This is a genomic window from Corynebacterium sp. MSK008, assembly GCF_030232585.1.
Lineage (GTDB): Bacteria > Actinomycetota > Actinomycetes > Mycobacteriales > Mycobacteriaceae > Corynebacterium.
The window spans coordinates 56,468-112,834 of record NZ_JASPJX010000003.1 but is presented as its reverse complement, the minus strand read 5'-3'; the positions used below and the strand labels follow the sequence as shown (position 1 = coordinate 112,834).

The following is a 56,367-nucleotide window of genomic DNA, read 5'->3' as shown; positions in this document are numbered from 1 at the left end:
CCAGAATCGTTGGAATCGACGCGGCCCGGGCCGTGGCGCTCGTCGCGATGATCGTCGCGCACCTCACCGTGCACGACGGGCTTACAGCGCAGGTGCTCTTCGGCTTCCCCGCGGGGCTCTTCGCGTTCCTCGCCGGGGTGTCCATGGGGCTCATGCGGGCCCGGCCGGCGCAGTTCGTGGTGCGCGGGGCGTGCCTCGTGGTGCTGCACTTCGCGCTGGTGCCGTTTTCCGGGACCATCGAGGTGGTCCTGGGCACGATCGGGGTCTGCATGATCGTGCTTGCGTGGGCGCCGAGGCTGGATTCGCCGTGGCTTGTGTGGCTCGCCTGTGCTGGAGCTTTGGGATCGGCGGCGCTTGCGCCGTCGGTCTCGCCGTACCCGCCGCTGATGTGGGCCGTGCTCATGGTCGTCGGGATCCTGTTCGCGCGCCACATGCCGCTGCGCGCCGGGGCGGTCGTCGGGTGCGCGCTGTTCGCGGCCGATGTTGCACTGCGTTGGTGGGTGCCGCTGCCCCCGCTTCTCGACGCCACCGGCCACACCGGTGGGCTTGCCGACGTGGTGGGGACCGCCGGGGCGTCGATAGGCATTTGTTCCCTGTGCTGCCTTGCGGGGCGATGGCTGGGGTGGCTCGCGCCGCTGGGGCGGATGACGCTGACGCTGTACTGCCTGCACGTGCTGAGCGCGCAGTGGGCCGGGGTGTGGGCGAGTGTGATCGGCGCCGCAGTGATCGCGTACGGCTGGCTCGCCGTGTTCCGGCGCGGGCCGATGGAAAGTATTGTTCGCCGCCTTACGGCGGTGGTTGGAAAGGAAAATAATGAAAAAGTTGGCGTTTAGTGTTGCAGTTGGTGTCGCTTTGGCGGCGCAGCCGGCGTGGGCGATGGAATCCGAGCAGTTTGCCGGCGACGCGGCTGAGGCACAGCCGGTGGTCTCGGTGCGCGTGGACGACTCCGACCCCGACGACGGCGTGTGCACCGGCACCGCCATCGACCCGCACTGGGTGATCACCGCCCGCCACTGCGTCGAGGCGGCCGCGAAGCCGGGCGGCTCGGTGCGCACCGGCCAGGGCGAGAACCAGAAGGTGTTCAAAGTGGACCGCCACGAGGTCGCGCCCCGCGGCGATATCGCGCTTTTGCACACTGCCGAAGACATGGGGCTTTCCACCTACGCAACGGTTGCGGACACGGTGCCGAGCGGGGAAGTGAACATCTACGGCTGGTCCTCCGACGGCTCGGGCGGCTCGACCAAGCTGCCCGCCGCGGAGGCGACGGTGCGCGGGGAATCGCCGCTCGCGCTTTTCGACGCCCCGACCGCCCTCGACGTCGCATTGAACGGCGGGGCGCGGATCCAGCCGGGCGACTCCGGCGGCGCCATCTTCGCCGACGGCAAGGTCGCCGGCGTGATGTCGGCCGGGCTGTTCGAGGACCCGGACAACCCCACCGAAGAGGAGATGACCTCGAACGCCGCGGTGGCGGTGGCGCCGGTGGCGGAGCAGGCCGAGTGGATCCGCGGCGTGGTCGCGGGCTCTTCGGGGGAGACTGGGGCTACTGGGACTTCTGGGGGCGAGTCCTCCGAGCCCGCCGCCTCCCTGCGTTACGTGGTGCTCGGCCTCGGCGCATTGGCTCTGGTGGCGGCCGGGTTCTTCATGGCCACCCGCCGCAAGCAAGAGAGCTAGCGCTTAGCGATCGGCCCCAGCACCCCATCCACCGCAAACGGGAACAGAAGCGCCATCAGGTTGGCTAGTCCGAAGGCGCCGGCGATAGCTACCGGGATGACCCAGCCGAGGTCGCCGGTGCTCGAGCCGTTCTCAGCAGCGGGGGCGGGCTCGTTCGGCTCAGCCTGCCCCGCGGCGGGCGCGACCTCGACGGGTACGATCACCTCGGTGCCGGCGTCGGTGGTGATGCGCAGCTCCTGGGTGCCAGACATTCCCGCCGGGACGGTCAGCTTCACGGTGGCGGTGCCGAACTCGTTGGGGGTCAAATCGGCGTTGTTGGGGGAGATGGTGGCGGAACCGGAGGCGTCGCCAAGCGATGCGGTGGCGGTGGTGGCGCGCTCGCCCTTGTCGAAGAGGAGGGAGCTGAGCTCGATGGTTGCCTCCTTGCCTGCGGTGAGCGGGGCGGGGATGTGGACGCCCACGTTGGACTGGCCGGTGCGCTGCTGCTGGCCTCCGCTGAGCGCCTCGACCAGCGCGTTGAGGTCCACGTAACCGAGGTTCGCGGGCTCGGTGCCCTTGGTGAAGGCCTTGAAATTGTCGCCGCCGGCGAGGAGGAAGGTCGAGCCAGCCACCACGTAGGTTTTCTCCGGGTCGATCGGGGCGCCGTTGACGGTGACCGAGGTGATCTTCGAGCCGACCGGCGCGGCCGGGTCGTAGGTGTAGGAGACGTTGTCGGAGATGCCCAGCGGGAACATCGGGCGGTCCGGGTCGTCGCGCCACTGCTCCTCCAGCGCGGCCACCACGTCCGAGCCCTTCAGCTCGACGTAGGTGTTCTCGCCGCCGAACGGCTGGACGGAAAAGGCCTGCTCGTAGGTGACGTCGCCGGCCTCGATCTCGGCGCGGACGCCGCCCGCGTTCATCACGCCGATGTCGGCGGTGACGGAGGAGTTGTTGCTCACGCCCTGCCTGGTGGCCTCTGCGATGTAGTTGTTGAGCTGGGACTCCTTGTCGCCCGCCCTGTACAGGTGCGCGTCCGCGCGGCCGATGACCTTCTTGCCCTCGGTGCCGGCCTTGTCCAGGGCGTCCTTGATCACGGCGTCGATTTCGGGCTGCGGGGTGTCGCAGGCGCGGATCGTGTCGGCGTCGAGAAGCTCGGCGTTTTTCACGGTCAGCTTCTTGGCGGCGCGGTCGAAGCTCAGGTCCACGTTGGCGAGGTTGGTGCCGTAGGAGCCGGCCTGGATTAGCAGCGGCTTCTCGCCGGCGGGCTCGATGGACTGGTGGGAGTGGCCGAGGAACGCCACGTCGACGGCGTCCGAGAACTCGTCGGCCTTGATGCCGCCCTCGTGTACGAGCGCGATGACCACGTCGGCCTCGCCGCTATCCTTTAGCTGCTCGGCGAGCTCGTTCGTGGTTGCGACCGGGTCGTTCCAGGTGATGCCCTCGATGGACTTCGGGTTGACCAGGTTTGGCATGTCGTCGGTGATGGTGCCCACGAAGGCGACCTTCGCGCCGTCGAGGTCCTTGATCACGTAGTCCTTCGTGTTCTTCACGGTCTCGGCGTTGGCGGCGAGGAAGTCGAAGTCGGAGGCAGCGGTGACGCGGTTTGAGAAGTCGTCGGCGCCCTCGTCGAGCTCGTGGTTGCCCAGCGCGGAGACCTGCAGGTTCATCAGGTTGAGGATCTCCAGGGTGGGGGCGTCGTCCAGCAGCTTCGATGCGAAGGGGGAGGCGCCGATGTTGTCGCCGGCGGAGGTGAAGACGTGGGTTTTGCCCTCGGCGGCCTTGTCCACGGCGCACTTGAGGTGGGCGGCGCCCGGGACGTACTTCGTTTCCTCCCAGTAGCCGTGGAAGTCGGTGACGTTGGAGATGGTGAACTCGGAGGTCTCGGCCGCCAGCGCCGCCGGGGCGAAGGGGGTGAAGGCGGCGGCGAGGGCGGCAGCGGTGGTCGCGGAGATCAGCTGGATGCGGAAGCGGGCGGACACGAGGGGCCTTTCTTTTGGTCGGATTGTGTGAGAGCAACCTTAGAAAGGGCGTTTTGCGGTGAGGTTTCGCTCAGGTTAACTCTGGGTAGCGAACGAGGAGGTCGTCGCCGACGACGGCGCCCTCGTTCAAGGTTGCATTGCTTATCGACGCCCCCTCCGCCGTCGTCCCCATAATGTGGCCCACCTCGTCCCCGTGGGCGATGAGGTGGTCGGCGATGATGCGGCGGTGGCAGCGCCACCACACCGCCTCGGAGCACATCACGGCGGTGGGGGTCTCGGCGGCGTGGTCGCGGAGTTCGGCGAGGGCGTCGGCGAATTCGTTTCCGAGGGCATGGTCGGCGTAGTTGTGGAAGCTGCGGTTGCGCCAGTTGCCGTTGACCTCGAAGGGGACGGTGTGTGAGACGTTGCGGCGGCCGGTGAGGCCTTCGCTGCGGCTGTAGGCGATGCCGTGGGTGGGCAGGTGCGCGGCGAGGTGGTCGTCGTTGAACCACGGATACTTGCGTGATCCGGGGAGTTTGCGCACGTCAACAATGGACTTCACCCCGGCGGCAGAGAGCATCGCGGTGAAGTCGTCGAAGTCGAGGTTGGAGTGGCCCACGGTGTAAATGCGCATGCCGACCACGCTACGCCCGGAGGCGTCACACACGCATCGGTGTCCAGGTGTCCTTCATCGGCGGGTGGCCGGGCGGGTAAAACGCGGGGTCGCGACCAGTGTGTTTGGCGCACTCGCACCTGCCTTTCGCGGCATAGATCCTGCTCACCGCCGAATGTTTCGCCGGGACCGATTGGTTGAATTGCAACGGGTCACCGGGGCGCCGTCGGAACCCTGACCTGCCCGTTTGCGGGTCGAAATCCATGTAGCCCTTGTTAAAGGAGCCGTCTCTGTGGTCGTTGTTGCACCTGTGGTGCTCGCGGCATAGCCCGGTGAGGTTTTCAATGTCGGTGTTTCCACCTTTGATCCACGCGAGAATGTGGTGGGCCTCGCACTCCGACATGGCCGCGGTGCAGCCGAGCCAGGAGCAGACCCCTTGCACCGCGAACATGGCGATGCGCTGGGCCACCGACGCCAGCCGGCTGGTGCGCCCCATCCACAGTGGCACGGAGCTGACCCCGTCGACCTGCAGCAGGAAGTCGGTTGTGCCGTCCATGCCTAGGCGCACGAGGTCGAAGCAGTCCACTTCGATGCCGGTGTTGGTGTCGAAGAGCATCGCGGCATCGCCGTCCGCGAGGTCGTCCAACGTCAGCGCAAGCACCACGGAGGCGGCACCGTCGTTCGACTTTTGACACTTCTCCTCGTACTGCTCAAAGATAGCGAAGAACTGATCGAATCGGCGCTGCTCCGGTGTGCGCGAATCCGCCTCGCCCTGCAGTTCCTCCGGCAGGTTCGAGTTCGGCGCCAGCCCCTTGTCCATCTGCGCTTTCATCAGCGCCGCGTGGCCGGCGGTGGCGTTGATGTGGATGTCGACCATGCCGTCTGCCTTGCGACGGCCAAAGGTGACACTCCTCTTTTCAAACCCAGCGTTCGGGTTGGAGTGGGGCGCGTGCTTCCGGTTCGCCGCGTTCACCGCCTTGCGCACGAACAAGCGCAGGTCTTCGGGGCTGCGGTGCAGGGCCTCCTCCATGGCCTCAGCGTGGATGCGGGTGCGCTCGCAGGCCGCGGCCTTGAGCAGCTTGTCCAGCTCGCGGCGAATAATGTCCTGCTTTTCCGCGCTGACCTTCGACGAGTTCTCGCGCGCTTTCTTCTGGCGGGCGCGCGCTTCCTCGGCCGCAGCCTCCGCTGCGGCTTCGGCCTCGGCGTCTTCACCGGTCATGTCGAACAGGTCCTCCACGTCCTCGGGCGGGGGAGGGGTGGGCTCCGGCGGTGCGCCGTACAGCAACCGGCCACGCTCGAGGCGGTTGTAGGCCTCACCCTTGGACAGGTCCAGGCACTGCTGCAGATACGCGTTCGGGTAGTTGGCGCCGACGACACGACCGGCATCGTCCCGGTCGGCGATGAAAGCGAATGCTGCGTCGATAGATGCCTTCTTCTTAAACTGCTCCTCCAAGCGCTCTATGTCGTGCCGGACGTCTTCGAATTCGAGGGTGGAGGGGTCCTCGAACAGCGTGCTGAGCGTGCGCAGCGCTGAAGCAATCTCGTTGACGCATCGGGTGATCTCGCTGGTCATGGCCCCTCCTCCCCGTCAAGAACGCGGTTGTCTGAAAGTGATGAACTCAATCTAACAACGCGCCCGACACGGCCATTCGAAAATAGAACACCCGTTCGAGGGGGGTTAATTTAGCACTTCAATGCCCACTTCGGCGTTGTCGTTGAGCATGAGCTGGCTGCCGAAGGGCAGGCTCATGTCGGATGAGTACGAGAAGTGGCTAGGTGGAACCCGCAGCCGCACCCGCTTTCCTACGTATTCGTCCCAGCCGTTGGTGTGATCTGAGGTTCCGAAATCCCAGTGCTGCACAGACCCGAGGCGGGCGAAGGGACTTTCCTGCGCCACCTGGCTTCCGGCCTTAGTCGCCGTGATGTTGGCAGGGGAGTCGAAGACCAGCACGTAGTACACGTTGTCCGGGTCTTCGTTGGCCGGAGCAGGGCGGCCCTTCCGGGCCTGTTCGGTCGACCACGCCTCCACGTTGCCGGTGACGAGCAGGTCACCGTTCGAGTCGACGACTACCGGCGCGTCTTCCGCAGGGCTATCGGCAGGTGCATCTTCTTCGGCTGGTGCTTCGGGCGCGGCCTCAGATGCCTCGACTGGTGCCGAATCCTCGCCAGACTCCACAACCGCGCCCGAATCCGGATCCACCCACTGCGTGGACGTGACCACCACGGTCTCGGGCTCGCCACCCCCAGCGCAACCCGAAACCACACCGACAGAACCGACTACAACAAGCGCGAGCGCGCGACGAAAACGCATGCACCCACTCTAACCGGCGCGCACAGGAACTCGCGGCTATTTCCCAAGCTCTTTGCGGCGCTCGGCGGCGAGTTTCAGCCGCTCGGCGCGATCAGCACGCTCCTTCTCCAGCAGTTCCTCGAGGACCTTGTATTCCTCGTGGGAGATGTCGAAGATGGCGTACCAAGCGACCGCGAGTATGCCCATCACCGGCCACACCACCCAGGCGTAGTCCAGATCCAGCCCAATCTGCAGCACAAAATAGACCGCCAGGCCGCCGATGAGGGTGGTGTAGATCGCGGTGTCCATCTTCCGCTTCGCTGCGAGTTTCTCATCCAGCTCGATCTCGGACGGCGTCCGCTTCTCCAATGCCGCGGGTTCGGCCGGGAGGTCGTCGAAAAGCACCGAAAGCTCCCCGCGCGTGCGCGCAACGGCGGCTTGACCTGTGCGTTCCTCAAACTCGCCCACATCCAGGTAGCCGTCTGCGAATAGCGTGCCCAGCCGGTCCAGCGCGTCCGAACGCTCGGCGTCGCCCACGCGGATTTCGTCCATCATCGCTCCCAACTTGCGCTTGCCCCTGCGGCAAGCTGTTCAATCGCATTCATGACAGATGGTATCGAGTACACGATCGGCGAGGCCGCCGAGGCTCTCGGGGTTTCCACCAAGGCGCTGCGCCACTGGGAGGCGCTCGGCCTCATCGCACCCGCGCGCACGTGGGCCGACCACCGCGTTTACAGCGAGGCGGACCTCGAGCGCGGTGCGGCCATCGCCCTCTACCGCGGCGTCGGCGTGCCGCTTGCGCAGATCGCGCAGCTTCTCGACGCCTCCGGAGCCACCCTCACCCGCGCCCTCAAGCACCACCAAGAAGCACTCGCTTCTCGACGGCGCACGCTCGACGCCCAACTCACATCTGTCCAGCACCTCATTGACAACGCAACGAAAGGATCCATCGACATGGACGCAATGAAGAAGTACCTCGGCGAGGATATGCCCGCCTACCAGGAAGAAGCCGAGCAGCGCTGGGGAGATACCCCGGAGTGGGCGCAGTCCCAAGAAAAGCTCTCGCAGATGGGCGAAGGCGACTTCAAACGCCTGCAGGAAGAACAGGACGCGCTCGCCACGGACTTGGTCAAAGCCCGCGACGCAGGCGTGGAACCCGGCTCCGAGGAAGCCGAAGCCCTGGTGGAGCGCCACCGCGCAAGCATCGCCCAGTGGTACGACGTCACCCCGGCGCGCCAGCTCATCCTCGCGCGCATGTACGTTGGCGACGCGCGCTTCCACGAAGCCTACGGCGGCGCGCAGGACTACCTGCTCGAGCTGGTCACCGCCCACGCGGCGGCCGAAGGCGTGGACGTGGACAACCCGCAGTGGGGCTAACCACGCCCCACTTGTCCTCCCTACACGGGGCAGACCACGGGCACACCGGCGTCGTCTAGGACGCGGGCGCGGAAGCCGTACACGTCTTCGAGCAGGTCGGGAGTGAGCACCGCATGGGGTGTGTCTTGGCCGACGAGGCGGCCGGCCTTGAGCACGAGCAGCTCGTCGCAGTAGCGGGCGGCGAGGTTCAGGTCGTGGATGGCCACCAGCGCTACCCGGTTGGTCCCGCGGACTTCGTGGCAGATGAGCTGGAGCAGTTCGACTTGGTGGCGTAGGTCGAGGGCGGACGTGGGTTCGTCGAGAAGCATGACGCTCGGCTCGCGCACCAGCATCTGTGCGACGGCGACGAGCTGGCGCTGACCACCCGACATGTCCGAGACCAGCCGGTCGGACAGATGCGTGATACCCAAACGGTGCATGACATCGGCGGTGCGCTCCAGCGGGTCCCACCCGTCGACGCCGCGGCGGCGGGCGGAGACCATGACCGATTCGAACGCGGTCAGCGTGGCGCTGCTCAACAGGTCCTGCGGCACGTAGCCGATTGCCTCCACGCGGTCCCTGCCGGTGAGCTCCGCGCCGCCCTTGCTGATGGTCACCGACCCCGCCGTCGGCTTTTTAATCCCGGCGATGGCTTTTACCAGCGTCGACTTGCCGGCGGCATTGGGGCCGATCAGGCCGACGACCGTCCCGCCCTCGAGCGGGCCGAACGACAACGAGTGCACGATGGTGGACCGTCCGTAGGAAACGGAGAGGTTCTGCGCGCTAACAGTCATGGTTTTAGGCCCCCTTCCGGCGGGTACGGGTGAAGATGAGGAACACGAAAAACGGCACGCCGACCAGCGAGGTGATGATGCCGATCGGGATGGCCAGGCCGGGGATGATAGACAGCGACACGGCATAGGCCAAGCTCAGCAGCATCGCGCCCGCGGCGGCCGCGGCGGGGAGGAAAAACTTCTGGTCTTCGCCCACGAGCATGCGCGCCACGTGGGGCCCGACGAGCCCGATGAACCCGATGATGCCGGTAAACGCCACAGACGCGGCCGCCAAAAACGATGCGACGAGCAGGGTGGCAAGGCGCAGGCGTTTGACGTCGATGCCGAGGGCGGCGGCGCGGTCGTCGCCAAGCCGCAGCGCGGTCAGGCGCCACGCGTTGGCCACGCAGAACGGGATCGCCGCAGCGAGGACAACAGCGAGGATGATGTTCGCTGTCCAGTTTGCGCGCTGCATCGACCCCAGGGTCCAGAAGACGATCTGCTGTAGCGCCTCAACGTTGGCGCCGTACTGCAGCAGCGACAGCAAGGCCTGGAAGAAGAAGGACAGGGCGATGCCGAGCAGAATCATCGACTCGGCCGTGGCGCCGCGCCACACTGAAGCGCCCGCCACAATCGCCACGGCGATCAGCGCCGCCAGCGCGGCGGTGGCGGCGAGGTTGAACTGCGGGTTGGCCACCAGCGACCAGCCCATCACGATGGACAGCGCGGCGCCGAACGCCGCTGCGGCCGAGATACCGAGGGTGAACGGCTCCGCCAGCGGGTTGTCCAAAATCGTCTGCATCTGCCCGCCCGCAAGCCCCAGCGCGGCACCGCACAGCACCGCCATTACCGCGGCCGGCAAGCGCAGCGTGCGAATCACCACCAGGGTCTGCTCGTCCACCCGCTCTGGGTGGAACACCGCGTTAAATACTTCGGCCGCGGCGATGTCGATCGGGCCGACCACAACGGCGAACAGGAAGCTCACCACTACCGCGACCAGCAGGCCGGCAATGGCGAAGGACTTCTTCCGCCCGCGCTTGAGGTAACTGTCAATCGCGGTCCGGCGGGTGTCCTCGGCCACGTCGGGTTTTGCGGGCACGTGCGTGGTCATGCCCTACATCGCCTCCGGGTGTGCGGGGTCGACGAAGAACACGCCGCTGTACTCGAACGGCAGCCACTCCTTGTGGAAGTCCTTGAAGTCCTGCGCCGGGTCCAGGTCCGCGAACTCGTCCGGGTGCAGCCACTTCGCAAACGCCTCGAGGGCGAACACGTTGAAGGGATTGTCGTAGAACTGGTGGTAGATGGCGAAGTAGTTGCCTTCCTTTGGTGCGTCGAGAAGCTCCATGCCCGGCTGCTGCAGCGGGCCTTCGCACGTTTCGAGCACAAGGTCGGGGTTGGACTGGTAGCCCAGCTCGACGTGGCGGAAGGTGTCCGCCTTGTTCGGGTCGCGCGCCCACTCGCCGCCGGTGACGATGAGCTTGTCCGGATTGAGCTCGACCAGCTTCTCCGGGGTGAGGGTCTTCGTCTCCGGGCCGAGCACCTCGGGGCCCAAGTTGTGCCCGCCCGCGGCGGTGATCAGCGTGCCCAGGTGCACATCCCCGGCGACGGCGCAGCAATCGCTGAACCCGGCGGCTGTCCACAGCAGCACATCCGGCTTATCGACGATCTTCGCCGCCCGGTCAGTGATCTCCTTGACCTTGGCCTGGTAGAACTCGTTGTACTTCTGCGCACGCTCGCTCTGGCCGAGCAGGTCGCCCAGCAGCTGCATGGACACCGTGGTGTTTTCCAGCGGCTTCTGGCGGAAATCAATGAACGCGTAGGTGATGCCGGCCGCGTCCAAGTCTGAGATGAAGCCGCTTTCTTCCACGGACTTCTTCTGGTCCAGCGTCATGATCACCACGTCCGGCTTTTGCGCCAGCAGGTTCTCCACGGTGACGTCGCCCTTTTGGATCATGCCGATCTCCGGCATGTCCTTCGCTTCTGGCTGCATCTCGAAGAGCTTCTCGCGGAACGCCCCGGCCGCCTTTTCCAAGTCCTGGCCGTAGGCAACAACATTGTCCAGCGGATTGTCCTGCAGCAGGGCAGTGGCGAAAGCTGCGCGGCCCTCCGCCAGCACGATGCGCTCCGGAAGTTCGTCGAACTGAAGCGTGCGGCCGGCGGCGTCGGTGACGGTGACCGCGCCCTCAGCAGATCGGGTCTGAGTTGTGGCAGCGGTGCCGCCCGCCTCTGTGCTGACTCCGGTGCTGACCTCAGTGCCGGTTTCGTTGCCGGCAGTGGGGGTTGTTTCGGTGCCCGAGCAAGCGACCAGGCCGCAGACGGTCGCGAGTGAGACGGCGAGGGTGCCGATCCGGTGTGAACGTTTCACCACGTTTCCCTTCGTTAAGTGATGTTAGCATAAGCTAAGTTGCAGGAACTATAGTGACACTAAGGTAAGCCTAAGCTTATTGTCAACTGTCGCGAGGGAAGCGGGGCGCGGACTTAGGCGCTCTTACCCTTCTGCCCGCCGCCACGCTTGTCCAGCGACGCTTTCAGCGCGGCCATCAGGTCCACCACGTTGTCATCGTCCTCGGAACCGTCATCTGAACCCTCCGCGCCGAACGTCGCCTCGGTGTCTAGGGTCTCGCCCTCTTCGAATTTCGCGTCGATGAGTTTGCGCAGCTCCGCCTGGTAGTCGTCTTCGAACTCTTCGGGCGTGAAGTCGGAGGCGTAGCTCTCCACGAGCTGCTTGGACAGCTTCAGCTCCTTCTCGCCGATTTTCGCGCGCGACTTGGTGCCTTTAAATTCGTCGTCGAAGTCGAGCTCGCGTACCTCGTCGGCCCACATCAGCCCCTGCAGCACGATCACCTTGTTCACCACCCGCAGCACGCCCAACCTGGTCTTTTTCCGCAGGGCAAAGCGCACCACGGCGATCAAATCCGAATTCAGCAAGGTCTGCCGCAGCAACAAATATGACTTCGGTGTCTTGCCCTCGGGCGCCAGGTAGTAGGACTTCTCCAGCATCAACGGATCGATCTGGTCCGCGGGCATAAACTGCACAACTTCAATCTCGTCGTTGTCGGCTTCGGGCAGGGAGTCGAAGTTCTCGTCGGTGAGCACGACCGTGTCCCCGTCTTCCTCAAACGCTTTGTCGATGTGCTTGTACTCCACCTTTTCTCCGCAGACCTCGCAGCGCCGTTCGTAGCGGATGCGCCCGCCGTCTTTGTCGTGGACTTGGTGGAATGACAAATCGTGGTCCTCGGTCGCCCCGTACGCCTTGACGGGGACGTTGACAAGGCCGAATGTGACGGAACCGGTCCAAACTGCGCGCATGCGCCTTACTCTACGCACGCCTCTACAGTGGGGCCATGGGCAATGACCAGAAGGTCCGCGTCGGCGGCCGCGAGCTCACCGTGAGCAACCTCGGAAAAGTGCTGTACCCGGCTACCGGCACTACAAAGGCCGATGTCATGCGCTACTACCAGGCGGTCGCCGACGTGCTCATCCCGCAGGCGAGGCGGCGGCCGGTGACCAGGAAGAGGTGGCCCGAAGGCGTCGATAAGCAAAGCTTCTTTCGCAAAGACCTCGAGGATTCCGCGCCCGCGTGGATACCCACCGGCACCATCCAACACACCACGAGCGTCAACGCGTATCCGCTTATCGACGGCTCCGCCACCCTCGCGTGGCTTTCCCAAGTCGCGGCACTCGAGCTGCACACTCTGCAATGGCGATTCGGCGCGGACGGGAAACCGAACAACCCGGACCGGCTGGTGCTGGACCTCGACCCGGGCCCCGGCGTTGAATTGCACGACACCGCAGAAATCGCGCTGGAGTGCCGCGAGATCCTCGAAGACATGGGGCTGACCTGCGTGCCGGTGACCTCTGGGTCCAAAGGCATTCACCTGTACGCGGGCCTGGACGGCACCAGCGACGCAGAGGCAGTGACCGAGGTGGCCAAGACCCTCGCGCAGCACCTGCAGCGCGCGCACCCGGACCGCATCACCGCCGCCATGGCGAAGGCGGAGCGCAAGGGGCGGGTGTTCATCGACTGGAGCCAGAACAACGGAAAGAAAACCACCATTAGCCCGTACTCGCTGCGCGGGCGCGAGCGCCCCACGGTGGCGGCGCCGCGCACGTGGGAGGAGATCGCGGACCCGGCGTTGCGGCAGCTGGAGTTTGAGGAGGTCATCGCGCGCGTCGAAGACGGCCTCGACCCCATTGCGGTCCTCGGCGCGCCGGGGGAGGATCGGCTGGCCACCTACCGCTCCATGCGCGACAAGGACAAGACCGGCGAGCCCGTGCCCGACGCCGCCCCGGCCCCGCGCGCGGGCGAGCCGATCTTCGTCATCGGCGAGCACGACGCCTCCCATCTGCACTGGGATTTCCGCCTCGAGCACGAGGGGGTGCTCGTGTCCTGGGCCGTGCCGAAAGGCCCGCCGCTAGAAACCGACGTCAACCGCCTCGCTGTGCAGACCGAGGACCACCCGATCGAGTACGCCGAGTTCGAGGGCACTATCCCGAAGGGCCAGTACGGTGCGGGCACGGTGAAAATCTGGGACATCGGCACCTGCGAGATTGAAAAGTGGCGGGACCGGGAAATCATCGCCATCCTCCACGGCCGCGACGGCGGCGGTTTGGGCGGCATCCCGCGCCGCTTCGCGCTCATCCGCACCGACGAGAAGAATTGGCTGCTCAAGCTCACACGCAGCCAACCCAGCGCCGCGCCCAGTGCAACACCGCTGGCGCCGATGCTGCCTACCGCAGCCACTCGCGGCGAGATCGCCCTCGAGCAGCAAGACGGCGCCGAGTTCGCTTACGAGATGAAGTGGGACGGCTACCGCATCCTCGCCGACGTCGGCGACACGGTCCGGCTGCGCAGCCGCAGCGGCAAGGACTACACGAACCTCTTTCCCCACACGGACGAGCTCGCACAATTGCTTGGCGACGGCGGCTGCGTCGACGGCGAACTCGTCGCCCTCGACGCAGACGGCAGGCCAGACTTCTCCGCCCTGCACCGCGCCGACCAACACGGCGCTCACGACACAGAGGCAAACCTGCGCTACATTGTCTTCGACCTGCTGCGCCTGGGCGGGCGCGACCTCACCGCCGAGCCCTGGCGCACCCGCCGCGAGCTGCTCGAGCAATTCACCGAGACCGAGCGCGTGGTCATTCCGCCCGCGTACACCGGCTCCTTCGACACCGCATGGCGCACCGCCGAGGAGCTCGGTCTAGAGGGCGTGGTGGCCAAACGCACCGACGCCGCCTACGCGCCGGGGGAGCGCTCGCGGGCGTGGCTGAAGGTCAAGCGCGCCTTGCACCAGGAGGTGGTGGTCGTCGGTGTGCGCACCGGCAAGCGCGGCATCGCCTCGCTGTTGGTCGCGGTGCCGGACGGCGCTGGCGAGCTGCGCTACGCGGGACGGGTGGGCACCGGTTTTCCAACGCCCAGCTCGCCGAGATCGGCCGCAAGCTGCGCCGCGTCGAGCGTAAGACCCCACCTATTGACATCCCCGCCTCCGACGCGAGCGACGCCTGGTGGGTGACCCCGAAGTTCGTCGCCGAGGTGCAGCTTGCCGGCGCCACCGCGGACAAAAAAGTGCGCCAGGCATCCTGGAGGGGCTGGCGCGAGGACAAGGACCCCAGCGAGGTTCGCTGGGAGGTCTGAGCGGAATTACTCCTGCTCGTTGGTGGTGTCGTCCACCGTCTCCTCTGCGGTCTCGCCGTAGCCGAGCGCGGAGCCGGTGTCTTGGGCGAACTGGTCCTCATCGTGATCGACCGGCTTGTTCGGGCTGCCTTTGGTGGTGTAGCCGGGCTTTGCGGGATCGTTTTGCATTGTTGTTCCTTTCGTTCGCGTGAGCGCCCCATGGTACGCGCGATAAGCGGGTACCCTCGGCCCAATGTCGCCCGAGAACATTCTGCTGCGCCTACCCGAGGCGGAGGAGCAGGCTGTCCGCGCGATCTACACCGAGCTCGCCGAGCGCGGTTTCCCGCGGCAGCACCAGCGCCCGCACATCTCTGTCACCTTTGCGCCCACCATGCACCGCCACGCCATCGCCGCGGCGAGCGACCTTTTGCCGCGGGTGTTGCCTGCAGCTTTACGACGCTCCGGCATCGCCATCTTCGGCACCAAGTCCAAGCAGACCGTGGCTTGGCTGCTTGAGGCACCGGAGGATCTTGGGCGCGCAGCCCGAGCCGTCAGCGCCGCCAACCCGGAGGGCCGCGGGGAGCGCTGGATCCCGCACCTGACCATGGGGCTGCGCCTGCCCAAGGGCATCGTGCCGGACTACATCGCCGCGCTGCAGGAGGTCACCTCGCCTCACTTCAAGGAGCTCACTGCGCAGCGGGCCGCGTTCTACCAGCCGAGTTTGGGCACCGAATTCGAGTTCTAGGGGGCTAATCGTGGAGGGGCGAAGTGCCGTCGATAGGCAACTGTGCGCCTGCCAGCGGCGCATCGGATGCGGCGACGACGACGTTGCCGTAGCCCCGTCCCGTCAACATCGCGGCGGTGTGAGCGAAAACCTGCTGCAGCCCGGCGAGGGTGGCGCGCGTGCGTGGCAGGCCGGCCACATCGCCGATATTGGCCACGAACAACCCGCCCGGCGATAGCGCCCGGTGCGCCGCCCGGTAGAACTCCACCGTGGTCAGCGGTCGGGGAGTGTCGGGGCCTGCGAAAGCGTCGCGCACAATAACGTCTACCGAGCCCGGCGCGAGCGCGTGGGTGAACGCGCGGGCTTCCGCCACCGCGATTTCCACCGGCGGGTCGAAGGCGTTGCGCACCAGGCGGGCCAACCCCCGGTCCAGCTCGACGGCGATGTTGCGGCTGTCCCACCGGTGCTGCACGTAGCTCGGAAGCGCGCAGCCAGCCGCGCCCAAGTGCACCGCAGTAAACGGCTGTGGCAGGTCAGCGACCTCAATGAAGTCCGCGATCCACCGCATGTAGTCGTACTCCAGCACCTCCGGCGCGCCGGGCACGACGTACGACGACGGCACCCGGTTGACTTCCAGCACATAGGCGCCGTCGCGCTCAGGGTCCGCGACGATTGTGGCCGTGCCGGTGTCAATGGGGTACGTGCCCTCGATGCGCTTCTTCCGAGCGCGGGGCTTGCGGGTGCGCTCTGCCATGGGACCATACATACCTGTTGTGTGGCTGGTATCGCATGTGATTTTGATGATTGTGGGGCGTTTCGTTGATACGCTTGCGCCATGATTTACCTGTCGCAGGACTATATCGCGGGGTTAGAGAAGTGGCAGACCTCGCGTATCGAGGTTGACTTCGCCTCGCTGCCCCGCGACCCCAACGTGTTGTTCGCCGAGTGGTTCGAGTACGCCGTGGACGAGGGGCTTCGCGACGTCTCCGCCGTCTCCCTCGCCACTGTAGACGAGCGCGGGCTTCCCGAGGTGCGCATCGTCGATCTACTCCACCTGAATTCCGACGGGTTCCACTTCGGCACTGGGAAGCGAACCGCCACCGTGAAGCAGCTGGAGGTGTCCGGGGGCGCGGCGCTGAACTTCTGGTGGCAGCCGCTGCGCCGCTCCGTGCGCGTGAAGGGCACCGCGCATAGGAAGTTCGACGGCGAGAGGCTCAACATGTGGTGTATCGAGCCGGAGCACTTCGAGTTCTTCCAGCTCTGGGGCAACCGGGAGCACGCCGACAAGTTGATCTACCGCCGCGATGAGTTGGGGGATTGGGAACGCATCCCGCTGCCCGGCGGCGTGTAGTTAGTCGTTCCAGGATTTCGTCCGCGCGAAGAAGCAGGCGGCGACAGCGCCGGCCGCGATGACGGCGCATGGCAGCCAGATTGAGTTGCCCATCGCCAGCGCGAACGGCTCATGCAGCGCCTCTGGGAGCGGGCCTGTGGCTTGACCGGTGGCGGCGAAATCACCCGCGCCCGCCCCATCGCCAAGCTTTGCGGCGAGCTGCGACGACATCATGACCGCGATCGCCGCCGAGCCGATCACCGCGCCGATCTGGCGGGTGGTGTTGTACACGCTCGAGCCGGCGCCGGCCAGGCGCGGGTCCAGGTTGCGGGTGGCGATCATGGAAAGCGGGCCCCATATCAACGAGTTGGCCACGCCGTAGACCACGGCGACCGCGTACATCCAGCGGGGATCCACCGCCGGGGTGGTGATCAGCGCGGAGATACCCATGGACACCGCCGCCAGGGACAGGCCGGTGATCGCGAAGGGCTTCGGGTCGTGCGTGTTGGTGAGTTTGCCAATCCAGGGCGACAGCAGTCCGGAGACCACACCCGACGGCAGCACCAGCAGCGCCGCCTGGGTGGGGGTGAAGCCCTGCACCGTCTGCACGTAGATCATCCACGGAATGATGTAGGTGGAAACAGCGAATCCGACAGTGGAGATGGTGGCACCGGCCAGGGAGAAGTTACGGTCGTTGAACAGTGCCAACGGCACCAGCGCGCTGCCGCCCTGCCGCGACTGCCAGCGGAAAAACAGCGCCATCGTCGCCGCACCTGCGAGCACCAGCGCCCACACGCGCCAGTCCCAGTTGAAGTTCTCCGCCTCCTGGATGCCGAAGACAAGGCAGAACATGCTCACCGTGCTCAATGCAACGCCTACCCAGTCGAAGTGCCGGTTCGTCTTCTCCAGCCGCGGGACGTAGATCCACGCCAACACCAGGCCGAGCAGACCGATAGGCACGTTGACGAAGAAGATCCAGGGCCAACCGGAGGCGTCGACAAGCACACCGCCCAACAGCGGGCCCGTCACAGTGGCGAGGCCCGCAGTGGCGCCCCACACGCCCATCGCGCCGCCGCGCTCTTTCGGAGAGAACGTGCGGATCATCACCGACATCGTTTGCGGGGTGACCATCGCCCCACCGAGGCCCTGGAACGCGCGGGCCGTGATCAACGCGGCTGCGGACGACGCCAAACCACACGCCAGCGAGGACGCCGTGAACAGTGTTAGACCGATCAGGTAGATGTTGCGGGGGCCGAAACGGTCGCCGAGGCGGCCGGTGATCAACAGCGGCACCGCGTACGCCAAAAGGTACGCGGAGTTGACCCAAATCACCTCGTTGTACGAGGCGCCAAGCCCCTCCGAGATCGCGGGGATGGCCACCGAAACGATGGTGGAATCCACCAGGATCATGAAAAAGCCCAGCATCATCGACCACAAGGCCGGCCACGGTGAGCGAGTTGAGGTTTCCTGCACCGGGGAGATGATACTGGGCTTCGCTGGGCCTAATCGGAAGGCCTAGATCGGCAGCATCTGCTGGATCGGCTCCGGCAGCATGTCCCGATACAGCGGCAGCGTCACGGCACCGATGGCACCGACGCCAGCGAGCACACCGAGGATGATGCCGACGGTGCGCACCGTGCGCAGCGCGTCGCTGTCCTCGGAGGACATGAACAGCTCCGGCTTGTCCTTGACCAGGTTGTCCTCCGCCTCCATCTCCGCGGTGGCCCCAGAGCCCTGCTTGACCACTGTGACCTCCGGCTCTTCACGCACCGCGTCGGCGTCGATGCCGTAGACCTTGTCCAGCCCCTTCACGTTGAACTGGGTGGCGGTGTAGCGGCTGTTGTCGGAGGTGTTCCACTGGGAGATAACAATGTCCATGTTGTCCAGGTGAGAGCCCGGCACGATGTAGCCGCCGTAGGGCTGCGACCAGTTCAGCGGCGACTGGGGGTTACTCCAGGACCCGTTCCGCGCGATCTTGGCCACGCGCACATCGTCCCAGTTGCGTCCCAAGGTCTCGGAGATGCGCACCTCCACGCTCAGCGTGGCCTCGTTGAACATGACCAGGACCCAGTGCCCGTCGATGTAGCGCAGGCACATCTCGCCAGCCTGCACGTTGTCATTCAGGATCGGTTCCGCTTTGTCGGTAAAGTCGCCGATCTGGGCGCTGTATCCCTCCCAGTTGCCCGGTTTGTCAATGTCTTCCGGCGCAAAACGCCACAGGTACACCGGCGACTTCCGGCCGAACTTGGTGGAGGTGGCGTAGATGTAGCCGTCCGGGCCCTTGTCCCAGCTGAGCAGCTGCGTCATACCCCGCAAGTGCGTGCCGGGGGTGGAGCTGATTTCTTCCCAGGTTGTGCCGCCGTTGTCGGACTTCCACACGTTGGAGGAGACCACGTCGCCGAAGGGGGCGTGGAAGGTGCCGTGCAGGTACAGGGTGCCGTCGATGTTGATCACGTCGGAGGGGATCAAGGTGCTGTCGTTGATGCGGTGGTACGAGATCATGTCGCTGACCTCGGAGGTGTTGTCGATGGGGCGGAGGATCTTGATAAATCCGTCTTCGTCCATGGTGGCCACCACGCCGACTGGGCTCATCCATCCTTGGCCGAAGTTGCCGCGGAAGGAGTCGCCGAAAATCATGGCGAATTCGTCGTTGCCCATCGGCGCCATCGCGCCGAGGTCGCCGGTGCGGAACCCGGTGTGGGCGGAGTATCTGCCCAGCACGTCGTCCATGATTTGAATGGTGGTGCCGTTGGGTAGGCGCAGCGGCTTCGACGCGGTCTTCTTCGGCGGCTCGACGGGCACCCACGGTTTCTTCTCGCGTTTCTTCGCGGGGGTGCCGGAGGAGGAAGAGAGGCTGGACAGGCTCGACTCCGCGTGGGCCTTTGGTGCGGCCACAGGGGACAGTACGAGGGCGCTAGCCACACCAGCGCTGAGAAGGATCTTCGGGGTTGTCTTGGTGCGCATGAGGCTCGCCTTTTCTACAGGTGTTGGTTAGACATTTTAGAACCAGAGAGCACTCTAGCACCTGAAACACACCTGAGCCGCCGTGCGAAAAAGCCCGGAAGCGAACCTGTCGCTTCCGGGCTTTCGCTAGCGCTGCGTTTAAACCGCGGCGGTTTCCTCCGGGTCGTTGTCGGCGTCCGCCTTCGTCTCGTGGCGGGTGCCGGGGGCGTGCTCCGGCGGGGCGTAGATGGAGTACAGCTTCGCCGGGGCGTCGGATTCGTTGACAAAGTTGTGCCACTTGCCGGCCGGCACGAATGCGGCCCAGTCGGCCTTGATCACTTCGTCGATCTCCAGGTCGTCCTCGGACGGGCCGATCTGCGCGCGCAGCTCGCCTTCTTCGAGGCGGAGGAACTGGTCGTGGTCGTCGTGGATCTCGGCGCCGATTTCGCCGCCGACCGGGATGGTCATCACAGTCAACTGCAGGTTCTTGCCGGTCCACAGCGTGTCGCGGAACGCCTCGTTGTCCAGCGTCGCCTTCTCAATATCCACTACATGCGGGTTCGGTCCCTTGTCAGCCATCATGCCTCCTCGGTTGTCGGAAGTTGTCCACCTCCGAGCCTAGGAGCTTTTGCTTATCGACGGTGGCGTCCGCCCCTCCGTCGCCCCCGGTTCTTCCTCCTGAGCTGGACCTTCTCCACCTCGGTGAGGTAGCCGCCCCGGGTGTTTTGCGCCGCCACGGCGGTCGGCTCCGGTCGTTTCGGCGCTTCGGCTTCGGTGGGCTCATCCACGCGGCCGAACATCTCCGTCGGCGCGGCGAGCTCCTCGGGGCGGCCGCCGCCGCCGAGCGAGACGTAGCGGGCGGTGTGCTTCGGCTTGACCTCATCGCCCGGGTCGGTGGCGAAGTCACGCTCCACGGTGACGGCCCAGCCGCCGCCGGGGAACTCGATGAGCTGCCACGGATCCGGGCGTCGTTGCGGCGCGGCATGCAAAGCGGGAATCTGCTCTGTGCCCTCGTCCGGGGCGGCGGCGTCGAGGGCGGCCATGCCATCTAGGACTACTGCACGCGCCCACAGCCCGCCGTGGGGGAAGCCTGCCAACCACTCGAGCACAGCCTCGCCGTCTGACCCGGCGACGGCGCCGAGGACACGGCCGTCGAGGGTGGCCAGCGGAGTGCCGTCGATAGGCACAAGCCCCACGAACCACTGGCCGGGGGAGCGGGCGGCAAGCTCCGCGGCCCCGAATTCGCCGACGGACGTGTCGATGACCAGCATGTCGCCCGGCAGCAGCACCGCTGCCTGTTCGGGCGCGTTGTTGCGCGGCACTGCGAGCTGCGGCTGCGGCAGGACCACGTGGACGTCGAAACGCCCCGTGTCTTTGTTGAGGTTGACCGCCGCCACCGTGGCGGGCTGCAAGAACGACGAGTGAACGCGCTCTACCTCGTCAAAGTGCGCACGCCACTCGGGCGCGACCTCGCCGAGCACGGGGCCCGGCAGCTCGCCGCCGCTGCGACGGCGCACGCGCCACGAGCGGTTCAGCGGGTTCGCCTCCAACACCACATTGACGTACGTGGTGCCTTTACGGCCTGCGAAGTCGGAGAAGAGGGCGGCCTGCGAGACGTGGTCCACCGGGACTTCCACGCCGGCACCCCACGTCGACGGGGCGAGGGAATACTGCTTGGCTGCCATGGAGGGAATTGTAGGCAGACGCTAGCGCACCTTCTTCACCAGCTTCACCACGCCCAGCACAATGAAACCGACAACCAGGCCCGCCACCAGGGACACGCCGGTGTCCACCAACCAGCCCAGCGCGCCGCCGCCGACCGCCTCCTGGCCCATCGCGATGACGTCGTGCGGCCAGTGCCAACCAAATACCTCGTCGAAACCGCGGATGAGCAGGTGGCCGCCCACCCACAGCATCGCCACGGTGCCAATTATGCCGATGGCGTTGAGCACGTACGGCATGCTCTTGACTAGCGCGCGGCCAGTCTTTTCGGCGTTGCCGCGCTTGATCATGCCGCGGCCGATGTCGTCGATCTTGACCAAAAGCGCAACGGCACCGTAGACGGCGATGGTGATGAAGATCGCCACCGCGATCAACACGGCGGCCTCCATCCACACCGTCTGGTCCTTGACCTCGTCCAGGGAGATGAACATAATTTCCGTGGACAAGATCAGGTCGGTGCGGATCGCGCTCTTGACCAGCGCGTCTTCATCCTGATCGGATCTGTTGGCGGCTTTTTCGGCTTCCGCGTCGGCGTCGGAGGACAGCTTGTGCGCAATCTTCTCCGCGCCCTCGAACGCGAGGTAGGTGCCGCCGAGCATGAGAATCGGGGTCAGCGCCCACGGCGCAAACGCGTTGAGCAGCAGTGCGACCGGCAGGATGAAGACCAGCTTGTTGCGTAGCGAACCCTTGGTGATGCGCCAGATCATCGGCAGCTCGCGCGCCGGCGTCACGCCTTCGAGGTACTGCGGGGTCACCGCGGCGTCGTCGATGACCACGCCGGCGGCCTTAGAAGAAGTCTTTGCGGTCATGCCGGCGACATCGTCGATGCTCGCGGCGGCTTGGCGGGCGATCAGGGCGACGTCGTCGAGCAGAGCAAGTAGGCCACCGGCCATGTGGATCCTTTCGAAGGGGTGAGAATTGAAAGCTGGCGCAAGCGCCCCGGTCAGTTTAGGGCAAGTTTGCGGGCCATTTGGACCTCCCCTATAGCCCAAAAGTTATTTATAAAAACCGCCACTTTTGTTCTGTGGATGTGGTGCAATACCCCTTAACCCTAAGTATGAGATCTAGTACACAACTAGGTTCCGGTTTTGGTCGAAGGAGGCCACATGCAACTCAAAAAGACGGCAGCGATTCTTGGCGCCAGTGCCTTGGCGTTTGGGCTAGTCGCGTGCGGCGATTCTTCCGGTTCGTCCGACAACGCAGGCGGTGGCGGAACAACCGGTGGTGATAACTACGTCCTGGTCAACGGCTCTGAGCCGCAGAACCCCCTCATCCCGGGCAACACCAACGAGACCGGTGGCGGCCGCATCATCGATCAGATCTACGCCGGGCTGGTCTACTACGACGCCGACGGCGTGGTGCACAACGACCTCGCGGAATCCATCGAATCGGAAGGCGACGCTGGCTACCGTGTGACACTGCGTGACGCGAAGTGGGCAGACGGCACCGACGTTACGGCGAACGACTTCGTCGATGCGTGGAATTACACGGTGGAGAACTCTCTGCTCGGCGCCGACCACCTTGAGCCGATCAAGGGGTTCGAGGAGGGGAAGAAACTCGAAGGTCTTGAGGTCGTGGACGACAAGACCTTTACTATCGAGCTGGCGCAGCCTGAATCCGACTTCACGAGCCGCCTTGGATACAGCGCCTACTACCCGCTGCACCCGTCCGCCTTCGACGATTTTGACGGCTACGGCGAGAACCCGATCTCTAACGGACCGTACAAACTGGAGGAGTGGAACCACAACCAGAATGCGCTCGTAGTGCCCAATGAGGAATACGACGGGCCGCGCAAGTCGCAGAACGACGGTCTGGACTATGTCTTCTACGCGCAGCAGGACGCGGCGTACGCAGACCTGCTCTCCGGCAACCTCGATGTGCTGGACGCGATCCCGGACTCCGCGTTCTCCACGTTTGAGAACGAGCTGGGGGACCGCGCTGTGAATCAGCCGGCCGCGATCTTCCAGTCCATCACGATTGGGGAAGAGGCCGACCACTTCAGTGGAGAGGAGGGCGTGCTGCGTCGCCAAGCAATCTCCCGCGCGATTAACCGTGAGGAAATCACCGCGACGATCTTCGAGGGCACCCGCACCCCTGCGACTGACTTCACCTCGCCGGTGCTGCCGGGCCACTCTGATCAACTCAACGGCGCTGAGGTACTGGAATACGATCCGGAGGAGGCGAAGCGTCTGTGGGCTGAAGCCGACGCAATCGCACCGTTCAACGGCGAGTTCACTGTCTCCTACAACGCCGACGGCGGCCACCAGGCGTGGGTGGATGCCGTAACCAACTCCATCCGTAACACCCTCGGCATTGAGGCTGTGGGTAACGCCTACCCGGACTTTAAGTCGCTTCGTGATGACGTGACGAAGCGGGAAATCGAAGGCGCATTCCGTACCGGCTGGCAGGCGGACTACCCGTTGCTGAGCAACTTCCTCGGTCCGCTGTACGGCACCGGCGCAGGCTCGAACGACGGCGATTACTCCAACCCGGAGTTTGACCAGCTTTTGAAGAAAGCCAACGGTGCCGCTGATGCGGAGGCCGCCGTCGACGACCTCAACGCTGCACAGGAGATCCTGCTTCAAGACCTGCCCGCTATCCCGCTTTGGTACTCCAACCTGACGGGTGGCTACTCCGAGGACGTAGACAATGTTGTATTCGGATGGAACCAGGTGCCGCTCTACTACCAGATCACGAAGGAGTAGGGCCTCAATCCGCGATTTATATTCGCGCCTTTGAAATAGACCGCATTGTCCACGTCCTTCCTGGGTCGTGGCGGTGCGGTCTCCGACTATCGGGTGTATCCCTCGGGCAGTAATCAAATTTCGATTGTGGGAAGTTAGAGGTGTTGTGATGGACTCCTTATAGAGCGCTGAGTGTCCCAGAGCACACGCTCAGTGGAGTCTCGATGAGAAGGAGTCAAGGTGCACATCAAGAAAGCAGCTGCAGTTATCGGCGCGAGCGCGCTCGCACTCGGCCTCGCCGCATGCGGAGACGATTCCGCCGACAACGCGGCGGGCGGCAGCGACAACTACATTCTGGTCAACGGCTCTGAGCCACAGCGTCCGTTGCTTCCGGCAGATACGAATGAAACCGGTGGCGGCCGCATCACTGACGTGCTCTACGCCGGCCTGACCTACTACGACAAGGACGGCGAGAGCCACAACGAGCTCGCTGAGTCCATCGAACCGGAAGGCGAGAAGTCTTACCGCGTGACGCTGAAGGACACCAAGTGGGCCGACGGCACCCCGGTAACAGCAAAGGATTTTGTCGACGCGTGGAACTACGCCGTTGAAAACTCCCAGATGAACTCGTCCTTCTTCGAGCCGATCAAGGGTTACGAGGACGGTAAGCCCCTCGAAGGTCTTGCGGTTGTCGACGACAAGACTTTCACCATTGAACTCGAGCAGCCGGAGGCCGACTTCCCGCAGCGCCTTGGCTACATCGCGTACGCGCCGCTGCACCCGTCGGCCTTCGACGACATGGAGGCATACGGCGAGAACCCGATTTCAAACGGCCCGTACAAGCTCCTGGAGTGGAACCACAACCAGGACGCCATCGTGGTGCCGAACGAGGAGTACCAGGGAGACCGCAAGGCGCAGAACGACGGTGTGAACTTCGTCTTTTACGCCCAGCAGGATGCCGCGTACGCGGACCTGCTCTCCGGCAACCTGGACGTGCTCGACGCCGTGCCGGACTCTGCGATGTCCAACTTCGAAGATGAGCTGGGAGGACGTGCCGTCAACCAGCCGGCAGCCGCGTTCCAGTCGGTGACCCTCAATGAAAACGAGGAGCACTTCGGCGGCGAGGAAGGCAAGCTGCGCCGCCAGGCCATCTCGAAGGCGATCGATCGCGATGAGATCACCCAGACCATCTTCGAGGGCACGCGCACCCCTGCGACCGACTTCGCCTCCCCGGTCGTCCCGGGTCATTCCGACAACCTTGAGGGCGTCGACGTTCTGAAGTACGACCCGGAAGAAGCGAAGCGCCTCTGGGAGGCCGCCGACCAGATCAACAAGTTCGACGGCGAGCTGGAGATCTCCTACAACGCCGACGGCGGACACCAGGCTTGGGTCGACGCGGTGGCGAACTCTATCCGCAACGCCATCGGCGTTGAGGCCGTGGGCAACGCTTACCCGGATTTCAAGTCCATGCTCGACGACATGGATAACGATGCGGTCAAGGGAGCGTTCCGTACCGGTTGGAGCGCCGACTACCCGTCGCTGGGCAACTTCCTGATCCCGCTGTACGGCTCCAATGGCTCTTCGAACTACGCCCGTTACTCCAACCCGGCCGTAGACACCCTGCTGTCTGATGCTGCCACCGCAGCGTCCCCGGAGGCCGCGGCCGAGAAGTACAACGAGGTTCAGACGATCCTGTTTGAGGACCTGCCAGCGATCCCGCTGTGGAACCAGAACGTCACCGGTGGCTACTCGGAGAACGTGGAGAATGTCGAATTCTCCTGGCGTTCCCTGCCGGTGCTGCACCAAATCACCAAAAACTAAGTGGTAACTTAAGCAACCACGCAGAGTGACCCGTTCGCATTGTGCGGCGGGTCATTACTCGCATCACACCCGTTATGGTTTTCGTACCCAATCATGTTGAAAAGGAGAGCCCGGAACCATGCTGCGTTATATAGGGCGGCGGCTGCTCCAAATGATCCCCGTGTTCTTCGGGGCCACCTTGCTGCTCTACGCCCTCGTCTTCCTTATGCCGGGTGACCCCGTACAGGCGCTCGGCGGCGACCGCGGGTTGTCCGAAGCCGCGCGTGCACGTATCGAAGCGGAATACAACCTGGATAAACCGTTCATCGTCCAGTACCTGCTTTACATCAAAGGCATCTTTATGGGCGATTTCGGTAAAACCTTCTCCGGTCAGCCCGTTGCCTCGGTAATGGCCAACGCATTCCCAGTGACCATCAAGCTCGGTCTGATGGCGCTTGCGTTTGAGGCGATCTTCGGCATCATTTTCGGTGTGATCGCTGGCGTGCGACGTGGCGGTTTCTTCGATTCCACCATTCTCGTCGTCTCGCTGATCGTCATCGCTATCCCGTCGTTTGTCATCGGCTTTGTCCTGCAGTACCTCCTCGGCGTGAAGTGGGGAGTATTGCCGGCCACCGTGGGGCGCAACGAGTCGTTCACGGCACTGCTCATGCCAGCGATAGTGCTCGGTGCGTTGTCGTGCGCCTACGTGATCAGGCTGACGCGCCAGTCTGTCAGCGAGAACTTGCGCGCTGACTACGTGCGCACCGCTCGCGCCAAGGGGTTGAGCGAGGGCACCGTGATGAACCGGCACGTGCTGCGCAACTCGATGATTCCCGTGGTCACCTTCCTCGGTGCCGACCTTGGAGCGCTGATGGGCGGTGCCATTGTCACCGAGGGCATCTTCGGCATTAACGGTATCGGCGGCACGATTTACCAGTCGATCATCAAGGGCGAGCCCGCAACTGTGGTGTCCATTACCACTGTGCTCGTGATCATCTACATCATTGCCAACCTCATCGTTGACTTGCTCTACGCAGTTCTCGACCCAAGGATCCGCTATGACTAATTCCATTCCACAACCCGGTCTTACGGGAGATCGCACGCTCACTAATGCCAGGGTGCTGCGCGGGCAGGAATACTTCGTCGCAGACACCGACGAGACTGGCCTTGGCGCCGTCGACGCAGTGCCGGAGGCTGGCACGCCGACAAGCCAGTGGGCGGAGGCCTGGCACTACCTGCGTCGCCGCCCGCTGTTCTGGATCTCCGCGCTGCTCATCGTCCTGGCCATCGCAATCGCGCTGTTTCCAGGCCTGTTCACTAGCACGGACCCCCGCGAGTGCATGCTCTCGCGCTCACTCAACGGGCCCGAGGAAGGCCACATTTTTGGATTCGACCGGCAGGGCTGCGACATTTACTCGCGCATGATCTACGGAGCGCGCGCCTCGGTGACCGTGGGTGTGCTGACCACGCTTGTTGTCACGCTGATTGGCGGGCTTATCGGCGCTATCGCCGGCTACTTTGGCGGCATCTGGGACACTTTGTTGTCGCGTTTGACCGACATCTTCTTCGCAGTGCCGCTGGTGCTGGCCGCGATCGTTGTGATGTCCATGTTCCAAAACAAACGCTCAATCGGCATGGTTGTCTTTGCGCTAGCCATGTTTGGCTGGACGCAGATCGCCCGAATCACCCGTGGTGCTGTGATGGGCATTAAGAACGACGAGTTCGTTACCGCCGCCCGAGCCGTGGGAGCGAACGATTGGAAGATCATCGCGTCTCACATCCTGCCCAATGCTGCAGCCCCGGTGATTGTCTACGCCACTGTCGCACTCGGTCAGTTCATCGTTGCAGAGGCAACGTTGTCATTCCTCGGTATCGGGCTGCCTTCAACTGTGGTGTCGTGGGGCGGAGATATTTCTGCAGCGCAGGCTTCGCTGCGCACCCAGCCGATGGTGCTGTTCTACCCAGCAATTGCGCTCGCACTCACAGTGCTGAGCTTCATCATGATGGGCGACGTCGTGCGCGACGCCCTTGATCCGAAAGCGAGGAAGCGATGACGACCGCGATCGGTAAGACAGAGAACAACGAGCCATCGCCGCTCCTTGAGGTCGAAGACCTGCGAATCACGTTTGAGTCGTCCACGGGTGTGGTCGAGGCTGTCCGCGACTTCGACCTGACCATTTACCCGGGCCAGAAGGTGGCCATTGTCGGAGAGTCCGGCTCTGGCAAGTCCACCTCGGCTATGGCGGTGCTGGGGCTCCTCCCGGGCACCGGCAAGGTGACGCAAGGCTCCATCAAACTGCGTGGCGAGGAACTCACCGGATTGGATGAGAAGGGGTGGCAGAAGATCCGCGGCAACCGCATCGGTCTGGTGCCGCAGGACCCGATGTCCAACCTCAACCCAGTCTGGCGCATTGGCACGCAAGTGGAGGAGTCGCTCAAAGCGAACAACATTGTTGAAGGATCGGAGCGGCACCAGCGCGTGATCGAACTGCTAGAACATGCGGGTCTCCCGGACGCGGAGCGCCGTTCAAAGCAGTTCCCGCACGAGTTCTCTGGCGGCATGCGCCAGCGTGCGCTCATTGCAATGGGCTTGGCCGCAGAACCTGAGCTGCTCATCGCGGATGAGCCTACGTCCGCGCTCGACGTGACTGTGCAAAAGCGCATCTTGGACCACCTAGAAAAGCTCACGCAGGAATCGCAGACCGCACTGCTGTTCATTACTCACGACCTCGGGCTGGCAGCGGAACGCGCAGACCATTTGTTGGTCATGCACCGTGGCCGCGTGGTGGAGCGCGGACCGAGTTTGGAGATTCTGCGTGACCCCAAGCATCCCTACACGCGCCGACTTGTGGATGCTGCCCCGTCGCTCGCGGCCGCACGAACCCATGCTGCTTCGTCGGGTGAAGACGCAGCAGCGGTGGAGACGAAGCAGGAAGATGTGGTGATCCGCGTCGAAAACCTGGTCAAGGAGTTCGACGTTCGCGGCCAGAAGGCGGACAAGAAGACACTGCGCGCTGTCGACGACGTGTCGTTCGACGTGCGACGCGGCACCACGCTGGCGCTTGTAGGAGAGTCCGGTTCCGGCAAATCCACTGTGGCAAACATGGTGCTCAGTTTGCTGGAGCCGACCAGCGGAACTGTGTACTTCGAGGGCCGCGATATCTCTGGTCTCAGCCGCAAGGAGCTCTTCGACGTCCGCCGCAAGATGCAGGTCGTGTTCCAGAACCCGTACGGCTCGCTGGATCCGATGTACTCCATCTACCGCTGCATCGAGGAGCCGCTGCGCCTGCACAAGGTAGGAAACCGCAAGCAGCGGGAGGCTCGCGTGGCGGAGCTACTGGATTTGGTGCAGATGCCGCGGTCGGCGATGCGCCGCTATCCCAACGAGCTTTCGGGTGGCCAACGCCAGCGCATCGCTATCGCCCGCGCGATGGCACTTGATCCGGAAGTGATTGTGTTGGATGAGGCGGTTTCTGCCCTGGATGTGCTGGTGCAGGACCAGATCCTCACACTGCTGAAGGGTCTGCAGCAGGAGATGGACCTGTCGTATCTTTTCATCACCCACGATTTGGCTGTGGTGCGTGAGACCGCAGATGACATTGTGGTGATGCGCCAGGGGAAGGCTGTGGAGCAGGGGACCGCAGATCAGATTTTTGATAGTCCGCAGGATGAGTACACGCGCAACCTGATCAACTCTGTGCCGGGTCTCCACATCGAGTTGGGGCGCGGCTAGGAGCCATTTGCTTATCGACGGCACTACGCGGAAGCGCGCGGATGCCGTCGATAAGCATATTTGAGCCATGCTGTAGCATCGCCGGAGAACTGAAAACACACGGGTGCTGCCGCGAGAAAGCGGTGGCTGAGATGCCGAAACGATTCGGTGAACCGTTGAACCTGATCCGGGTAATGCCGGCGATAGGAAGGAAGATTCGCACATGACTGTGCCCGCTCACTCTGCTGCACCGAAGAACAACTCCTGGCGTGTTGTAGACATCGTCACCGCCGCTGTCCTCGGTGTGGCCTGCGGCCTGCTGTTCTGGGTGTGGAACAGCATCGGTTACGCCGGTTTCAAGGCGCTGGACACCCTCACCCCGGGCCTGGGTGGCCTTGCCGTGGGCATCTGGCTCATTGGCGGCGTGCTCGGTGGCCTGATCATCCGCAAGCCGGGCGCCGCACTGTTCGTCGAAGTCGTCGCCGCCTCCGTCTCCGCGGTGCTGGGCAGCCAGTGGGGCCCGGAGACGCTGTATTCCGGCCTCGCGCAGGGCCTGGGCGCGGAGCTTGTGTTCCTCATCTTCGCCTACCGCCGCTTCAACCTGTCCGTGGCGGCGCTGGCCGGCATTGGTGCGGGCATCGGCGCGTTCATCCTGGAGCTGTTCACCTCCGCCAACCTGGCCATGAGCCTGCAGTTCAACCTGATTTACCTGACCTGCCTGATCATCTCTGGCGCGGTCCTCGCCGGTGCGCTGGCTTACTACCTGGTCAAGGCGCTGGCGCAGACCGGCGCGCTGGACCGTTTCGGCGCGGGCCGCGAGCGCTTCGACCACGCCGCGTAAATGTCGCTGGCCATCCAGGCGCGGGGGCTTTCCTACCAGCATGCGACGCGCCCGCAGCCCGCGTTTACCAACGTCGATCTCGATGTCGCGCGCGGGGAGCGGGTGCTCATCACCGGCGATTCGGGCTCGGGGAAGTCCACGCTGCTTGCGGTCATCGCCAAGCTTATCGACGACTCCGAGGACGGCAGCCGCGCCGGTACCCTAACCGTGGACGGGACTGTCGGCATGGTGCTGCAGGACCCGGAGGCACAGACGATCCTGTCGCGGGTGGGCGACGACGTCGCCTTCGGCGCCGAAAATCTCGGCGTGCCGCGAGAGGAAATCTGGCCGCGGGTTGAGCGCGCCCTCGACGCCGTAGGCCTCGACGTCCCACTGGATCACCGGACCGCGCACCTGTCCGGTGGACAGAAGCAGCGCCTGGCGCTGGCGGGCGTGATCGCGATGGGCGCGGACATCCTCATCCTGGACGAGCCCACCGCCAACCTGGACCCGCGCGGGCGCGACGAGGTCATCGCCGCGGTTGATAAAGTCTGCCAGCTCACCGGCGCCACCTTGGTCGTGGTGGAGCACCGCCCGAAGCACTGGGCGGAAGTGGTGGACACCTACTACCGCCTGGACCAGACCGGGCTTTCCCGCATCAGCGCGGACGAGCTGCCGGACGCGCCTGAGCTGCTGCCGGCGAGAAAGGTGCCCGCGGGGGTGCCAGCGGCCGTCGCAACGCATGAAGTACTCACACGCTTCGGGCCGCCGCGCACGATGCGCGCGCCGGAGGGGTATTCCACCGTAATCACCGGCGAGAACGGCTTCGGAAAAACCACGCTGGTGCAGGTGCTGGCGGGCCTGACCCCGCCCGAAAATGGCGAGGTTGAGTACTCGGAGACCATCCGGCAGGGGCTGACCGCACCGTCGATCAAGTGGACGTCGAAGGATCTGGCCAGCCGCATCGGCTACGTGTTCCAAGAGCCGGAGCATCAGTTCGTCACCGCCACCGTGCGCGAGGAGATGGCGCTGTCCGGCGCGCCGCAGGAGCGCATCGACGACCTGCTGCGCCGCCTGCGCCTGGAGCACCTGGTGAATGCCAACCCGTTCACCCTCTCCGGCGGCGAGAAACGCCGCCTGTCGGTTGCCACAGCGCTGGTCAACGCCCCGCAGCTGCTCATCCTGGACGAACCCACGTTCGGCCAGGACGACCGCACCTTCGTCGAGCTCGTCGGGCTGATCCGCGAACTGACGGAGCAGGGCGTGACCGTCATGTCGATCACCCACGACGAAGCGTTCATCGCCTCCCTGGGTGACCACATCGTAGAGATCGTCGCCGGAGGCGAACGATGAACCTGCTGCGCGAAATCAACCCCGTCACCCGCATCCTCGGCCTGGTGCTTCTGACCACGCCGCTGATGTTCACCATCGACTGGGTCTCCGCCACCTTCGTCCTCGCGTTCACGCTGCTCATGGTGCCTGTGTGCGGTCTGGGCTACGGCCGCTTTTTCAAACGCGCGCTGCCGATCCTGCTCATCGCGCCGCTGGCGGGCATCCCCATGGCGCTCTACGGCCAGGCGGGCGGGGAGACCTACCTCGAGTGGGGCCTGGTGCACGTCACCGAGCTTTCCGTTTCGCTCGCGTGGGCGGTGGTGTTGCGCGTGCTCGCCATCGCGCTGCCGGTGGTGCTGCTGTCCGCGGACGTGGACCCCACCGACCTTGGCGACGGGCTCGCGCAGGTGCTGCACCTGCCGGAGCGCTTCGTCATCGGCACCGTCGCAGCGCTTCGCATGCTCACACTGCTTCGCGACGACCTCGACGCCATGCGCCGCTCCCGCCGCGCCCGCGGAATCGCCGACCAGGGCAAAATCAAGTACTGGTTCTCGCTGTCCTTCGGCCTGCTGGTGATGTCGCTGCGTCGCGCCGGCAAGCTCGCCACTGCCATGGAAGCCCGTGGCTTCGACGGCCCCCGCAAACGCTCCTGGGCGCGCGAATCCAAGCTGCACTCCCGCGACTGGACTGTAATGGCTGTCTGCCTTGCCGTCGCGCTCGCCGCGCTCGCGCTCGCGTGGTCGACCGGCTACCTTCGCCCGGTGTGGGCGGTGCGATGACGTACACCCTGCTCATCGACGGCCCCTCGGGCTCCGGCAAAACCACCCTCGCCAACCAAATCGGCGCCGCCCTCGGCATCCGGGTGGTGCACTTGGACGATTTCTACCCCGGCTGGGGCGGGCTCGCCGAGGGCGCCCGGATGGTCGCCGACGACGTCCTCGACCCGGCGGCACCCGGGTTCTGGCGCTGGGACTGGGAGCAGGATAGACGCGCGGAGTGGGTGCCGCTCGTGCCCGGCGCGGATCTCGTGGTGGAGGGGGTAGGTGCGGTGACGGAGGCGTCGATAAGCAAGGCGAAAGCACGCGGGGACGTAGACACGGTGCGGGTTATCGCTCCGGAAGAGACGCGAAAAGCCCGGGCCCTGAAGCGGGACCCGGGCTACGCGCCCTGGTGGGGCATGTGGGCCGAGCAGGAGAAGCGCCTGCCCGCACTCCCCGTAGACGTGGAGGTTAGGAGGGTGTGACCTCCTCGGGCTTGTACACCGTGCGCACACGCGCACGCTCCGCGTCCGGATCCGGGATCGGGATCGCCGACAGCAACGCCTTCGTGTAGGGATGCTGCGGGTTGTCGAAGACGTCGTCGGTTTCGCCGAACTCCACGAAGTCGCCCTTGTACATCACCGCCACGCGGTCCGAAAGGTGGCGCACGACCGACAGGTCGTGGGCGACAAACAGGTAGGACAAGCCCAGCTTGCGCTTGAGCGAATCCAGCAGGTTGATCACACCCGCCTGGATGGACACGTCGAGGGCGGAAACCGGCTCATCCAGCACAATCACCGACGGGTTCGTCGCAAGGGCGCGCGCGAGGCCGATGCGCTGGCGCTGGCCGCCGGAGAAATGGCCGGGGAAACGGTCCAGCTGCTTCGCGTCCAGGCCCACGGTGCGCATCAGCTCCGAGATGCGGGCGTCTTTGTCGCCGTCGAAGCCGAGGGCGTCCAGCGGCTCCTGGATGATCTCTTTCACCGTCATGCGCGGGTTGAGCGAGCTCATCGGGTCCTGGAACACCATCTGGATGTTCTTTCGCGCCTCGCGGCGCTGTGTGGTGTTCATCTTCGCCGCGTCCTGGCCGCAGATGACAATGCGCGAATCCGGCTCCGGCTCGAGGTTCATAATCTCCAGCAGCGTGGTGGTCTTGCCGGAGCCCGACTCGCCCACAATCGCCATGCACTCGCCGGCGCGCACGTCGAAGGAGATGTTCTTCACGGCCTCCACGGTGCCGATGCGGCGCTTGACCAGCGCGCCCTTGGTCAGCGGGAACTCTCGGTGCAGGTTCTCCACCTCGAGGGTGATCTCCCGGTCTTCGCGCGGGATGCCCGCGTACTTGTTCTCCGGCAACTTCGGGGCGGGGAAGAGGGGCTTACCGCCGATCTTTCCCTCCACGATCTCCTCGCGGCGAATGCAGGCGACCAGGTGTTCATCGTCGTCGCCCTTGTCCGGGACCAGCGGTGGCTCCTTGGCCAAGCACTCGTCGACGGCGATGGGGCAACGGGGCGCGAACTGGCAGCGGTCGGCGACGTCGATGAGCATCGGCGGGTTGCCGTCGATGTACGTCAGCGGTTCGTTGGATGGCTGGTCCACGCGCGGGGTGGAGCCCAACAGGCCCACGGAGTACGGCATCTTCGGGTTGCCAAACAGCTCGTGCACCTCGGCGCGCTCGACGGGGCGGCCGCCGTACATCACCAGCACGTCGTCCGCGGTGCCGGCGACGACACCCATGTCGTGGGTGATCATGATGCAGGCCGCGCCCGTTTCGCGCTGCGCCTTCTTAATCACCTCGAGGATCTGCGCCTGGATGGTCACGTCCAGCGCGGTGGTCGGCTCGTCGGCGATGAGCACCTTCGGGTTGTTCGCGATGGCGATCGCGATGACCACGCGCTGGCGCATGCCGCCGGAGAATTCGTGGGGGAAGGAACGCAGGCGTTTCTTCGGCTCCGGGATGCCCACCAGGTCCAGCAGCTCTGCGGCGCGGTCCATCGCCTTGGACTTGGAGATGTTGTTGTGCGCCTGGATGGCCTCCACCAGCTGGGTGCCGATGTCGTAGACCGGGGTTAGCGCGGACAACGGGTCCTGGAAGATCATGCCGATGCCGTTGCCACGGATCTTGGACATCGCAGTGTCGGACTTGCCCAGCAGCTCATCGCCGTCGAACTTCACGGAGCCGGTGACCTTCGCGTACTCGGGAAGTAGCCCCATCACCGCAAGCGAGGTGACGGACTTGCCGGAGCCGGACTCGCCCACGATGCCGAGGGTGCGGCCGGCGTACAGGTCGAAGTCCACGCCGCGCACCGCCCGGACCACGCCCGCCTCCGAGGGGAAGGAGACGTGGAGGTCGCGCACGGACAGCACCGGGTCGCCGGTAGGCGCCGGGGCCGCGCCGCCGAAGCCTGCGCCGCCGGGGTTGTGGATGCTGGTTGTCATGCTGCGGAACCTCCGGAGTTCGAGTTCGGGTCGAGCGCGTCACGCAGGCCGTCTGCGATGAACGCCATGGACACGGTGAGCAGGGTCAGGATCAGCGCCGGGAAGTAGAACTGCCACGGGGCGGTGATCAGCGTCGACGTGCCGGTTTGCAGCAGGGTGCCCAGGGACACGTCGGGAAGCTTCACGCCCAGGCCGAGGAAGGACAGCGCGGTCTCCGACATGATGGTGGAGACAATGCCCAGCATCAGCTGGATAATCAGCAGCGAGGCGACGTTCGGGATGACGTGGCGCATGATCGTCTGCGGGCGGGAAACGCCCATGAACTTCGCGGCGCGCACGTAATCGTTTTCGCGGATAGACAGCGACAACGACCAGATCACACGCGCCGAGTACATCCAGCCGAACGCGATGAGCACGACGGTGAGCACCTTCCAGTCGCCGCCCGAGCCGGAGACCAGCAGAGCGATGATGAGGAAGGTCGGCACAGCGAGCAGGAAGTGAATGATGGCCAAGATGACCTTTTCCACGCTGCCGCCGTAGAGCGCCGCGCCCGCGCCGACGATCGCGGAGATGATGGTGGTGGCAATCGACGCCGGCACCGCGATCGTCAGCGAGCGGCCCAGGCCGTGGACCACTTGGGCGAACAGGTCGTTGCCGGAATCTGTCGTGCCGAACCAGTGCTCGGACGACGGCGGCACGGACAGGTTCAAAAAGTCCGGATCCTGGTAGTTCCACGGGGTGAGGAACTTGCCGAAAATGGCGAGCAAGACAAGCAGGAAGAAAATGATCAGGCCGATCACTGCCGCCTTGTTGCGCATGAAGCGGCGGAAGTAGATCTTCGACTTCCGCGTCGCGCGCATCGTCTGCTGGTCGTCGATGCTGTTGCCCTGCTTCGGAACGGGCGGGGGAGTGTCGAGCTCCTCGCTTCGTATACCGTCGGCCTGACGGCCGGTCTCGGAGATAGCGGTGAGGTCGTTCAGCGGCATGTTCGCGTGCATGCCCAGGCTGGTCGAGCTGTGCGCGCGGGGGTCCTTCAACTTGCGGGATACGCCGCGGGAGGTGTTCGGTGCCATTTCGGTGCTCCTTAGCTCACGCGCACGCGCGGGTCGAGGGCGACGACGATCAGGTCGGCCAGGATGGCGGAGACGGCCGTCATGGCGGCGCCGAACGCAGCCACGACGACGACCCCGTGGACGTCGTTACGCGCAATGGTTTGGATGAAGTACTGGCCCATGCCCTGCCAGGCGAAGATGCGCTCCGTCATCACGGCGCCGGTGAAGATGCCGGGCACGGAGAACGCCACGGAGGTGGCCACGGGGATCAGCGAGGTGCGCAATGCGTGACGACGCACCGCTTTCGGCTTGGTCAACCCCTTCGCGCGAGCGGTGCGCACATAGTCGGCGTTTAAGTTGTCCAGCAGCAGTGTGCGTTGCATGAAGTGGTAGCCGGCGTACGAGATGATCAACAGCGACAGGGTGGGAAGCACCAGGTGCTGGGCGTAATCCACCATCTTCGCGCCGAAGCCCTCAACACCCGGGCTGGAGGCGCCGGTGACGTAGAAGACGCGCTTGCCGGTCCACTCGTTGACCTTGAGTCCGAACCACACCACGGCAATCGACGCCACGACCACGTGGATGTTCATGGTGATGATCGAGATGCCCTGCCACACGCGGTCGGCGCGCTTGTACTGGCGCGAAGCGGTGTACACGCCGAGCGCGACACCGATGATGATGGACAGCAGGGTCGCGAACAGCGTCAGCTGGGCGGAGACCCAGATGCGGTAAGAGACCTGCTCGTTGACCGAGTCGCCGAGCGGGGACTTACCCCAGTCCCAGCGCGTGAGGATGCCGGTCAGCCAGGTCCACCAACGCTCAATGAGCGGGGTGTTCGGGCTCAGGTTCAACGGCTCGAGCAGAGCGTCGATCTGGTCTTCGGGCAAAGGTGGGCGGCGGCCGAAGTAGTTGGCTCGCGGGTCGAGGAAAAAGCTGGCGAGGAAGTAGGTCAGGTTAGTGGCCAAGAAAACAATCAGGCCCCAACTCAGCGTCTTCCTGAACAGGTATCGAAACATGTGCGCTCTCGGTTCCGGTGTCAGCGGGTGTGCAGGAGGTTGTCGGCGATGCAAGTGCGGAAGCCCGCCCAGCGCTCAGGCTGGGCGGGCTCACACTCGTTACGGGTGTTTCACCAGGTTAAAGGTGGGGTGAACTACTTCGCCCAACCCACGTTCTCGATCGGAAGGATCGCGAACGAGTTGGCACCGAAGTTGGCCAGGCCCTTCTTCACGGCCACAATCGCCGGACCGTTGGCGTACGGCATGATGCCGTACTGCGCCAGCGCTTCCTTCTCAAGCTCGTTTGCTCGCTCGATCTGCTCGTCCGCGTCCGGGATCTGCTGCAGCTCATCGATCATCTGGTCCATCTCAGCCGTGCCGGTGCCGGACTTGTTCAGCTCGGAGTCGGACTTGTAAATCTGGCCGAAGTACGCCACACCGAACGGGTCAGACGAGCGGAAGCCGGACATGAACAGGTCGAAGTCGCGCTCGGAGACAACCTTGGAGAAGTCGGAGCTCGGGCGCTCCTCCACCTGCACGTCGATGCCGATGTTGCGCAGCATTGCCTGCAGAGCGGAAGTGGTTGCCTGGATCATCGGAGAATCACCCAGGGTGACGTAGCGCACCGACAGCGGGTTCGCCTCGTCGTAGCCTGCCTCTGCGAGCAGCTCCTTGGCCTTCTCCGGGTCGTACTGGACAACCTCGCCGAAGTTGTCTTCGTAGCCGTCCTGGGTCTGGTACAGGTTGAACGAACCCGGGAGGTCCTCGGTGTAGCCCAGGCCCTGGAAGCGGATCGCGGCGAGCTGCTCGCGGTCGACGCCGCGCATGATGGCCTCGCGCACCTTGATGTCGTCCAGGCCCGGGGCGGTGGAGTTGATCGTCATCAGGTAGTTCGCCGGGTTGAGGGCGGTGCGGATCTCGATGGAGTCGCCCATTTCCTTCGCCGTGGCCAGGCGGTCGCGGGAGCTGACGCCGGTGGCGTCGATTTCACCTGCGCGGAACGCGTTCAGGGACGCCTGGTCCTCCATCTGGCGGTAGGTGATCTTGTCCAGCTTCGGCTTCTCACCCCACCAGTTCTCGTTGGGGACGAAGGTCGCGGTGCCGGTTTCGAAGTTCACGTCCTCGACCTTGAACGGGCCCGCGCCCCACTCGGGGTGGACCTGCTTGAGGTAGGCGTTCATGAAGGTGTCCGCGTCTGTGACCTGCGGCGGAACCAGCGTGCCGAAGAGGCCCTCCCACCACGGGTACGCCTGCTTGAATGTGACCACGGCCTGCTTGTCGTCGTCGCCGCGCTCCACGGACTCGATGAGCTCGTAGCCGTCGGTGGAGTTGACCTGCACGTCCGGGTTGGAGCCGTTATTGAAGTTGAAGGTGTTCTCGAAGGCGGTCCAGTCGATCGGGGTGCCGTCGTTGTAGTTGGCCTCCGGGTGGATGGTGTAGGTCACCACGGTCTTGCCGTCGACGGTGTCGTCCTTGACGTCGGTGAGGTAGGCCGGGTTCGGGTGGTAGGTGCCGTCGCCGTCGAAAAGCGTGAGCTGCGGGTTGTACTTGCTCCAGATGGTGTCGGTGTAAGTGGTCATGTTCGCGTGGAACACGTTCTGCTGCTCGGCGATCTCGGTGATCGCGAGCGTCAGCTCGCCGCCGTCCTGGATCTGGTCGCGCTCGAGCGGGTTGTAGTCGCCCGCGGCGTTGACTTCGAGCTGTTCGCCGTTGTCGCCGGACGTCTCAGCCTGGGTGTTTGCGGTGTCCTGGCCACCACCTGCGGCTGTGCCCTCGGAGTTTCCGTCCGAGGAGCAGGAGGCGAGGACGAGGGAGATGGAGGAGAGGCCGGCGAGAGCCGCGACGCGGAGGCGTTTGCTCATGGTCAGTTCCTTTCGTAGGTCGTCCGTCCGCAGATTGCTTTGCGACGGTTGCCCAAGGCGGGCAATGGTGCCGGTGGAATTTCCGGCGGCCCCTGCACACGGTTCGTACAACACTGTCCGGTGGACACCGTCTTGGTAAACACGACGTGAATCAGGTTGAACACAACCTACCGCACGTGTCACCTAGTTCACATTGTTTTAGGAAAGTATTTTGCGTTTTATGCTCAGCAGTTTTCCAGTCAATCCGAAGGGTCTGACAAAATGGCAGTTCAGCTCGCTTGTTCGGTGCTGGCGATGAAAGCTGCCGACCTATAGAAAAAGTGAATGATATTTGCGCAACGCAAAAAACCCACCCGCCGGAGGGGCGGGTGGGGTTAACGGAAGGTGAATTACCCGACCGGTGTTAGCTCCACGTTGTCGGCCCACGTCAGTTCGATCCCCTGGGCGCGCAGCCACTCCATCGCGTCGTCGCCGTGGCGGGTGATGCCTTCGACGGCGGCCAGCGTGACGTCGATAGCCTTCTCCGCGTCCTCGGCGGTGATGTAACCGGCGGACGTGGCGGCGGCGAGCTCGTCAATGTCGAGAACGTCGATGGGGTTGCCGGTCAGCGACACCAGGTCCACGTACAGGTCGCGGGTGCTCCATACTTCGCCGTCGACGTCGATGTCGGCGACATCGAAGTAGAAATCCTGCTTGCGCTCCGCACCCTCGCGGTAGTGGAAGATGTTGGCGCGCAGCCCCAGCTTAGGAAGCAGCCAGCTCTCCAGGTAGCCGAACTCCGGGTGGTCGGCGCCGCGGCCCATGTAGAGGCCGAAGTCGGTGACGCGGAACGTGTCCACCTCGCGCAAGAACCCCTTCGGGTCGGTGTTGATGTTCGCTGCGGTGTCGAACGTCTCCTGCTTCACGGGGTGCAGATCGGCGGACATTGGTTACCTCACGTCTATAGATGCGGCGGTCGGTGCGAAGGGGCAGAGCTTGTCGACGGTGCGCACACTCCCGTCAACGACTGCCAGAACCCGCCCAGAGCCCGTATCCGCGGTCGCGGACAGGGTGGCCGGTCCTGTTGGGTTAATCCCGTTGTTGCCCAACGGCGTTACGCCGGTGCGGAAATTGCCCAGGTTGATCCAGTACACCTTCATTTGGCCCTGCTCCTTCGCGGCCGCGGGGGTGCCGAGTGCGGTGAAGACGAAGGTGGTCTGGCCCGCCTTCGCGCCCGGGGCGGGGGATTCGGCGGGACCTGGCACCGCGATGGCGGAGGCGGTGGAGTGCAGCCCCTCGCCGATGCAGTTGCCGGAAATGGTGGGCCAGTAGAACTGGGTGAACCGTGGGGCGTCGTCAGGCAAGGGCGGGCCGCCGATCTCGCCCGTGCCCGCGTAGAACTGCACCGCGGTGCGCAGCGCGTTGCTCACGTTCTGCGGGACGTACGGCTGGTCCGCGAACGCGTTGACGCGCGCGACAGTCTCGGGCGTGGGCCTGCCCAGCGGGTCGAGGAACGAGGACTGCGCGGAAGCGGTGTGCTTAGCGACGCCTCCGGTCGCCAACAAACCGGCAGCGCACACCGCCGCAACGACGGTCCTGGAGAAAGAAAGATAGTTGTGCACTTGCGCCACATTAGTCACATCCGTAACAACGTCAAGCGGAATTGCTAAATCGCTGTGGAAATCCTGCGCGCTCACGAGTTCTGGGCGCCGGGCGGGATAATGCGATTCAGCCCAGGCGGGAGTATCGTTTAGGCGTTATTTCCGCCAACGCAAAGGACCTATCTCTGTGTCGCACCCTGAATTTCGCAACGTAGCCATCGTCGCCCACGTCGACCACGGTAAAACCACCCTGGTCAACGCCATGCTGGAGCAGTCCGGCGTGTTCGGCGACCACGGCGAGCACGGCGACCGCGTGATGGACTCCGGCGAGCTCGAGTCCGAGCGCGGCATCACCATTTTGGCCAAGAACACCGCCATCCGCCGCGCCGGCAAGGGCAAGGACGGCGCGGACCTGGTCATCAACGTCATTGACACCCCGGGCCACGCCGACTTCGGCGGCGAGGTGGAGCGCGGCCTGTCCATGGTCGACGGCGTCGTCTTGCTTATCGACGCATCCGAAGGCCCGCTGCCGCAGACCCGCTTCGTCCTCGGCAAGGCACTCGAGGCGAAGAAGCCGGTCATCATCTGTGTGAACAAGACCGACCGCCCGGACGCGCGCATCGACGAGGTCGTCGAGGAAGCCCAGGACCTGCTCCTCGAGCTCGGCGCTGGCCTGGAGGACCCGGAGGCCGCCGAGGCTGCCGAGAACCTGCTCGAACTGCCGGTGCTCTACACCTCAGGCCGCGCGGGCCGCGCCTCCCTGGAAAACCCGGGCAACGGTAACCTGCCGGACAACGAGGACCTGCAGCCGCTGTTTGACGTCATCTACGACGTGCTGCCGGAGCCGTCCGCCGAGATCGACGCGCCGTTCCAGGCGCAGGTGACAAACCTGGACTCTTCCTCCTTCCTGGGCCGCATCGGACTGATCCGCGTGTTCAAGGGCTCCGTGAAGAAGGGCCAGACCGTCGCCTGGGTCCACTACGATTCCGAGGGCAACCAGCAGGTCAAAAACGTCAAGATCGCGGAGCTTCTGGTCACCGAGGGGCTGGACCGCGTCCCGGCCACCGGTGACGTGGTCGCGGGCGACATCGCGGCCATCTCCGGCGTCGAGGACATCATGATCGGCGACACCCTCTGCGACCCAGAGAACGTCGAGCCGCTGCCGCGCATCGCCATCGACGACCCGGCGATCTCCATGACCATCGGCGTGAACACCTCCCCGATGGCCGGCCGCAACGGCGGCGACAAGCTCACCGCCCGCATGGTCAAGGCCCGCCTGGACCAGGAACTGATCGGTAACGTCTCCATCAAGGTGCTGCCCACCGAGCGCCCCGACGCGTGGGAGGTGCAGGGCCGCGGCGAGATGGCCCTGACCGTGCTCATTGAGACCATGCGTCGCGAAGGCTTCGAGCTGACCGTGGGCAAGCCGCAGGTGGTGACCAAGGAGGTCGACGGCAAGACCTACGAGCCGTACGACCACATGATCATCGACGTGCCCGCCGAGCACCAGGGTGCTGTCACCCAGCTGATGGCCAGCCGCAAGGGCCAGATGACCTCGATGGGCAACGCCGGCTCCGGCGACTGGGTGCGCATGGAGTTCGACGTGCCGTCGCGAGGCCTGATCGGCTTCCGCACCACCTTCCTCACCGAGACCCGCGGCGCCGGCATCGCCAACTCGTACTCCATCGAGCACCGCCCGTGGGCCGGCGAGATCAAGGGCCGCCCGACCGGCTCCCTGGTCGCCGATCGCTCCGGCCAGGTCACCGCCTACGCCCTGCAGCAGCTGGCGGACCGCGGCGACTTCTTCGTCGAGCCGGGCGCAGACGCCTACGAGGGCATGGTCGTCGGCGCGAACTCCCGCGACGAGGACATGGACGTCAACATCACCAAGGAAAAGAAGCTGACCAACATGCGTGCCGCCTCCGCGGACGCCACCGTCACGCTGCAGAAGGCCCGCACCCTGTCCCTGGACGAGGCCATCGAGTTCTGCGACGACGACGAGTGCGTCGAGGTCGCCCCCGAGGCGATGCGCGTGCGCAAGATCATCCTCAACGCCACCGAGCGCGGCCGCGCCCGCTCCCGCGCGAAGCAGAAGAACAGCTAGCCTGTTCTTCCATGCACCCAAGTAGAACGCGCCGCCCAGCCACCCGTGCTGCGGCGGCGCTTTCCGTGCTCTGTCTCGCGGCGTCCTGCGCGGCCAACCCCGGCCCGCCGCCGCTGGTGGAGCCGGAGGACCGTCCCGACGCTGTCTCCGAGCACGACGCCGATAACGGCGACTCAGACAGCGCCAACGGAGCAGACAACGCCCAGGAACAGGGCACCAACCAAGAACCCGCCAATGGACGTCCGCAGGCCCAGATCGGCATCGACCCGGTGCGTGCGGGGTTCAACCCGCACTTGGTCGGCGACGAGTCCGCCGTGGTGCGTGGCATCGCCGACCTTGTGCTGCCCAGCGCGTTCCAGGCAGACGGCACGAAGGACCCAAACCTGCTCGTCGGGGCGTCGGTGCTGCCGACGTCGCCGGACGCGTTCACGGTCCGCTACGTCATCGCCTCGAACGCCCAGTGGTCCGACGGCACCCCGATCACCGGCTCGGACTTCGCCTACCTGTGGCGCGGAATGACAACAACCGCCGGTGTGGTGGATCCGGCCGCGTACCGCGCGGTGTCGAACGTGCGCGTCAGCGGCCCCGGCGGCAAGGTCGTGGACGTTGATTTCGCGCAGACGGTGGGGGACTGGCGGGTGCTGTTCCGCCACCTTCTGCCGTCGCACCTGCTTGCCGCTGACGCCGCCGATTTCGCATACGCGCTGCGCAACACCGTCCCGGCGTCAGCGGGCCGTTACTTGGTGCGCAGCGTGGACCGCGCCCACGGCACCGTCACCCTGAACCGCAACGACAGGTTCTGGGGGCCGGACCCGGCGCCGATCGACATCCTCACCCTCGCCGCGGCGCGCGACACCACCCAAGTGGCGGACCAGCTGCGCAGCGGCCAGCTCGCGTTCGTGGACATGGTGCCGCAGGACACCACCGCGGATGTCCTCGGGCTGATCCCGGACGTGGACACCCGCACGTTCCCAGGCACCCGCACCTTGGGCGTCACACTATCCGCTACCAGCGGGCTTTCGCCTCAGGCGCGCGCGGAGGTGCGTTCGCTTATCGACGTCCCCCTGCTCGCCCACATCGCCGCCCGCCGCAGCACCAACGTGGCCGCCGCCGAGCCGACCGAGCCCGGTTCGCTGGCGCTGCTGCACGCCCTGGCCGCCGACGGCAAGGTGTTGCGCGTCGCCGCCGACGCGGCGGACCCGGCGGCCACCGCGGCCGCGCGTTCGCTGGTGGACCTGCTTGAAAACGCCGGTGTGCCCGCTCGCATCGTGGCCAATGAGCTGTCCGCCATCGCCGCGCGCAGTCTGCCGGCGGGCGAGGTGGACATCGTGGTGCACTGGCGCAACGAAGGCGGATCTGCAGAGACGCTGGCCAGCCGCATCGCCTGCCCTGCAGAAACCGGCCGCGCCGGCAACCTCGCGGGATTTTGCACGGTGGCCGGCGACGAGCTGGCCAAAGCAATCCTCGCCGGAGCGCTCCCGCCGGATGTCGCCGCCGAGCGCGTCGCGGTGATCGAACACCGCGAAGCGCTCTGGGTGCCACTGCTGCACGAGACCCGTCTCGCAGCCACTGCGGGCGGGGTGCGTGCGGCGGGCACGCAGCCGGGGCAGTGGCCCGGCGGGTTGTCGTCGGCAGGCGCGTGGAAGCTGGCCGATACAGTGAAACGGCGAACAAACATTCAGGAGGTTCCATGACCGATCGAGACCTTTCCGGCTACCGCGTTGTGGCCGTGCACGCCCACCCGGATGACGAGGCGATCACCACCGCCGGCGCGATTGCGGACCTCACCGCCCGCGGTGCGGACGTGCTGGTGGTCACCTGCACCCTCGGCGAGGAGGGCGAGGTCATCGGCGAGCCCTACCAGCACCTCGTCGCGGACGAGGCGGACCAGCTCGGCGGTTTCCGCATCCAGGAGCTGCAACGCTCCCTCGCCGCGATCGGCGCGCGCGGGCAGTTCCTCGGCGGCGCGGGTTGCTTCCGCGATTCCGGAATGGCGGGCTCGCCGGCGAGTAAAAATCCGCGGGCGTTTGTGAATTCGGGTGACGTGGCCGTCGAGAAGCTTGCTGCCATCTTCGAAGCAGAAAGGCCGCACCTGGTGCTCACCTACGGCGCCGACGGCGGCTACGGCCACCCGGACCACATCCGCGCGCACGAGATCACGCATGCCGCCGCTGAGCGCGTGCACGTCCCGCGCATTATGTGGGCGGTGCGCCTGGCCGAGGAGACCGCAGTGCTCATGCCCGTCGAGGCCCCCGAGGGCTGGCGCCTGCCCGAAGACGGCGAGCTCGACGGCGTGGACAATTCTGACGTCCGTGTCGAGCTCAATGACGCCGCCTACAGTGCGAAGGTCGAGGCCATGCGCGCGCACGCCACCCAGCTGTGGATCGCTGACGGGCGCACCACCGACGTCAACCCCCACGCCGCCCTCGCCGCCGGCCCGGTGGTGTACTACGCGCTTTCTAACCTGATCATCCAGCCGATCCAGCGCGTCGAGCACTACCAGCTGGGCGCGGGGCTTCCGCTTAACGACGGTGCTTCGCTGCTCACCGGGATCGCACGATGACACAACCCGCAGTGCGCGACGACTTCTCTAGGGGCGAAGCCGTGGCCGGTTTAGTGTGGCTCAGCGTCGGCGCGCTGGTCTCTCTCGTTTTGGAGGTGGTCTACCTCAACTGGATCTGGGCGGTTGTGGCGCTGCTGTTCAACGCCGTGTTGACGAAGACGGCGCGGTTGTGGTCCCGGACGTGGGCGCTCGCGCCGCTGGGTGTGTGGGGCTGCGCGTTTTTCATTTCACTGGCCATACTCCCGCCAACCGGCTGGTCGTTGGTGCTCTTTGTCGCCGGCATAGTGGGTGGCGTTTGGCCCATGATTCGTTCGAAGTGACATACTGTTTGCCATGACTTACGTGATTGCTCAACCGTGCGTCGATGTCTTGGACCGCAGCTGCGTTGAAGAGTGCCCCGTTGACTGCATCTACGAGGGAAAGCGCATGCTTTACATCCACCCCGACGAGTGCGTCGACTGCGGCGCCTGCGAGCCGGCATGCCCGGTCGAGGCCATCTTCTACGAGGACGACACCCCCGACGAGTGGAGCGAATACTACGACGCCAACGTCGGCTTCTTCGACGAGCTCGGCTCCCCGGGCGGCGCCGCCAAGACCGGCCCGCAGGACTTCGACCACCCGTTCGTGGCCGCCCTGCCGCCGCAGAACCAGGACTAGGCTATTGGCTCGCACTCCACTCGGATCGCGGCTGCCGGACTTTCCCTGGGACACCATCGCGGACGTGCGTGAGCGCGCCGCCGCCCACCCAGGCGGGCTGATTGACCTGTCCGTCGGCGGGCCCGTCGACCCGGTCGCGCCGTCGATCCAGCTCGCGCTGACCGAAGCTGCCGCGGCCCCCGGCTACCCGCAGACCGCCGGCACGCCCGAGCTGCGCGCCGCGATCGTCTCTTCGCTTGCGCGCCGCTTCGGCATCGCCGGGCTGAACGAGCGCTCCGTGCTGCCCGTGATCGGCCTGAAGGAGGCCGTGGCGTGGCTGCCCACGCTGCTCGGCCTGCGCGGTGCGAAGGTGATCATCCCGGAGGTCGCGTACCCCACCTATGAGGTCGGTGCGCTCATGGCCGACTGCGAAGTCGTGCGTTGCGACAACCCCGCGGCCGCCCCCCGCGACGCCGCCCTAGTCTTCGTCAACTCCCCGTCGAACCCGACCGGGGCAGTGGCGTCCGTGGAGCAGCTGCGCGCCTGGGTGGAGTTCTCCCGCGAGACCGGCGCGATCATTGCCTCCGACGAGTGCTACCTCTACCTCGGCTGGTCCGCCGAACCGGTGTCCATCCTGCACCCGTCGGTCACCGGCGGCGACAACACCGGGCTGCTCGCCCTGCACTCGCTGTCGAAGACGTCCAACCTGGCGTCGTATCGCGCCGGCACCATTTCCGGCGACGAGGAACTGGTGCAGGAGCTGCTGCTCGTGCGCAAGCACTCCGGCCTCATCGTGCCCGGCCCCATCCAGGCCGCGATGGTTGCAGCGCTCGGCGACGACATGCACGAGGAAATGCAGCGCTCCACCTACGCGATGCGCCGCGTCGAGCTCATGAAGGCGCTGCCGGAGGCGGGCTTTACTATCGACGACTCTGATGCCGGGTTGTACCTTTGGTGCCGTCGAGAAGCAATGAGCTCCCGCGAAACCCTGGACTGGCTCGCGGACCGCGGCATCCTCGCAGCTCCCGGCCACTTCTACGGGCCCGCCGGCGCGAACCACGTGCGCATCTCGCTGACCGCCACCGACGAACGCATCGCCGAAGCCGCCAAGCGCCTGGTTTCTTAACTTCGACCTCCCAGGACTACACTTACGTAAGTTTTGCGTACTTTTCCGAGGAGGTTGCCCGTGGCGCACGAGTACACCGCCGCACCAACCGGCGGCAGCACAGCGGTACGCCTTGTTGCCGGGTTGCGCCAATTCCTGCGCTTCGGCATCGTCGGCGGCTCCGGCGTGCTGGTCAACTTCATCGTGTTCTACCTGGCCAACAAGGCCCTGGAAAACGGGCTTGACCTCCACGCCAACGACGTGGTCATGCAGCTCGGCTCCACCCGCTGGAACGTGCGCTGGTACCACGTCATGTCCACCCTGGCGTTCGTGCTGGCCAACACCTGGAACTACCAGCTCAACCGCTCCTGGACCTTCCGCGGCGTGCACGGGCGCTCCTGGCTGCGCGGGTTTTTCCCGTTTTTGGCCACCGGCGCGCTCGCGTTCGCGGTGTCGCTGACGTGCATGACGCTGCTGATGAACCCCACCACGCCCATCGGCCTGCCGGACCACATCTTCGACGACTCCACCGGACTGCGCACCAAGTCCTACTGGGCGCAAGCCATCTCGACGTTCATTGCCATGCCGGTGAACTTCATCATCAACAAATTCTGGACCTTCGGAAAGCCAAAATCTGCCGTCTAGCTGGGGATTGTGAAATTCTCAGGAAAAGTTATCCACATTTTCGCCGGGGTCTAGATTTGGGGCTTGCGCGGTCATAGCTTGTCTGCCATGACACCATTCCAAGAGTTTCTGGACACACAACCGACCATCCGCGTACTTGAAGGTTTTGACAAGCGCGCCGCCGTCGCCGCCGGCGTGATACCGAACCTGGCCAGCAAGTGGGAAGCAATCCACAAGGTCTATTTCGGGCCCACACGGTGGACCAAACACCAACGCCTCGCCCGCAAGGCCGCCGACGAGTTCCCGCTGAGCCAGCTGGTCTACATCGAAGACCGGCTGAAGAAGATCCCCAACGAAGCCGAGCGGTGGCGCGTGCGCCGCAAGCTGCTGGAAAAGTTCACCACCCACCACGAGCTGAAAGCCAAGGCCGACCGGCTGATTCTCAAACCGGCACGGACAAAGCCGAAGCTGCAGGTCAGGTTTGGCAGATCCGTGCACGGCAGGCGCTCGATCCAGATCACTGCCGACGAGCATGACGCCGCCGACATCGAGGCCTACCTGCGCGAGGACCTCGACTCGACCAAACCGCCAGGGCCGCAGATGCTGCGAAGATTCCTCGATCTTGTCCGGGGCTGCGGCGGGGGCATACCCTTTGCCATTCGCCGCCCGATTGTGGTGGTGGGGCTGGACCAGCACGTGCAGATCCTCTCCGGCGAGGGCGACGAGGTGATCCTGGGACTCACCGACGGCACGACCATTACCGGCGCCGAATACCTTGCAATGGAGCCCGAACTCGCAGAGATAGCGCTGTTCCACCCGACCGAAGGCGCGTTGAACTTGTACCAAACGCAGCGCTACGCCAACGACAAACAGCGCGACCTCGCCCGGATGACGCTGACGGTGTGCCCGTGGCCGGGCTGCCGCCACGGCTCCGATGCCTGCGAGATCCACCACATGCAGTCGTGGGCCGAAGGCGGTGAGACGAACATGTCCAACCTTGTGCCGGTGTGCCGCTACCACAACCAGGTCAATCACGACATCGCCTCGCACGCCAACCGCCGCGGCAGCGTCAAACGGGTCAAAGGGACCCCCACGTGGGTCTCACCGAACGGGATCCCCGCGGCGAACCGGTATCACCCCTACGGGGCGATGGAGGTGCTGTTCGGCTCCGGTTCCTCTGGGGCGCGGAGCACGTAGCGGGCCATCTGGTCCTCGTGGCCGCGCAGACGCGCCGGGTCGGGGAGGAGGTCCTCGTATGTGAATCCGGCTTTCTCGGCCGCGCGGCGCGAGGCGGCGTTGTCCACGGCGATGTGGAGCTCCAGTCGGCGCACCCCTTGAGCGAACGCGTGGGAGGCGACCAGACGCAACGCCCGGGTGGTTAGGCCCTTCCCGCGAGCCCAAGGCGCGGTGCTGTAGCCAAGCACACCGCCGGGGCGCAGCTCGATGCTTCCGGCGTAGCGGCCGTCAAGGACATACGCCCACCGCTCGACGCCCTCCGGCACAGCGGCAAGGAAATCGTCGGCGTGCTCGCCGGTGTAGGGGTGCGGCACGGTTGTCCAGCGCACCATTACCGGGTCGTTGCTGGTGGCCACGATGTCGGCGCGTACCCCCGGCAACGAATCGATGTCGCTCCAGGGGAGCAGCGTCAGCTCCGCGTCGTGGAGGACCACAGCGTTAGTTGGCATGCAGGGCTTCGTTGAGCTCGATGCCCTTCGCGGGCACGGCTTCGACGGAGCCGGTGACGGAGTTGCGGCGGAACTGCAGGCCGTTCGCGCCGGAGAGCTCGAGCGCCTTGATCTCGGAGCCGGGCTCCTTGCCCAGCGCTTCGGCGACCGGGGCGGTGAGCACGACCTTGGTGCCGGCGGTGACGTAGAGGCCGGCTTCGACGATGCAGTCGTCGCCGAGCGAAATGCCCACGCCGGCGTTGGCGCCGAGCAGGCAGCGCTCGCCGAGCGAGATGACTTCCTTGCCGCCGCCGGACAGGGTGCCCATGATGGAGGCGCCGCCGCCGATGTCGGTGCCGTCGCCGACGACAACGCCCGCGGAGATGCGGCCCTCGACCATCGAGGCGCCGAGGGTGCCAGCGTTGAAGTTCACGAAGCCTTCGTGCATGACGGTGGTGCCTTCGGCGAGGTGGGCGCCGAGGCGGATGCGGTCAGCGTCGCCGATGCGCACGCCGGAGGGCACGACGTAGTCGACCATGCGCGGGAATTTGTCCACGGAGAACACCACGACGGGGCCCTTGGCGGCGAGGCGGCCGCGGGTCATCTGGAAGTCGGAGACGGCGCAGGGGCCGTAGTTGGTCCACACCACGTTGGACAGAAGTCCGAATACGCCGTCCATGTTGGCGCCGTGGGGGCGGATGAGGCGGTGCGACAGCAGGTGCAGGCGCAGGTAGACGTCGTAGGCATCCACGGCAGGTTCCGCCAGGTCTTTGATTGCGGTTTCCACTGCCACGCGTGCCACGCCGCGCGCCTCGTCGGGGCCGACGAGCTCTTCGAAGCGGGCGTCGGGCTCTGCCAATCGACGCGTCCCGGTTTCCTCAACCGGCTCATCTACTAACGGGGCGGGGTACCAGACGTCAAGCACGGTGCCGTCGTGGGTGATGGTGGCGACGCCGCGCGCAATCGCGGAAGTTGGGGAATTCATGCCAATTACCTTACGGCACCCCGGTTGCGGGTGAGGAAGGACATGGCAACCAGGAGCAACGACAGGATGGTGACGCTGATGACTTGGGAGCGCGAAGCGTCGTCGAAAAGCATGAGCACCGTCAGCCCCAGCAGCGCCGCAAGTGTCACCCACGGCACCCACGACGCGCCGCGCACACGCACCGCGGAGGCGCGGATGCGCGGGTGGATCTTGATAAAGCTCAGGGTGATCATGATCCAGGTGACGATGAGGCAGCCGCCGGTGGCGGACATGATGAAGTCGATCATCCCCGGCGGGTTCCACCACTGCAGCCCCACGGCCACGAACGCGAAAAACACGGAGATGAGCACGGAATTGCGCGGCACGCCGGCGGCGTTGGTGCGCGCCATCCACGCCGGTGCGTCGCCCTCGAGCGCCTGCTGGTAGCCCAGCCGCGAGGTGCCGTAGATCTGCGCGTTGAACGCGGACAAAAGCGCGAGCACGATCACGACTTCCATGAACCCAGCGGCGCCCGGGATGTTGGCCATCTCCAAAACGGCGGTGAACGGCGAGTCTGCGGCGGAGTCCGCGCCGTCGATGGCGGCGTAGGGCAGCAGCAGGATGATCACGGTGACGGAGCCGATGTAGAACAGCGCGATGCGCCAAATAATCGAGTTGACGGCGCGTTTGACGTTGTCGGAGGGGTTCTCCGACTCGGCGGCGGCGATGGTGACCACTTCGATGCCGCCGAACGCGAACGCCACCGCGAGCAGCCCGGCGGCGATGCCGGCGATGCCGTTGGGGGCGAAACCGGATTCGCGCACATGCTCGAAGCCGACGAAGTCGCTGGCGGGCAGCACGCCGGCCCACAGCAGCACGCCGATGACCAAGAATCCCAGGATGACGGCGATTTTGATCATGGCGAACCAGTACTCGAATTCGCCGAATCCTTTGACCTGCGCGAGGTTCACGGCGGTGAGCACGACCACGACGATGAGCCCGGGCACCCATTGCGGCACGCCGAACCAGCCGGCCATCATGGCGGAGGCGCCGGTGAGTTCGGCGCCGCACGCCATGATCAGTAGGAAGTAGTAGATCCAGCCGAGCAGAAACCCGGCCCAGTGGCCGAACGCCATGCGCCCGTAGGTGGCGAAGGAACCGGATGAGGGGTGCGCGGCGGCCATTTCGCCGAGCATGCGCATTACGGCGATGACGATCAGCCCGGCGATGGCGTAGGCGATGAGGATAGCGGGTCCGGCGGCGCGGATGCCTACGCCGACGCCGAGGAACAGCCCGGCGCCCACGGCGGTGCCGAGCCCCATGAGGGTGAGGTGGCGCGATTTCAGGCCGGAGCCGAGATCGCTATTGCTTCTCGACGTTCCTTCGGCCATCACTCGGCCCCCTTCTTCTGCGCGTTTTGGTGGATCGCGCCGGCGATGGCGATGACGCCGACGACGACGGTGACTGCGAGCATTTGGAAACGCCCGTCAGGGTTGGCCAGCATCAGCGCGATGACGCCCGCGGCGAGGCCGATCATGACCCACGGCAGGACGGCCGGCGCCCACATACGGACCTCGGTGATCTCGCCGGTGGCGACGAGCTTGGGGTGGATGCGCACGAAGGACAGGGCGACGACGATCCAGAGCACGATCAGGCAGCCGCCGACCGCGTTGAGCAAAAACGCGAGCAGGCCCGGCGGATTCCAGTACTGCAGGGCCACTGCGGCGAAGCCGAAGGCGACGGAGACGACCACGGCGCGCATGGGCACGCCGCGGGCGTCGGTGCGGGCAAACGACGCGGGGGCGTCGCCGCGCACGGCGAGGTTCTGCAGAAAGCGTGAAGAGCCGTAGATCTGGGTGTTGCAGGCGGAAAGCAGCGCCACCACGATGACGGCCTCCATGATGCCGACTGCGCCCGGGATGTTCGCCAGCTCGAGTACGGCGGTGAAGGGGGAGTCGGCGGCGGAGTCGGCCCCGCCGATCTCGTCGAAAGGCAAAAGCAGCACGATCAACAGCACGGAGCCGATGTAGAACACGGAGATGCGCCAGATGATGGAGCGGATCGCGGAGTGCACGCCCGCCTGGGGGTCCTCGGATTCGGCTGCGGCGACGGTGACCAGCTCAATGCCGCCGAACGCGAACGCCACGGCCAACAGTGCGGTGGCCACACCCGACCAGCCGTTGGGCATGAAGCCGACTTCGCTGACGTTGCTCAAGCCAACGAATCCGCCGGCGGGCAGCACGCCGAGCCACAGTGCGACGCCGATGACCAAAAACGCCACGATGACGGCGACCTTGATCAGGGCGAACCAGAACTCGAATTCGCCGAAGTTTTTCACGGCGGAGAAGTTGACCACGGTAAACGCCACGATGGCCACCAGTGCCGGGATCCAGGGCGAGATGCCGAACCATGCGGCGACAATGGCGGAGGCGCCGGTGATTTCCACGGCCATGATCATGATCATCATGAACCAGTACAGCCAGCCGATAGTGAACCCGGCCCACGGGCCGAATGCCTGGGCGGCGTAAGTGGAGAAGGTGCCGGAGGAGGGGCGCGCGGCGACCATCTCGGCGAGCATCTGCATAAAGCAGACGGTGATGAATCCGGCGATGACGTACGCGATCAGCACGGCCGGCCCGGCGGCTGCGATGCCCACGCCGGTGCCCAGGAACAGGCCGGCGCCGATGGCGGAGCCGAGGCCCATCATGGTCAGGTGGCGTGTCTTCAGCCCTCGGGCGAGCGCGGTGGAGTCCGCAACGGGGGAAACTGGTGTCGACATGTCGAACACCTTAAACGCAAGCTATTGAGCCAACGGCATTATATTCCGCATTTTTGCGCTAATCGACGCCTAAAGTGCGCCGCCGCACCACCGGCGAGGTGGAAAACGGCTCGTGTTCGATGCGCAGATCGTCGCGCCCGGCGATGGTCCGCGCGGGCACCTGGGCGCCGGCTTCGACGTCGAAGACCATGGTTTCCGGCTCGAGCATCACGCCGACGCCGATTTCGCACCGGTCGCCTAAATCCACCCCGATCACGCCGGCGGACGGGTGCAGCCGGCAGTCCCGCCCGACCCGCATCGGTGCGCGCTCGTGTTCGCTCACGCGCGACGCCATCAGCGCCGACGACAGCGACAGATCGGTCCCGCCGCCGACCACCACCGCCGACGACAGCCGCCCCTCAAGACGCGCCGGACCCAGCGTGCCCGCGTTGTAGGAGACGTAGCCTTCGCGCATCACCGAAGTCCCCTCCGCCAAGTACGCCCCCAGCCGCACGCGTTCGGCCTCGGCGATGGTCACACCGGACGGCACGACGTAGTCGACCATGCGCGGCAGCCGGTCGATGCCGTAGACGTGGATCAACCCGCGGGCCCGCAGGTTCGTGCGCACGGTTTCGAAGTTGTCCGCCAGGCACGGGCCTTTGTTGGTCCACACCACCGGCTCTAAAAGCTCCAACGCGCCGGACAGGTTGATCGTCAGCGGCTCCACCATGCGGTGCGACAGCAGGTGCAGGCGCAGAAACACGTCGTGGGCGTCGATCGGCGGCGCGTCCAAATCCGCGATGACGGTGCGCACCGGCACGAGTTCCACCAGCCTGTCGTGGTCTGCGCCAATAAGTTTCAGAAACTTCGGCGTCAGTTCGTGGGCGCTGACGCGGTGGGTGCCGGAGGTGGCGTCGATAGGCAGTAGCTCCGGCGACGGGAACCAGGTATCCAGCACGGTGCCGTTCATGGCGATGTTGGCGATTCCGACGGCGCGCGCTCCTTGAGACATGGCTGCGAGTCTAAACGTAGGATCGCCATGTGACTTCCTTAGATCTCTTCGCCGACCCAATTGCACTTTCCGCGGCGCTCGTGGACATCGAGTCGCCCTCGCACCACGAGGAGGCGATCGCGGACGCCGTCGAAGGAGCGCTGCGCGGCCTCGAACATGCGGAGGTTGCGCGCTTCGGCAACACGGTGGTGGCGCGCACGAACTTCGGGCTCGCCTCTCGCGTGGTGCTTGCGGGGCACATCGACACGGTCCCGCTCGCGGATAACACGCCCCACAAGCTTCTCGACGGCACCTTGCACGGCTGCGGCTCCGTCGACATGAAATCCGGCATGGCCTGTTACCTGGCGGCGTTCGCCCGCCTGGCGGAGCCGGGCAAAGCCGCCCACGACCTGACTGTGATCGCCTACGAGGGCGAGGAGGTCGCGCAGGAGTACAACGGCCTGCACCACCTGGAGCGCGACAACCCGGAGTGGCTTGAAGGCGACATCGCGCTGCTCGGCGAGCCGTCCGGCGGCATCATCGAGGCCGGCTGCCAGGGCACCATCCGCGTGTTCGTGGACGCGGAGGGCACCCGCGCGCACTCCGCCCGCAGCTGGCTGGGCCATAACGCGGCGCACGACCTGGCCGGCGTGCTCACGCGCATTGCTGCCTATGAACCGCGCGCCGTGGAGATCGACGGCTGCGAGTACCGCGAAGGCCTCAACGTGGTGGGCCTGGAGGGTTTCGTGGCCACCAACACCATCCCGGATCACGCGCGGCTGATCGTGAATTTCCGCTACGCGCCGGACCGCTCCGTCGAGGAGGCGAAGGCGCACCTCGAGGAAGCACTTTCGCTTGAGGACGGGCTGACGCTGACCTACGACGACGTCGCGCCGGGCGCACTGCCCGGCCTGGGCGATCCCGTGGCAGCCGGGCTAGTCAAGGCCGTGGGCGGGAACTTCCGCGCGAAGTTCGGATGGACGGACGTGTCGCGCTTTTCTAGCCTGGGTGTTCCCGCGGTCAACTTCGGCCCCGGCGACCCTGGATTTGCCCACAAGAAGGACGAGCAGTGCCCGACGGACCAGATCACGCAGGTCTTCGAGCAGCTGATGTCGTACCTGAGCGTCAACGAAAGCGAGTAGTCAATGGCCCCGCTGAACATCCCCCGCCCGGAGCGCGACCGGAAGCTGCGAGGCCCGATTGCGCTGCGCGGCTCGGGCCACCAGGCGTCCACGTTCGACCAGCGCTTGCTTGAGGCGTATGGCCACGCGGACAGCCAGTGGCGCCACGAGGACCCGTGGCGCGTGATGCGCATCCAGAGCGAGTTCGTCGCCGGCTTCGACGCGCTGAGTGAGATGCCGAAGGCAGTCACGGTGTTCGGCTCGGCCCGCCTGGGGGAGGGGACACCGGAGTATAAGTTGTCCTACGACGTGGGCAAAGCGCTGGTGGAGGCTGGCTACGCCGTAATCACTGGCGGCGGCCCGGGGCTGATGGAGGGGCCGAACCGTGGCGCGCACAACGCCGACGGCTTGTCGGTGGGTCTGGGCATCGAGCTGCCGTTCGAGCAGGGCTTGAACGATTGGGTGGATCTGGGCCTGAACTTCCGGTACTTCTTCGCCCGCAAGACCATGTTTTTGAAGTACTCGCAGGCGTTTATCGCGCTGCCGGGCGGTTTCGGCACGATGGACGAGGTCTTCGAGGTGCTGTGCATGGTGCAAACCGGCAAGGTCACCAACTTCCCGATCGTGCTGATGGGCACCGAGTTCTGGTCGGGGCTGGTGTCGTGGATCGAGGACCAGCTGCTGGGTCGCGGGCTGATCTCGCCGGGCGACGAGAAGCTGTTTTTGGTCACCGACTCCGTCGACGAGGCGGTGGCCCACATCGTGGATACGCACAAGGTGATGACGGATCAGCGCCTCAAGGATGACTAAGCCGCTCGCCGAAGTGATGGCGATTGTCAACCGCACGCCCGATTCGTTCTACGACAAGGGCGCAACGTTCGCCTCCGAGAAAGCACTTTTGCGTATCGACGGCGCCGTGTCCGCCGGTGCCAGCATCATCGACATCGGCGGTGTCAAGGCCGGGCCCGGCGACGACGTCGACGTGGCCGAGGAGATCGACCGCGTCGTGCCGCTGATCGCGGCCGCGCGCGGGCGCCACCCGGATGTGACCTTGAGCGTGGACACGTGGCGCGCGCCGGTGGCCGAGGCCGCGATCGCCGCCGGCGCGGACCTGATCAACGACACCTGGGCCGGATTCGACCCGGAGCTGGTGGAGGTCGCCGGCCACCATAAGGTGGGCTACGTCTGCTCACACACCGGCGGGGTCACGCCGCGCACCCGCCCGCACCGCGTGCACTACGACGACGTGGTCGCCGACGTCATCGCCGAGACCACCGCGCTGGCCGAGCGCGCCGCGTCGCTGGGCGTGCCGGAGGAACGCATCTTCATCGACCCGACCCACGATTTTGGCAAGAACACCTACCACGGCCTGGAGCTGCTGCGCCGCGTGGACGAGCTGGTGGCCACCGGCTGGCCGGTGCTGATGGCGCTGTCGAACAAGGACTTCGTCGGCGAGACGCTAGGCCGCGGGCTTTTCGGCGCGGACATCACCGAGCGCGTCCCCGGCACACTCGCCGCCACCGCGTGGGCGGCCGCGCGCGGGGTGGCGGCCTTCCGCGTGCACGAGGTCGCAGCCACGCTGGATGTGATCCGCATGACCGCCGCGATCCAGGGAGAGATGGCCCCGCTCCACACAGTCCGGGGGCTCGCGTGAAGGTCAGCGTGGTTATCCCTGCGTTGAATGAGGAAGCGACGGTGGCGGGCGTCGTCGAGAAGTGTCTCGCATCGCACGCCGACGAGGTGCTGGTGATCGACCCGGACTCCACCGACGCCACCGCCAAGCTCGCGGCGGAGGCGGGCGCGCGGGTGGTGCCGTGGCGCGAGGTG

Annotated in this window: 55 protein-coding genes (2 of these 55 only partly in view); 28 read left to right on the top strand and 27 right to left on the bottom strand. The window is 65.4% G+C overall.

From position 1 onward, the window contains the following. Together QP996_RS03465 and QP996_RS03460 are read left to right on the top strand one after the other, a co-directional pair. On the top strand, positions 1–833 hold the 3' portion of the coding sequence (locus tag QP996_RS03465) for a DUF418 domain-containing protein (RefSeq protein WP_284871233.1). Its footprint begins 7 nt before the window's first position; the window shows 833 of its 840 coding nt (coding positions 8–840); its start codon lies beyond the left edge, outside the window; its stop codon occupies positions 831–833. Beyond that, positions 814–1,671: a trypsin-like serine protease gene (locus tag QP996_RS03460; RefSeq protein WP_284871231.1), complete on the top strand. Its 858-nt coding sequence runs from the start codon at positions 814–816 to the stop codon at positions 1,669–1,671. The genes QP996_RS03465 and QP996_RS03460 overlap by 20 nt, the downstream gene beginning before the upstream one ends. Here the strand turns inward: QP996_RS03460 and QP996_RS03455 are convergent. From QP996_RS03455 to QP996_RS03435, 5 genes are all read right to left on the bottom strand, one after another. Further along, positions 1,668–3,629: a bifunctional metallophosphatase/5'-nucleotidase gene (locus tag QP996_RS03455; RefSeq protein ID WP_284871230.1), complete on the bottom strand. Its 1,962-nt coding sequence runs from the start codon at positions 3,627–3,629 to the stop codon at positions 1,668–1,670. The two genes, QP996_RS03460 and QP996_RS03455, sit on opposite strands and share 4 nt — an antisense overlap. A 70-nt stretch (positions 3,630–3,699) precedes the next feature. Further along, positions 3,700–4,242: a DUF488 domain-containing protein gene (locus QP996_RS03450; RefSeq protein WP_284871229.1), complete on the bottom strand. Its 543-nt coding sequence runs from the start codon at positions 4,240–4,242 to the stop codon at positions 3,700–3,702. A 25-nt stretch (positions 4,243–4,267) separates the two neighbouring features. Then, positions 4,268–5,794, bottom strand: a complete 1,527-nt coding sequence (locus tag QP996_RS03445; RefSeq protein WP_284871228.1) for an HNH endonuclease signature motif containing protein — start codon at positions 5,792–5,794, stop codon at positions 4,268–4,270. 105 nt (positions 5,795–5,899) lie between these two features. Then, positions 5,900–6,532 carry a hypothetical protein gene (locus tag QP996_RS03440; protein ID WP_239355555.1) on the bottom strand — a complete coding sequence of 211 codons (633 nt, stop codon included), beginning with the start codon at positions 6,530–6,532 and terminating at the stop codon, positions 5,900–5,902. A 36-nt stretch (positions 6,533–6,568) separates the two neighbouring features. Beyond that, entirely contained in the window at positions 6,569–7,066 is a 498-nt protein-coding gene (locus QP996_RS03435; protein ID WP_284871227.1) for a DUF1707 SHOCT-like domain-containing protein, read from the bottom strand. 48 nt (positions 7,067–7,114) lie between these two features. Between QP996_RS03435 and QP996_RS03430 the strand changes: the two genes are divergently transcribed. Further along, positions 7,115–7,888 (top strand): MerR family transcriptional regulator, encoded by a 774-nt coding sequence (locus tag QP996_RS03430; RefSeq protein WP_284871225.1) that lies wholly within the window; start codon positions 7,115–7,117, stop codon positions 7,886–7,888. Positions 7,889–7,908: 20 nt separating this feature from the next. Here QP996_RS03430 and QP996_RS03425 read toward each other — a convergent pair whose 3' ends face one another. From QP996_RS03425 to ku, 4 genes are all read right to left on the bottom strand, one after another. Further along, positions 7,909–8,661 carry an ABC transporter ATP-binding protein gene (locus QP996_RS03425; RefSeq protein ID WP_284871224.1) on the bottom strand — a complete coding sequence of 251 codons (753 nt, stop codon included), beginning with the start codon at positions 8,659–8,661 and terminating at the stop codon, positions 7,909–7,911. Between the two features lie 4 nt (positions 8,662–8,665). Beyond that, positions 8,666–9,751, bottom strand: coding sequence for a FecCD family ABC transporter permease (locus QP996_RS03420; protein WP_284871223.1), 1,086 nt, complete (start codon positions 9,749–9,751; stop codon positions 8,666–8,668). Between the two features lie 3 nt (positions 9,752–9,754). After that, complete coding sequence (locus tag QP996_RS03415) at positions 9,755–11,005, bottom strand: ABC transporter substrate-binding protein (RefSeq protein WP_284871222.1); 1,251 nt, start codon at positions 11,003–11,005, stop codon at positions 9,755–9,757. A gap of 113 nt (positions 11,006–11,118) precedes the next feature. Next, a complete protein-coding gene (ku, locus tag QP996_RS03410; protein WP_284871221.1) occupies positions 11,119–11,949 on the bottom strand; it encodes a non-homologous end joining protein Ku in 831 nt (276 codons plus the stop codon). Between the two features lie 35 nt (positions 11,950–11,984). Between ku and ligD the strand changes: the two genes are divergently transcribed. Beyond that, positions 11,985–14,156, top strand: a complete 2,172-nt coding sequence (gene ligD, locus QP996_RS03405) for a non-homologous end-joining DNA ligase (RefSeq protein ID WP_350309503.1) — start codon at positions 11,985–11,987, stop codon at positions 14,154–14,156. Then, positions 14,072–14,278, top strand: coding sequence for an ATP dependent DNA ligase (locus tag QP996_RS11850; protein WP_350309506.1), 207 nt, complete (start codon positions 14,072–14,074; stop codon positions 14,276–14,278). Before ligD ends, QP996_RS11850 begins: the two co-directional genes overlap by 85 nt. A gap of 6 nt (positions 14,279–14,284) precedes the next feature. Here the strand turns inward: QP996_RS11850 and QP996_RS03400 are convergent, their stop codons facing one another. Continuing rightward, positions 14,285–14,446, bottom strand: coding sequence for a hypothetical protein (locus QP996_RS03400; protein ID WP_284871220.1), 162 nt, complete (start codon positions 14,444–14,446; stop codon positions 14,285–14,287). A 64-nt stretch (positions 14,447–14,510) separates the two neighbouring features. Between QP996_RS03400 and QP996_RS03395 the strand changes: the two genes are divergently transcribed. Then, a complete protein-coding gene (locus tag QP996_RS03395; RefSeq protein WP_284871219.1) occupies positions 14,511–15,002 on the top strand; it encodes a 2'-5' RNA ligase in 492 nt (163 codons plus the stop codon). A gap of 4 nt (positions 15,003–15,006) precedes the next feature. Here QP996_RS03395 and QP996_RS03390 read toward each other — a convergent pair whose 3' ends face one another. Continuing rightward, positions 15,007–15,735, bottom strand: coding sequence for a spermidine synthase (locus tag QP996_RS03390; protein ID WP_284871218.1), 729 nt, complete (start codon positions 15,733–15,735; stop codon positions 15,007–15,009). 81 nt (positions 15,736–15,816) lie between these two features. Here QP996_RS03390 and QP996_RS03385 point away from each other — a divergent pair, with 81 nt between their 5' ends. Continuing rightward, a complete protein-coding gene (locus QP996_RS03385; protein ID WP_284871217.1) occupies positions 15,817–16,332 on the top strand; it encodes a pyridoxamine 5'-phosphate oxidase family protein in 516 nt (171 codons plus the stop codon). Here the strand turns inward: QP996_RS03385 and QP996_RS03380 are convergent, their stop codons facing one another. The 5 genes from QP996_RS03380 to QP996_RS03360 all read right to left on the bottom strand — a co-directional run bounded on the left by QP996_RS03380 (position 16,333) and on the right by QP996_RS03360 (position 21,869). After that, on the bottom strand, positions 16,333–17,784 hold the full coding sequence (locus QP996_RS03380; protein ID WP_350309502.1) for a DHA2 family efflux MFS transporter permease subunit: 1,452 nt from the start codon (positions 17,782–17,784) through the stop codon (positions 16,333–16,335). It abuts the gene before it with no gap. A 42-nt stretch (positions 17,785–17,826) separates the two neighbouring features. Beyond that, positions 17,827–19,275: a DUF4185 domain-containing protein gene (locus QP996_RS03375; protein WP_284871216.1), complete on the bottom strand. Its 1,449-nt coding sequence runs from the start codon at positions 19,273–19,275 to the stop codon at positions 17,827–17,829. A gap of 138 nt (positions 19,276–19,413) precedes the next feature. Beyond that, positions 19,414–19,833: a cupin domain-containing protein gene (locus QP996_RS03370; protein WP_284871215.1), complete on the bottom strand. Its 420-nt coding sequence runs from the start codon at positions 19,831–19,833 to the stop codon at positions 19,414–19,416. Positions 19,834–19,886: 53 nt separating this feature from the next. Beyond that, positions 19,887–20,939, bottom strand: a complete 1,053-nt coding sequence (locus QP996_RS03365; protein WP_284871214.1) for a hypothetical protein — start codon at positions 20,937–20,939, stop codon at positions 19,887–19,889. A 21-nt stretch (positions 20,940–20,960) separates the two neighbouring features. Then, positions 20,961–21,869: a DUF808 domain-containing protein gene (locus QP996_RS03360; protein ID WP_284871213.1), complete on the bottom strand. Its 909-nt coding sequence runs from the start codon at positions 21,867–21,869 to the stop codon at positions 20,961–20,963. Between the two features lie 213 nt (positions 21,870–22,082). Between QP996_RS03360 and QP996_RS03355 the strand changes: the two genes are divergently transcribed. The 9 genes from QP996_RS03355 (at position 22,083) to QP996_RS03315 (ending at position 32,567) form a co-directional block, all read left to right on the top strand. Then, positions 22,083–23,681, top strand: a complete 1,599-nt coding sequence (locus tag QP996_RS03355; protein ID WP_284871212.1) for a peptide ABC transporter substrate-binding protein — start codon at positions 22,083–22,085, stop codon at positions 23,679–23,681. 219 nt (positions 23,682–23,900) lie between these two features. Further along, positions 23,901–25,481, top strand: coding sequence for a peptide ABC transporter substrate-binding protein (locus QP996_RS03350; RefSeq protein WP_284871211.1), 1,581 nt, complete (start codon positions 23,901–23,903; stop codon positions 25,479–25,481). Between the two features lie 118 nt (positions 25,482–25,599). Beyond that, entirely contained in the window at positions 25,600–26,526 is a 927-nt protein-coding gene (locus QP996_RS03345; protein ID WP_284871210.1) for an ABC transporter permease, read from the top strand. Continuing rightward, the gene (locus tag QP996_RS03340) at positions 26,519–27,514 is read left to right on the top strand and encodes an ABC transporter permease (protein ID WP_284871209.1); all 996 of its coding nucleotides are present in this window, start codon (positions 26,519–26,521) and stop codon (positions 27,512–27,514) included. Before QP996_RS03345 ends, QP996_RS03340 begins: the two co-directional genes overlap by 8 nt. Next, positions 27,511–29,193 (top strand): ABC transporter ATP-binding protein, encoded by a 1,683-nt coding sequence (locus tag QP996_RS03335; protein ID WP_284871208.1) that lies wholly within the window; start codon positions 27,511–27,513, stop codon positions 29,191–29,193. Before QP996_RS03340 ends, QP996_RS03335 begins: the two co-directional genes overlap by 4 nt. Before the next feature lie 202 nt (positions 29,194–29,395). Further along, positions 29,396–30,013, top strand: a complete 618-nt coding sequence (locus QP996_RS03330; protein WP_284871207.1) for an ECF transporter S component — start codon at positions 29,396–29,398, stop codon at positions 30,011–30,013. Beyond that, on the top strand, positions 30,014–31,345 hold the full coding sequence (locus tag QP996_RS03325; protein ID WP_284871206.1) for an ABC transporter ATP-binding protein: 1,332 nt from the start codon (positions 30,014–30,016) through the stop codon (positions 31,343–31,345). It abuts the gene before it with no gap. Next, positions 31,342–32,103, top strand: a complete 762-nt coding sequence (locus tag QP996_RS03320; RefSeq protein ID WP_284871205.1) for an energy-coupling factor transporter transmembrane component T family protein — start codon at positions 31,342–31,344, stop codon at positions 32,101–32,103. Before QP996_RS03325 ends, QP996_RS03320 begins: the two co-directional genes overlap by 4 nt. Next, positions 32,100–32,567: a nucleoside/nucleotide kinase family protein gene (locus QP996_RS03315; RefSeq protein ID WP_284871204.1), complete on the top strand. Its 468-nt coding sequence runs from the start codon at positions 32,100–32,102 to the stop codon at positions 32,565–32,567. Before QP996_RS03320 ends, QP996_RS03315 begins: the two co-directional genes overlap by 4 nt. Here the strand turns inward: QP996_RS03315 and QP996_RS03310 are convergent. The 6 genes from QP996_RS03310 to QP996_RS03285 all read right to left on the bottom strand — a co-directional run bounded on the left by QP996_RS03310 (position 32,554) and on the right by QP996_RS03285 (position 40,031). After that, the gene (locus QP996_RS03310) at positions 32,554–34,521 is read right to left on the bottom strand and encodes an ABC transporter ATP-binding protein (RefSeq protein ID WP_284871203.1); all 1,968 of its coding nucleotides are present in this window, start codon (positions 34,519–34,521) and stop codon (positions 32,554–32,556) included. The two genes, QP996_RS03315 and QP996_RS03310, sit on opposite strands and share 14 nt — an antisense overlap. Beyond that, positions 34,518–35,594 carry an ABC transporter permease gene (locus QP996_RS03305; RefSeq protein ID WP_284871202.1) on the bottom strand — a complete coding sequence of 359 codons (1,077 nt, stop codon included), beginning with the start codon at positions 35,592–35,594 and terminating at the stop codon, positions 34,518–34,520. Before QP996_RS03305 ends, QP996_RS03310 begins: the two co-directional genes overlap by 4 nt. An 11-nt stretch (positions 35,595–35,605) precedes the next feature. Next, entirely contained in the window at positions 35,606–36,589 is a 984-nt protein-coding gene (locus tag QP996_RS03300; RefSeq protein WP_284871201.1) for an ABC transporter permease, read from the bottom strand. A gap of 134 nt (positions 36,590–36,723) precedes the next feature. Further along, on the bottom strand, positions 36,724–38,430 hold the full coding sequence (locus tag QP996_RS03295; protein ID WP_284871200.1) for an ABC transporter family substrate-binding protein: 1,707 nt from the start codon (positions 38,428–38,430) through the stop codon (positions 36,724–36,726). A gap of 389 nt (positions 38,431–38,819) precedes the next feature. Beyond that, complete coding sequence (locus QP996_RS03290) at positions 38,820–39,356, bottom strand: ribonuclease FAU-1 family protein (RefSeq protein WP_284871199.1); 537 nt, start codon at positions 39,354–39,356, stop codon at positions 38,820–38,822. 3 nt (positions 39,357–39,359) lie between these two features. Next, the gene (locus QP996_RS03285) at positions 39,360–40,031 is read right to left on the bottom strand and encodes an Rv1157c family protein (RefSeq protein WP_284871198.1); all 672 of its coding nucleotides are present in this window, start codon (positions 40,029–40,031) and stop codon (positions 39,360–39,362) included. 166 nt (positions 40,032–40,197) lie between these two features. Between QP996_RS03285 and typA the strand changes: the two genes are divergently transcribed. The 8 genes from typA (at position 40,198) to QP996_RS03245 (ending at position 48,239) form a co-directional block, all read left to right on the top strand. After that, positions 40,198–42,114, top strand: coding sequence for a translational GTPase TypA (gene typA, locus QP996_RS03280; RefSeq protein ID WP_284871197.1), 1,917 nt, complete (start codon positions 40,198–40,200; stop codon positions 42,112–42,114). Between the two features lie 11 nt (positions 42,115–42,125). After that, positions 42,126–43,808, top strand: a complete 1,683-nt coding sequence (locus tag QP996_RS03275) for an ABC transporter family substrate-binding protein (RefSeq protein WP_284871196.1) — start codon at positions 42,126–42,128, stop codon at positions 43,806–43,808. After that, the gene (gene mshB / locus QP996_RS03270; protein ID WP_284871195.1) at positions 43,805–44,677 is read left to right on the top strand and encodes an N-acetyl-1-D-myo-inositol-2-amino-2-deoxy-alpha-D-glucopyranoside deacetylase; all 873 of its coding nucleotides are present in this window, start codon (positions 43,805–43,807) and stop codon (positions 44,675–44,677) included. Before QP996_RS03275 ends, mshB begins: the two co-directional genes overlap by 4 nt. Next, on the top strand, positions 44,674–44,997 hold the full coding sequence (locus QP996_RS03265; protein WP_284871194.1) for a hypothetical protein: 324 nt from the start codon (positions 44,674–44,676) through the stop codon (positions 44,995–44,997). The genes mshB and QP996_RS03265 overlap by 4 nt, the downstream gene beginning before the upstream one ends. 13 nt (positions 44,998–45,010) lie before the next feature. After that, a complete protein-coding gene (fdxA, locus tag QP996_RS03260; protein WP_284871193.1) occupies positions 45,011–45,334 on the top strand; it encodes a ferredoxin in 324 nt (107 codons plus the stop codon). A 4-nt stretch (positions 45,335–45,338) separates the two neighbouring features. Further along, positions 45,339–46,439, top strand: a complete 1,101-nt coding sequence (dapC, locus tag QP996_RS03255; protein ID WP_284871192.1) for a succinyldiaminopimelate transaminase — start codon at positions 45,339–45,341, stop codon at positions 46,437–46,439. Between the two features lie 60 nt (positions 46,440–46,499). Then, positions 46,500–47,063, top strand: coding sequence for a GtrA family protein (locus QP996_RS03250; RefSeq protein ID WP_284871191.1), 564 nt, complete (start codon positions 46,500–46,502; stop codon positions 47,061–47,063). An 87-nt stretch (positions 47,064–47,150) separates the two neighbouring features. Next, entirely contained in the window at positions 47,151–48,239 is a 1,089-nt protein-coding gene (locus QP996_RS03245; protein WP_284871190.1) for an HNH endonuclease signature motif containing protein, read from the top strand. Here the strand turns inward: QP996_RS03245 and QP996_RS03240 are convergent. Genes QP996_RS03240 through QP996_RS03220 form a run of 5 tightly spaced genes read right to left on the bottom strand, consistent with a single transcriptional unit; the run spans position 48,182 to position 53,440 of the window. Then, complete coding sequence (locus QP996_RS03240) at positions 48,182–48,727, bottom strand: GNAT family N-acetyltransferase (RefSeq protein ID WP_284871189.1); 546 nt, start codon at positions 48,725–48,727, stop codon at positions 48,182–48,184. The genes QP996_RS03245 and QP996_RS03240 overlap by 58 nt on opposite strands. Next, complete coding sequence (gene dapD / locus QP996_RS03235) at positions 48,717–49,691, bottom strand: 2,3,4,5-tetrahydropyridine-2,6-dicarboxylate N-succinyltransferase (protein ID WP_284871188.1); 975 nt, start codon at positions 49,689–49,691, stop codon at positions 48,717–48,719. The genes QP996_RS03240 and dapD overlap by 11 nt, the downstream gene beginning before the upstream one ends. Before the next feature lie 5 nt (positions 49,692–49,696). Further along, positions 49,697–51,061, bottom strand: a complete 1,365-nt coding sequence (locus QP996_RS03230; RefSeq protein WP_284871187.1) for an amino acid permease — start codon at positions 51,059–51,061, stop codon at positions 49,697–49,699. Further along, on the bottom strand, positions 51,061–52,449 hold the full coding sequence (locus tag QP996_RS03225; RefSeq protein ID WP_284871186.1) for an amino acid permease: 1,389 nt from the start codon (positions 52,447–52,449) through the stop codon (positions 51,061–51,063). Before QP996_RS03225 ends, QP996_RS03230 begins: the two co-directional genes overlap by 1 nt. Before the next feature lie 58 nt (positions 52,450–52,507). After that, entirely contained in the window at positions 52,508–53,440 is a 933-nt protein-coding gene (locus QP996_RS03220) for a 2,3,4,5-tetrahydropyridine-2,6-dicarboxylate N-succinyltransferase (RefSeq protein ID WP_284871185.1), read from the bottom strand. Positions 53,441–53,469: 29 nt separating this feature from the next. On the opposite strand from QP996_RS03220, the gene dapE reads away from it, so the two are divergent. The 4 genes in view from dapE to QP996_RS03200 are tightly spaced (at most 3 nt apart) and all read left to right on the top strand, a layout consistent with a single transcriptional unit that may run on beyond the window. Further along, complete coding sequence (gene dapE / locus QP996_RS03215) at positions 53,470–54,561, top strand: succinyl-diaminopimelate desuccinylase (RefSeq protein ID WP_284871184.1); 1,092 nt, start codon at positions 53,470–53,472, stop codon at positions 54,559–54,561. Between the two features lie 3 nt (positions 54,562–54,564). Then, positions 54,565–55,350 carry an LOG family protein gene (locus QP996_RS03210; protein ID WP_284871183.1) on the top strand — a complete coding sequence of 262 codons (786 nt, stop codon included), beginning with the start codon at positions 54,565–54,567 and terminating at the stop codon, positions 55,348–55,350. Beyond that, positions 55,343–56,194: a dihydropteroate synthase gene (gene folP, locus QP996_RS03205; protein WP_284871182.1), complete on the top strand. Its 852-nt coding sequence runs from the start codon at positions 55,343–55,345 to the stop codon at positions 56,192–56,194. The genes QP996_RS03210 and folP overlap by 8 nt, the downstream gene beginning before the upstream one ends. Further along, positions 56,191–56,367: the start of a glucosyl-3-phosphoglycerate synthase gene (locus QP996_RS03200; RefSeq protein ID WP_284871181.1), read on the top strand. The gene runs 540 nt beyond the window's last position; 177 of the gene's 717 nt are visible here — the first part of the coding sequence; it begins with the start codon at positions 56,191–56,193; its stop codon lies off the right edge, out of view. The genes folP and QP996_RS03200 overlap by 4 nt, the downstream gene beginning before the upstream one ends.

Bases quoted from the DNA above. Each gene is read 5' to 3' on its own strand.
- QP996_RS03460 (WP_284871231.1), top strand. From the start codon at position 814: ATGAAAAAGTTGGCGTTTAGTGTTGCAGTTGGTGTCGCTTTGGCGGCG.
- QP996_RS03450 (WP_284871229.1), bottom strand. From the start codon at position 4,242: ATGCGCATTTACACCGTGGGCCACTCCAACCTCGACTTCGACGACTTC.
- QP996_RS03445 (WP_284871228.1), bottom strand. From the start codon at position 5,794: ATGACCAGCGAGATCACCCGATGCGTCAACGAGATTGCTTCAGCGCTG.
- QP996_RS03440 (WP_239355555.1), bottom strand. From the start codon at position 6,532: ATGCGTTTTCGTCGCGCGCTCGCGCTTGTTGTAGTCGGTTCTGTCGGT.
- QP996_RS03435 (WP_284871227.1), bottom strand. From the start codon at position 7,066: ATGATGGACGAAATCCGCGTGGGCGACGCCGAGCGTTCGGACGCGCTG.
- QP996_RS03430 (WP_284871225.1), top strand. From the start codon at position 7,115: ATGACAGATGGTATCGAGTACACGATCGGCGAGGCCGCCGAGGCTCTC.
- QP996_RS03425 (WP_284871224.1), bottom strand. From the start codon at position 8,661: ATGACTGTTAGCGCGCAGAACCTCTCCGTTTCCTACGGACGGTCCACC.
- QP996_RS03420 (WP_284871223.1), bottom strand. From the start codon at position 9,751: ATGACCACGCACGTGCCCGCAAAACCCGACGTGGCCGAGGACACCCGC.
- ku (WP_284871221.1), bottom strand. From the start codon at position 11,949: ATGCGCGCAGTTTGGACCGGTTCCGTCACATTCGGCCTTGTCAACGTC.
- ligD (WP_350309503.1), top strand. From the start codon at position 11,985: ATGGGCAATGACCAGAAGGTCCGCGTCGGCGGCCGCGAGCTCACCGTG.
- QP996_RS03400 (WP_284871220.1), bottom strand. From the start codon at position 14,446: ATGCAAAACGATCCCGCAAAGCCCGGCTACACCACCAAAGGCAGCCCG.
- QP996_RS03395 (WP_284871219.1), top strand. From the start codon at position 14,511: ATGTCGCCCGAGAACATTCTGCTGCGCCTACCCGAGGCGGAGGAGCAG.
- QP996_RS03390 (WP_284871218.1), bottom strand. From the start codon at position 15,735: ATGGCAGAGCGCACCCGCAAGCCCCGCGCTCGGAAGAAGCGCATCGAG.
- QP996_RS03385 (WP_284871217.1), top strand. From the start codon at position 15,817: ATGATTTACCTGTCGCAGGACTATATCGCGGGGTTAGAGAAGTGGCAG.
- QP996_RS03375 (WP_284871216.1), bottom strand. From the start codon at position 19,275: ATGCGCACCAAGACAACCCCGAAGATCCTTCTCAGCGCTGGTGTGGCT.
- QP996_RS03370 (WP_284871215.1), bottom strand. From the start codon at position 19,833: ATGGCTGACAAGGGACCGAACCCGCATGTAGTGGATATTGAGAAGGCG.
- QP996_RS03365 (WP_284871214.1), bottom strand. From the start codon at position 20,939: ATGGCAGCCAAGCAGTATTCCCTCGCCCCGTCGACGTGGGGTGCCGGC.
- QP996_RS03360 (WP_284871213.1), bottom strand. From the start codon at position 21,869: ATGGCCGGTGGCCTACTTGCTCTGCTCGACGACGTCGCCCTGATCGCC.
- QP996_RS03355 (WP_284871212.1), top strand. From the start codon at position 22,083: ATGCAACTCAAAAAGACGGCAGCGATTCTTGGCGCCAGTGCCTTGGCG.
- QP996_RS03345 (WP_284871210.1), top strand. From the start codon at position 25,600: ATGCTGCGTTATATAGGGCGGCGGCTGCTCCAAATGATCCCCGTGTTC.
- QP996_RS03340 (WP_284871209.1), top strand. From the start codon at position 26,519: ATGACTAATTCCATTCCACAACCCGGTCTTACGGGAGATCGCACGCTC.
- QP996_RS03335 (WP_284871208.1), top strand. From the start codon at position 27,511: ATGACGACCGCGATCGGTAAGACAGAGAACAACGAGCCATCGCCGCTC.
- QP996_RS03330 (WP_284871207.1), top strand. From the start codon at position 29,396: ATGACTGTGCCCGCTCACTCTGCTGCACCGAAGAACAACTCCTGGCGT.
- QP996_RS03325 (WP_284871206.1), top strand. From the start codon at position 30,014: ATGTCGCTGGCCATCCAGGCGCGGGGGCTTTCCTACCAGCATGCGACG.
- QP996_RS03320 (WP_284871205.1), top strand. From the start codon at position 31,342: ATGAACCTGCTGCGCGAAATCAACCCCGTCACCCGCATCCTCGGCCTG.
- QP996_RS03315 (WP_284871204.1), top strand. From the start codon at position 32,100: ATGACGTACACCCTGCTCATCGACGGCCCCTCGGGCTCCGGCAAAACC.
- QP996_RS03310 (WP_284871203.1), bottom strand. From the start codon at position 34,521: ATGACAACCAGCATCCACAACCCCGGCGGCGCAGGCTTCGGCGGCGCG.
- QP996_RS03305 (WP_284871202.1), bottom strand. From the start codon at position 35,594: ATGGCACCGAACACCTCCCGCGGCGTATCCCGCAAGTTGAAGGACCCC.
- QP996_RS03300 (WP_284871201.1), bottom strand. From the start codon at position 36,589: ATGTTTCGATACCTGTTCAGGAAGACGCTGAGTTGGGGCCTGATTGTT.
- QP996_RS03295 (WP_284871200.1), bottom strand. From the start codon at position 38,430: ATGAGCAAACGCCTCCGCGTCGCGGCTCTCGCCGGCCTCTCCTCCATC.
- QP996_RS03290 (WP_284871199.1), bottom strand. From the start codon at position 39,356: ATGTCCGCCGATCTGCACCCCGTGAAGCAGGAGACGTTCGACACCGCA.
- QP996_RS03275 (WP_284871196.1), top strand. From the start codon at position 42,126: ATGCACCCAAGTAGAACGCGCCGCCCAGCCACCCGTGCTGCGGCGGCG.
- mshB (WP_284871195.1), top strand. From the start codon at position 43,805: ATGACCGATCGAGACCTTTCCGGCTACCGCGTTGTGGCCGTGCACGCC.
- QP996_RS03265 (WP_284871194.1), top strand. From the start codon at position 44,674: ATGACACAACCCGCAGTGCGCGACGACTTCTCTAGGGGCGAAGCCGTG.
- fdxA (WP_284871193.1), top strand. From the start codon at position 45,011: ATGACTTACGTGATTGCTCAACCGTGCGTCGATGTCTTGGACCGCAGC.
- QP996_RS03245 (WP_284871190.1), top strand. From the start codon at position 47,151: ATGACACCATTCCAAGAGTTTCTGGACACACAACCGACCATCCGCGTA.
- QP996_RS03240 (WP_284871189.1), bottom strand. From the start codon at position 48,727: ATGCCAACTAACGCTGTGGTCCTCCACGACGCGGAGCTGACGCTGCTC.
- dapD (WP_284871188.1), bottom strand. From the start codon at position 49,691: ATGAATTCCCCAACTTCCGCGATTGCGCGCGGCGTCGCCACCATCACC.
- QP996_RS03230 (WP_284871187.1), bottom strand. From the start codon at position 51,061: ATGGCCGAAGGAACGTCGAGAAGCAATAGCGATCTCGGCTCCGGCCTG.
- QP996_RS03225 (WP_284871186.1), bottom strand. From the start codon at position 52,449: ATGTCGACACCAGTTTCCCCCGTTGCGGACTCCACCGCGCTCGCCCGA.
- QP996_RS03220 (WP_284871185.1), bottom strand. From the start codon at position 53,440: ATGTCTCAAGGAGCGCGCGCCGTCGGAATCGCCAACATCGCCATGAAC.
- QP996_RS03210 (WP_284871183.1), top strand. From the start codon at position 54,565: ATGGCCCCGCTGAACATCCCCCGCCCGGAGCGCGACCGGAAGCTGCGA.
- folP (WP_284871182.1), top strand. From the start codon at position 55,343: ATGACTAAGCCGCTCGCCGAAGTGATGGCGATTGTCAACCGCACGCCC.